Origin of the sequence: Anabaena sp. UHCC 0187, from assembly GCF_009712035.1 — a bacterium.
Taxonomy (GTDB): Bacteria; Cyanobacteriota; Cyanobacteriia; order Cyanobacteriales; family Nostocaceae; genus Dolichospermum.
In genome coordinates, this window is sequence record NZ_VILB01000003.1 from 115,343 (window position 1) to 171,831 (window position 56,489).

At 40.2% G+C, this 56,489-nt stretch carries 66 protein-coding genes, 1 tRNA gene and 1 pseudogene (1 of these 68 cut by a window edge); 18 read left to right on the top strand and 50 right to left on the bottom strand.

All coding sequences use genetic code 11. From position 1 onward, the window contains the following. Positions 1-24: 24 nt before the first annotated feature. From FJR11_RS03015 to psbZ, 6 genes are all read right to left on the bottom strand, one after another. Positions 25-1,320 carry an efflux RND transporter periplasmic adaptor subunit gene (locus FJR11_RS03015; protein WP_168502250.1) on the bottom strand — a complete coding sequence of 432 codons (1,296 nt, stop codon included), beginning with the start codon at positions 1,318-1,320 and terminating at the stop codon, positions 25-27. A 492-nt stretch (positions 1,321-1,812) separates the two neighbouring features. After that, positions 1,813-3,078 (bottom strand): glutamate-5-semialdehyde dehydrogenase, encoded by a 1,266-nt coding sequence (locus tag FJR11_RS03020; protein WP_168502251.1) that lies wholly within the window; start codon positions 3,076-3,078, stop codon positions 1,813-1,815. 4 nt (positions 3,079-3,082) lie between these two features. Then, positions 3,083-3,490 (bottom strand): hypothetical protein, encoded by a 408-nt coding sequence (locus tag FJR11_RS03025; protein WP_168502252.1) that lies wholly within the window; start codon positions 3,488-3,490, stop codon positions 3,083-3,085. A 201-nt stretch (positions 3,491-3,691) separates the two neighbouring features. Continuing rightward, positions 3,692-3,763: transfer RNA gene (locus FJR11_RS03030), tRNA-Gly, on the bottom strand. A gap of 221 nt (positions 3,764-3,984) precedes the next feature. After that, complete coding sequence (ribH, locus tag FJR11_RS03035; protein ID WP_168502253.1) at positions 3,985-4,479, bottom strand: 6,7-dimethyl-8-ribityllumazine synthase; 495 nt, start codon at positions 4,477-4,479, stop codon at positions 3,985-3,987. 194 nt (positions 4,480-4,673) lie between these two features. Continuing rightward, the gene (gene psbZ, locus FJR11_RS03040) at positions 4,674-4,862 is read right to left on the bottom strand and encodes a photosystem II reaction center protein PsbZ (RefSeq protein WP_168502254.1); all 189 of its coding nucleotides are present in this window, start codon (positions 4,860-4,862) and stop codon (positions 4,674-4,676) included. 320 nt (positions 4,863-5,182) lie between these two features. Here psbZ and FJR11_RS03045 point away from each other — a divergent pair, with 320 nt between their 5' ends. Continuing rightward, a complete protein-coding gene (locus FJR11_RS03045) occupies positions 5,183-7,882 on the top strand; it encodes a CBS domain-containing protein (protein WP_168502255.1) in 2,700 nt (899 codons plus the stop codon). 166 nt (positions 7,883-8,048) lie between these two features. Continuing rightward, positions 8,049-8,948, top strand: a complete 900-nt coding sequence (locus tag FJR11_RS03050; RefSeq protein WP_168502256.1) for a M48 family metallopeptidase — start codon at positions 8,049-8,051, stop codon at positions 8,946-8,948. A gap of 144 nt (positions 8,949-9,092) precedes the next feature. Here FJR11_RS03050 and FJR11_RS03055 read toward each other — a convergent pair whose 3' ends face one another. Continuing rightward, positions 9,093-9,800: an ROK family protein gene (locus FJR11_RS03055; RefSeq protein ID WP_168502257.1), complete on the bottom strand. Its 708-nt coding sequence runs from the start codon at positions 9,798-9,800 to the stop codon at positions 9,093-9,095. Positions 9,801-10,131: 331 nt separating this feature from the next. Here FJR11_RS03055 and FJR11_RS03060 point away from each other — a divergent pair, with 331 nt between their 5' ends. Continuing rightward, a complete protein-coding gene (locus FJR11_RS03060; RefSeq protein WP_168502258.1) occupies positions 10,132-10,632 on the top strand; it encodes a 2TM domain-containing protein in 501 nt (166 codons plus the stop codon). A 103-nt stretch (positions 10,633-10,735) separates the two neighbouring features. Here FJR11_RS03060 and prfA read toward each other — a convergent pair whose 3' ends face one another. The 31 genes from prfA to rplC form a co-directional block, all read right to left on the bottom strand. Beyond that, positions 10,736-11,836, bottom strand: coding sequence for a peptide chain release factor 1 (gene prfA, locus FJR11_RS03065; RefSeq protein ID WP_168502259.1), 1,101 nt, complete (start codon positions 11,834-11,836; stop codon positions 10,736-10,738). A 122-nt stretch (positions 11,837-11,958) separates the two neighbouring features. Beyond that, entirely contained in the window at positions 11,959-12,207 is a 249-nt protein-coding gene (rpmE, locus tag FJR11_RS03070; RefSeq protein WP_168502260.1) for a 50S ribosomal protein L31, read from the bottom strand. Positions 12,208-12,353: 146 nt separating this feature from the next. Then, positions 12,354-12,770, bottom strand: coding sequence for a 30S ribosomal protein S9 (gene rpsI, locus FJR11_RS03075; RefSeq protein WP_168502261.1), 417 nt, complete (start codon positions 12,768-12,770; stop codon positions 12,354-12,356). Continuing rightward, positions 12,770-13,225, bottom strand: a complete 456-nt coding sequence (rplM, locus tag FJR11_RS03080) for a 50S ribosomal protein L13 (RefSeq protein WP_168502262.1) — start codon at positions 13,223-13,225, stop codon at positions 12,770-12,772. Before rplM ends, rpsI begins: the two co-directional genes overlap by 1 nt. A 43-nt stretch (positions 13,226-13,268) precedes the next feature. Continuing rightward, a complete protein-coding gene (gene truA, locus FJR11_RS03085; RefSeq protein ID WP_168502263.1) occupies positions 13,269-14,099 on the bottom strand; it encodes a tRNA pseudouridine(38-40) synthase TruA in 831 nt (276 codons plus the stop codon). A 102-nt stretch (positions 14,100-14,201) separates the two neighbouring features. Beyond that, positions 14,202-14,552 (bottom strand): 50S ribosomal protein L17, encoded by a 351-nt coding sequence (rplQ, locus tag FJR11_RS03090; RefSeq protein ID WP_039201057.1) that lies wholly within the window; start codon positions 14,550-14,552, stop codon positions 14,202-14,204. A 39-nt stretch (positions 14,553-14,591) separates the two neighbouring features. Further along, positions 14,592-15,536, bottom strand: a complete 945-nt coding sequence (locus FJR11_RS03095; RefSeq protein WP_168502264.1) for a DNA-directed RNA polymerase subunit alpha — start codon at positions 15,534-15,536, stop codon at positions 14,592-14,594. Between the two features lie 207 nt (positions 15,537-15,743). Next, positions 15,744-16,139: a 30S ribosomal protein S11 gene (rpsK, locus tag FJR11_RS03100; protein ID WP_015079191.1), complete on the bottom strand. Its 396-nt coding sequence runs from the start codon at positions 16,137-16,139 to the stop codon at positions 15,744-15,746. A gap of 54 nt (positions 16,140-16,193) precedes the next feature. Beyond that, entirely contained in the window at positions 16,194-16,574 is a 381-nt protein-coding gene (rpsM, locus tag FJR11_RS03105) for a 30S ribosomal protein S13 (protein WP_168502265.1), read from the bottom strand. Between the two features lie 106 nt (positions 16,575-16,680). Beyond that, on the bottom strand, positions 16,681-16,794 hold the full coding sequence (gene rpmJ, locus FJR11_RS03110) for a 50S ribosomal protein L36 (RefSeq protein WP_015079193.1): 114 nt from the start codon (positions 16,792-16,794) through the stop codon (positions 16,681-16,683). 116 nt (positions 16,795-16,910) lie between these two features. Further along, positions 16,911-17,135 carry a translation initiation factor IF-1 gene (gene infA / locus FJR11_RS03115; RefSeq protein ID WP_006276978.1) on the bottom strand — a complete coding sequence of 75 codons (225 nt, stop codon included), beginning with the start codon at positions 17,133-17,135 and terminating at the stop codon, positions 16,911-16,913. 204 nt (positions 17,136-17,339) lie between these two features. Further along, positions 17,340-17,894, bottom strand: a complete 555-nt coding sequence (locus FJR11_RS03120; RefSeq protein ID WP_168502266.1) for an adenylate kinase — start codon at positions 17,892-17,894, stop codon at positions 17,340-17,342. Continuing rightward, positions 17,894-19,207 (bottom strand): preprotein translocase subunit SecY, encoded by a 1,314-nt coding sequence (secY, locus tag FJR11_RS03125; RefSeq protein ID WP_168502267.1) that lies wholly within the window; start codon positions 19,205-19,207, stop codon positions 17,894-17,896. The genes FJR11_RS03120 and secY overlap by 1 nt, the downstream gene beginning before the upstream one ends. A 173-nt stretch (positions 19,208-19,380) precedes the next feature. Beyond that, on the bottom strand, positions 19,381-19,824 hold the full coding sequence (gene rplO, locus FJR11_RS03130) for a 50S ribosomal protein L15 (RefSeq protein WP_168502268.1): 444 nt from the start codon (positions 19,822-19,824) through the stop codon (positions 19,381-19,383). Between the two features lie 64 nt (positions 19,825-19,888). After that, complete coding sequence (gene rpsE, locus FJR11_RS03135; RefSeq protein WP_148762875.1) at positions 19,889-20,413, bottom strand: 30S ribosomal protein S5; 525 nt, start codon at positions 20,411-20,413, stop codon at positions 19,889-19,891. An 83-nt stretch (positions 20,414-20,496) separates the two neighbouring features. Further along, entirely contained in the window at positions 20,497-20,859 is a 363-nt protein-coding gene (gene rplR / locus FJR11_RS03140; RefSeq protein WP_168502269.1) for a 50S ribosomal protein L18, read from the bottom strand. A 2-nt stretch (positions 20,860-20,861) separates the two neighbouring features. Next, positions 20,862-21,410 carry a 50S ribosomal protein L6 gene (rplF, locus tag FJR11_RS03145; RefSeq protein WP_168502270.1) on the bottom strand — a complete coding sequence of 183 codons (549 nt, stop codon included), beginning with the start codon at positions 21,408-21,410 and terminating at the stop codon, positions 20,862-20,864. 87 nt (positions 21,411-21,497) lie between these two features. Further along, complete coding sequence (gene rpsH, locus FJR11_RS03150; protein WP_168502271.1) at positions 21,498-21,899, bottom strand: 30S ribosomal protein S8; 402 nt, start codon at positions 21,897-21,899, stop codon at positions 21,498-21,500. 20 nt (positions 21,900-21,919) lie between these two features. Beyond that, entirely contained in the window at positions 21,920-22,468 is a 549-nt protein-coding gene (rplE, locus tag FJR11_RS03155; protein ID WP_168502272.1) for a 50S ribosomal protein L5, read from the bottom strand. A gap of 117 nt (positions 22,469-22,585) precedes the next feature. Next, on the bottom strand, positions 22,586-22,936 hold the full coding sequence (rplX, locus tag FJR11_RS03160; RefSeq protein ID WP_168502273.1) for a 50S ribosomal protein L24: 351 nt from the start codon (positions 22,934-22,936) through the stop codon (positions 22,586-22,588). Then, positions 22,936-23,304 carry a 50S ribosomal protein L14 gene (gene rplN, locus FJR11_RS03165; RefSeq protein ID WP_015079203.1) on the bottom strand — a complete coding sequence of 123 codons (369 nt, stop codon included), beginning with the start codon at positions 23,302-23,304 and terminating at the stop codon, positions 22,936-22,938. Before rplN ends, rplX begins: the two co-directional genes overlap by 1 nt. Before the next feature lie 48 nt (positions 23,305-23,352). After that, positions 23,353-23,601, bottom strand: coding sequence for a 30S ribosomal protein S17 (gene rpsQ, locus FJR11_RS03170; RefSeq protein WP_015079204.1), 249 nt, complete (start codon positions 23,599-23,601; stop codon positions 23,353-23,355). A 6-nt stretch (positions 23,602-23,607) separates the two neighbouring features. Then, a complete protein-coding gene (gene rpmC / locus FJR11_RS03175; protein ID WP_168502274.1) occupies positions 23,608-23,835 on the bottom strand; it encodes a 50S ribosomal protein L29 in 228 nt (75 codons plus the stop codon). 3 nt (positions 23,836-23,838) lie between these two features. Beyond that, positions 23,839-24,264 (bottom strand): 50S ribosomal protein L16, encoded by a 426-nt coding sequence (gene rplP, locus FJR11_RS03180; protein ID WP_168502275.1) that lies wholly within the window; start codon positions 24,262-24,264, stop codon positions 23,839-23,841. Between the two features lie 74 nt (positions 24,265-24,338). Beyond that, positions 24,339-25,118, bottom strand: a complete 780-nt coding sequence (rpsC, locus tag FJR11_RS03185) for a 30S ribosomal protein S3 (RefSeq protein ID WP_168502276.1) — start codon at positions 25,116-25,118, stop codon at positions 24,339-24,341. Positions 25,119-25,175: 57 nt separating this feature from the next. Then, entirely contained in the window at positions 25,176-25,535 is a 360-nt protein-coding gene (gene rplV / locus FJR11_RS03190) for a 50S ribosomal protein L22 (protein WP_168502376.1), read from the bottom strand. Positions 25,536-25,626: 91 nt separating this feature from the next. Next, complete coding sequence (gene rpsS, locus FJR11_RS03195) at positions 25,627-25,905, bottom strand: 30S ribosomal protein S19 (protein ID WP_027402103.1); 279 nt, start codon at positions 25,903-25,905, stop codon at positions 25,627-25,629. A 146-nt stretch (positions 25,906-26,051) separates the two neighbouring features. Beyond that, positions 26,052-26,915, bottom strand: a complete 864-nt coding sequence (rplB, locus tag FJR11_RS03200; RefSeq protein ID WP_168502277.1) for a 50S ribosomal protein L2 — start codon at positions 26,913-26,915, stop codon at positions 26,052-26,054. 91 nt (positions 26,916-27,006) lie between these two features. Continuing rightward, the gene (locus FJR11_RS03205) at positions 27,007-27,324 is read right to left on the bottom strand and encodes a 50S ribosomal protein L23 (RefSeq protein WP_148762865.1); all 318 of its coding nucleotides are present in this window, start codon (positions 27,322-27,324) and stop codon (positions 27,007-27,009) included. Beyond that, on the bottom strand, positions 27,317-27,949 hold the full coding sequence (gene rplD, locus FJR11_RS03210) for a 50S ribosomal protein L4 (protein WP_168502278.1): 633 nt from the start codon (positions 27,947-27,949) through the stop codon (positions 27,317-27,319). The genes FJR11_RS03205 and rplD overlap by 8 nt, the downstream gene beginning before the upstream one ends. Before the next feature lie 100 nt (positions 27,950-28,049). After that, the gene (gene rplC / locus FJR11_RS03215) at positions 28,050-28,688 is read right to left on the bottom strand and encodes a 50S ribosomal protein L3 (RefSeq protein ID WP_168502279.1); all 639 of its coding nucleotides are present in this window, start codon (positions 28,686-28,688) and stop codon (positions 28,050-28,052) included. 875 nt (positions 28,689-29,563) lie between these two features. On the opposite strand from rplC, the gene FJR11_RS03220 reads away from it, so the two are divergent. Next, positions 29,564-30,040 carry an NAD(P)H-quinone oxidoreductase subunit N gene (locus tag FJR11_RS03220; protein ID WP_168502280.1) on the top strand — a complete coding sequence of 159 codons (477 nt, stop codon included), beginning with the start codon at positions 29,564-29,566 and terminating at the stop codon, positions 30,038-30,040. Positions 30,041-30,086: 46 nt separating this feature from the next. Here FJR11_RS03220 and FJR11_RS03225 read toward each other — a convergent pair whose 3' ends face one another. Further along, positions 30,087-30,395 (bottom strand): Uma2 family endonuclease, encoded by a 309-nt coding sequence (locus FJR11_RS03225; protein WP_371417444.1) that lies wholly within the window; start codon positions 30,393-30,395, stop codon positions 30,087-30,089. On the opposite strand from FJR11_RS03225, the gene FJR11_RS03230 reads away from it, so the two are divergent. Beyond that, complete coding sequence (locus FJR11_RS03230; RefSeq protein ID WP_168502281.1) at positions 30,383-30,925, top strand: DUF3172 domain-containing protein; 543 nt, start codon at positions 30,383-30,385, stop codon at positions 30,923-30,925. The two genes, FJR11_RS03225 and FJR11_RS03230, sit on opposite strands and share 13 nt — an antisense overlap. 109 nt (positions 30,926-31,034) lie before the next feature. Here FJR11_RS03230 and FJR11_RS03235 read toward each other — a convergent pair whose 3' ends face one another. After that, positions 31,035-31,721, bottom strand: a complete 687-nt coding sequence (locus FJR11_RS03235) for an AMIN domain-containing protein (RefSeq protein WP_168502282.1) — start codon at positions 31,719-31,721, stop codon at positions 31,035-31,037. Between the two features lie 2 nt (positions 31,722-31,723). After that, positions 31,724-33,922, bottom strand: coding sequence for a cation:proton antiporter (locus FJR11_RS03240; protein WP_168502283.1), 2,199 nt, complete (start codon positions 33,920-33,922; stop codon positions 31,724-31,726). Between the two features lie 610 nt (positions 33,923-34,532). Here FJR11_RS03240 and FJR11_RS03245 point away from each other — a divergent pair. After that, positions 34,533-36,227, top strand: coding sequence for an ABC-F family ATP-binding cassette domain-containing protein (locus FJR11_RS03245; protein WP_168502284.1), 1,695 nt, complete (start codon positions 34,533-34,535; stop codon positions 36,225-36,227). A gap of 169 nt (positions 36,228-36,396) precedes the next feature. Here FJR11_RS03245 and FJR11_RS03250 read toward each other — a convergent pair whose 3' ends face one another. Next, positions 36,397-37,017 (bottom strand): Uma2 family endonuclease, encoded by a 621-nt coding sequence (locus FJR11_RS03250; RefSeq protein ID WP_168502285.1) that lies wholly within the window; start codon positions 37,015-37,017, stop codon positions 36,397-36,399. Positions 37,018-37,328: 311 nt separating this feature from the next. On the opposite strand from FJR11_RS03250, the pseudogene FJR11_RS03255 reads away from it, so the two are divergent. The 4 genes and pseudogenes from FJR11_RS03255 to FJR11_RS03270 form a co-directional block, all read left to right on the top strand. Then, a pseudogene (locus FJR11_RS03255) lies at positions 37,329-37,535 on the top strand (photosystem I reaction center subunit IV); the annotation flags it as partial. 958 nt (positions 37,536-38,493) lie between these two features. After that, positions 38,494-40,092: a 2,3-bisphosphoglycerate-independent phosphoglycerate mutase gene (gene gpmI / locus FJR11_RS03260; protein WP_168502286.1), complete on the top strand. Its 1,599-nt coding sequence runs from the start codon at positions 38,494-38,496 to the stop codon at positions 40,090-40,092. Positions 40,093-40,168: 76 nt separating this feature from the next. After that, positions 40,169-40,402, top strand: coding sequence for a preprotein translocase subunit SecG (gene secG, locus FJR11_RS03265; protein WP_168502287.1), 234 nt, complete (start codon positions 40,169-40,171; stop codon positions 40,400-40,402). A gap of 12 nt (positions 40,403-40,414) precedes the next feature. After that, complete coding sequence (locus FJR11_RS03270) at positions 40,415-41,179, top strand: peptidase (RefSeq protein ID WP_168502288.1); 765 nt, start codon at positions 40,415-40,417, stop codon at positions 41,177-41,179. A 49-nt stretch (positions 41,180-41,228) separates the two neighbouring features. On the opposite strand, the gene FJR11_RS03275 is transcribed toward FJR11_RS03270, so the two are convergent. The 8 genes from FJR11_RS03275 to FJR11_RS03310 all read right to left on the bottom strand — a co-directional run bounded on the left by FJR11_RS03275 (position 41,229) and on the right by FJR11_RS03310 (position 49,782). Further along, entirely contained in the window at positions 41,229-41,828 is a 600-nt protein-coding gene (locus FJR11_RS03275) for a transposase (RefSeq protein WP_168502289.1), read from the bottom strand. A gap of 153 nt (positions 41,829-41,981) precedes the next feature. Next, positions 41,982-43,130, bottom strand: a complete 1,149-nt coding sequence (locus FJR11_RS03280; RefSeq protein WP_168502290.1) for a glycosyltransferase family 4 protein — start codon at positions 43,128-43,130, stop codon at positions 41,982-41,984. Between the two features lie 273 nt (positions 43,131-43,403). Further along, positions 43,404-45,026: an MFS transporter gene (locus tag FJR11_RS03285; RefSeq protein ID WP_168502291.1), complete on the bottom strand. Its 1,623-nt coding sequence runs from the start codon at positions 45,024-45,026 to the stop codon at positions 43,404-43,406. Beyond that, entirely contained in the window at positions 45,010-45,939 is a 930-nt protein-coding gene (gene recO, locus FJR11_RS03290; protein WP_168502292.1) for a DNA repair protein RecO, read from the bottom strand. The genes FJR11_RS03285 and recO overlap by 17 nt, the downstream gene beginning before the upstream one ends. Before the next feature lie 94 nt (positions 45,940-46,033). Beyond that, positions 46,034-46,720: a deoxyribose-phosphate aldolase gene (gene deoC / locus FJR11_RS03295; RefSeq protein WP_168502293.1), complete on the bottom strand. Its 687-nt coding sequence runs from the start codon at positions 46,718-46,720 to the stop codon at positions 46,034-46,036. 110 nt (positions 46,721-46,830) lie between these two features. Continuing rightward, the gene (locus FJR11_RS03300) at positions 46,831-47,958 is read right to left on the bottom strand and encodes a DNA cytosine methyltransferase (protein ID WP_168502294.1); all 1,128 of its coding nucleotides are present in this window, start codon (positions 47,956-47,958) and stop codon (positions 46,831-46,833) included. Positions 47,959-48,005: 47 nt separating this feature from the next. After that, on the bottom strand, positions 48,006-48,701 hold the full coding sequence (locus tag FJR11_RS03305; RefSeq protein ID WP_168502295.1) for an MAE_28990/MAE_18760 family HEPN-like nuclease: 696 nt from the start codon (positions 48,699-48,701) through the stop codon (positions 48,006-48,008). Then, complete coding sequence (locus tag FJR11_RS03310) at positions 48,691-49,782, bottom strand: DUF262 domain-containing protein (protein ID WP_168502296.1); 1,092 nt, start codon at positions 49,780-49,782, stop codon at positions 48,691-48,693. Before FJR11_RS03310 ends, FJR11_RS03305 begins: the two co-directional genes overlap by 11 nt. Positions 49,783-49,919: 137 nt before the next feature. Here FJR11_RS03310 and FJR11_RS03315 point away from each other — a divergent pair, with 137 nt between their 5' ends. The 8 genes from FJR11_RS03315 to FJR11_RS03350 form a co-directional block, all read left to right on the top strand. Beyond that, on the top strand, positions 49,920-50,417 hold the full coding sequence (locus tag FJR11_RS03315) for a hypothetical protein (RefSeq protein WP_168502297.1): 498 nt from the start codon (positions 49,920-49,922) through the stop codon (positions 50,415-50,417). A 332-nt stretch (positions 50,418-50,749) separates the two neighbouring features. Further along, positions 50,750-52,435 carry a potassium-transporting ATPase subunit KdpA gene (gene kdpA / locus FJR11_RS03320; RefSeq protein ID WP_168502298.1) on the top strand — a complete coding sequence of 562 codons (1,686 nt, stop codon included), beginning with the start codon at positions 50,750-50,752 and terminating at the stop codon, positions 52,433-52,435. Positions 52,436-52,572: 137 nt separating this feature from the next. Then, on the top strand, positions 52,573-54,675 hold the full coding sequence (kdpB, locus tag FJR11_RS03325) for a potassium-transporting ATPase subunit KdpB (RefSeq protein WP_168502299.1): 2,103 nt from the start codon (positions 52,573-52,575) through the stop codon (positions 54,673-54,675). A 133-nt stretch (positions 54,676-54,808) separates the two neighbouring features. Beyond that, positions 54,809-54,958: a potassium-transporting ATPase subunit F gene (locus FJR11_RS23465; RefSeq protein ID WP_254444670.1), complete on the top strand. Its 150-nt coding sequence runs from the start codon at positions 54,809-54,811 to the stop codon at positions 54,956-54,958. A 36-nt stretch (positions 54,959-54,994) separates the two neighbouring features. Continuing rightward, the gene (gene kdpC, locus FJR11_RS03335) at positions 54,995-55,594 is read left to right on the top strand and encodes a K(+)-transporting ATPase subunit C (protein WP_168502301.1); all 600 of its coding nucleotides are present in this window, start codon (positions 54,995-54,997) and stop codon (positions 55,592-55,594) included. 54 nt (positions 55,595-55,648) lie between these two features. Then, positions 55,649-56,110: a GNAT family N-acetyltransferase gene (locus FJR11_RS03340; RefSeq protein WP_168502302.1), complete on the top strand. Its 462-nt coding sequence runs from the start codon at positions 55,649-55,651 to the stop codon at positions 56,108-56,110. A 30-nt stretch (positions 56,111-56,140) separates the two neighbouring features. Next, positions 56,141-56,293 carry a PAS domain S-box protein gene (locus tag FJR11_RS23845; RefSeq protein WP_371417445.1) on the top strand — a complete coding sequence of 51 codons (153 nt, stop codon included), beginning with the start codon at positions 56,141-56,143 and terminating at the stop codon, positions 56,291-56,293. A gap of 86 nt (positions 56,294-56,379) precedes the next feature. Beyond that, a protein-coding gene (locus FJR11_RS03350; protein WP_168502303.1) for an anhydro-N-acetylmuramic acid kinase crosses the window boundary here: on the top strand, positions 56,380-56,489 show its 5' portion. It continues 1,042 nt past the right edge of the window; 110 of the gene's 1,152 nt are visible here — the first part of the coding sequence; it begins with the start codon at positions 56,380-56,382; its stop codon lies off the right edge, out of view.

The window sequence follows — 56,489 nt, forward strand, 5'->3', positions numbered from 1 at the left end:
GACAACTAACAACTGACCAATCACTTACTTTTCCGACAACATTGATAATTTAACAACCGCACCATCTTTTAATGGTTGACTACTGCGAACAATATACTTTTCTCCTGGTTCTAAGCCTGATAAAATTTCTATTTTGCCGTTAGAGATTTTCCCTAAAGATACTGGACGTTGTTTAACTGTGGTTTTATTACCTGTTTTTTCGATAACAAAAAGCGTAGAGTTCCCATTTTCTAAAGTAGCTTGTTTGTTCTGACCACTAATTGCTATTTCTGGAACTACTACGCGCTGTTTTGTTTGGGTGTTAAAGCTGACTCTTGCTAATAGTCCACTGCCAATTTTCCCCCCATTATTAGCCATGACAATTTCTACAGGTATTAACCTGGCTGTGGTGTCAGCAGTAGGAGAAATACGGGATACTCGTCCGATAATTTTTTGCTCAGGAAAGGCATCTAATTTTACTTCTACAGATTGCCCAACTTGGATTTTTGCTAATTCTAATTCAGAAACTTGGGCGACGACTTTAACGCGACTAAAATCGCCAACTTTTAAAACTTCACTACCTGGTTGTAATAAATTACCTGGTTCTGTGACTTTTTCGATAACTACACCAGTAATGGGGGAAATTAAACGAGCATAGGAACGGCGTTCAACAGCGGCGCTGACTGCTGCTTTTTGGGCAAATACTCTACCTTGGGCGGCGGCTACGGCTTGCTTTTCCGTCCTGACTTGTTCTATGGCGGCGCGGAGGGCTTGGGCGGCTGTTTTGGCTTTGGTTTGCGCTTGTTGGGTGTTTTGTTGAGCGATCGCCCCTTCTTTGTATAATTGTGTCAGTCTGCGGGAATCTTCCTGCGCTTGGACTAATTCTAACCGGGCTGTTTCCACTTGGGCGCGAGCATTACTTACTTGAGTTTTAGCTCTGGCTACTTCTGATTCACTGGTTGCTAGTTCGGCTTCGGCTTGTTTTAAGGCGGTGACTAAAAGGGTATCGTCTAATTGACTGATAATTTTACCCCGTTGGACTGTATCACCGATATCCAAGTTTAAGGCGATGAGTCTGCCCTCGACTTGAGATCGCACGGAAACAATGCGAAATGGTGCTGTATTGCCGATATACTCTGCTTGGGGACTTAAAAAATTAGTCTGAGCGATAGCCACATCTACCGCAGGTGCTTGATTCCCTCGTTCGGGTTTTCCAGATTGTGCTTCCGCTGATTCTTTTGGTAATGAACCACAACCTGCGGTTAGTAATCCTAGACCAAATACACAGAATATACATAGGTTTTGTATTTGTCTTACTGGCTGTTTTATGGCTTTGGACATGAATGTATATATTTTTTAACGTTGTAGAATTATAAATTTAGTATAAAGATTTTCCAGAAATTTGCACGTTACTAAAGTCATGTCTTTGTTTGCTATCAGTATATAGGGTTTGCTGATAGCGGAGCGTGGCGTAAGTTAGGGCTAGGAGTCAGGAGGAAGAGTTAGAGGGAGACAAGAATAATTTAAATCTGGAAAAGTGACCGATTTTTGATGGTTTCAAAGCTTATTCCTTGCACCTAATTCACCTTTTTAACCCTGAAACTCTTGATTTATTCAGGTTTTCGGTTTATATACCACTAATTGAAGTGCGAAATGTGGGATTTATCTAAATGGGTTTTTTTATTTCGTGCAGAAACGCTCCAGGAACAAAGGTGTCTGAATCAGGATATCCAGGATTTAATGATTTTCAGGATATGAAGAATACACAAAATCTAAAGATAATAAAATCCTGTTAATCCTTTAATCCCCTAAATCCGTGTTCAGACATTTTCCCTAAAACCGTCCATTTCCCTGAATAATATGCTTCACCGTCGTCAATGTTTCCAAACTAATAAACCCCCTACGATGTCCTTTTTGATTCGACATTCCTAAAAATACAGCCTCTCCCCGTGAGGAGTGACGGGAAAACCGAGGGGAAGCATTAATGTAGGTAGAGGCGCTATTTACTCCTAATGCAAATTGGCGACTTTCTTGGTAGGATTCGGTGACAATACTGTCAGCATGACTGCTACTATATTGATTAATCCAAGAAATCGCACTTTCTAAACTATCTACTAATTTAAAAGCCACTGTTTTGGTTAAATAAGGTGTTCCCCATTCTTCATCTTTTGCTAATTGTAAATAAGGAAAAGCTGCAACTAATTCTGCATCACCTTTGAGTTCAAAACCTTTTTCTTTTAAACTACTCCATAGCACTGATAAAGAAGATGGTAAAGCTTGACGATGAATTAAAACTTTTTCAATGGCATTTACTTGATCTGGTTCGCTTTCATGGCTATCCATAATCATCCAGCGGATCATTTCTAAGCTACTATTCACTGACCAATACAGGTAACAATTACCCATTGCGGACTTTAAAACTGGGCAAGTTGCCTGTCTCACTACCTGTTGAATTAAGCTGGAACGTCCGTAGGGAATAACTAAACTTAAATACTGATCTTGGGTAACTAAATCTCGCACGGAAGCACCATGTTCAGCCGTAATTAATTCCACACAACCTGCTGGTAAACCAACTTTAGTAATGGCTGTTTGGAGTGCGTTAGCGATCGCTCGATTAGAATTACTAGCTTCTGTACTACCTTTAAGAATAATACTATTACCAGTTTTTATGCAAAAACCAGCAGCGATCGCCCCTAAATCGGGAAAAGCCTCATAAATAAAGGCAATTACCCCTAAAGGCATTAACTGGGTATAACTTTGGGAGTCTTCCTGTTGATAATCAGCAGTTCTTACCCGTCGCAAAGGATCGGATAATTCCCCCAATCGTTGCAGAATCTTGATTGTATTCTCCAACCTGGAGGGAGTTAGCTTCAACCAGTCCAAAATTAATTCTGGAACTGCCATTTCTCGACTTGCTTCCAAATCCAAGGTATTAGCTTCGAGAATTTCATCAAAATCATTTTCTATCGCTTGTGCCATTGCTAACACAGCGCGACTCCTATCTATCCCCTTAGTTGTTCCCAATTTCAAGGAAGCCTGAAAAGCGCGTTTAGCACTTGTTATGGGTTCAGGGTAATCATCAATCACTTCACCTATCATGGAGTTAACGTCTGTAAGTAAGCCAGACCATTAGTGCTGGCAGAATTGCCAATAGCACTGCTACCATTGCCCAAGCGAGAATGCTGGAACTAGTAGCTAACCGCAGGGCTAATGGTAGCCATATAATGACTAACACAAAAATAATGCTTAGTGCTATTGGTAAATAGTTTTCTCCCAAGCGAGGTTGCACAACTTGCCAATTATTGCCTTTCCATCGCCAAGCCCGCTTATAGGGGTAGGTGGTAGAAAGTTGCTCTAATACATACCCATTTTCTTCGACAACAAAAATTTGCTGACAGCGATCGCATCCAAAGGCTTCTGTTAGCGTAATAGGAATTAACTGTCCCTTGCGACGACAAGGACAAGCGTATTCCATATTTAAGTCAATTTTATCTGGTTTTTGAGGTTGCACAAGCGAGATAAATAACTTGGGCGGTTTTTACATTATTCCCCAATTTTCCTGAAAATCAGCATGGGGAAACCTAAAATTACTTCTAATGATATAGCGGGGAAAGTCTACTAACAAACTCCTAAGCTAAAAATCCATCACCTACCAATTTAGTAGAGATGGAAAATCTTTAGTGTTATTTTAATATATCAACTTTAACTAAAAAGCGGGTGATGGGATTCGAACCCACGACATCAACCTTGGCAAGGTTGCGCTCTACCACTGAGCTACACCCGCGAACTCACCAATAAACTTATTATTCCAGATATATTCAGCTTTGTCAACCCCTTAGCTAAACTTTTTTCAAAGGGCTTTTTTAGAAGAGGCAGGGTGCAGGGTGCAGGGGGCAGGGGGCAGGGGGCAGGGGGCAGGGGGAAAGAATTATTCCCATCACCAATTACCAATCACCAATTACCAATCACCAATCACCCATCACCAATCACCAATTACCCATTACCTCACTTACTTGCTAAATTCGGGCGTAATTGCCGCATGAGACTAGCCATTTCTATAGCATTCATGGCATATTCCCAGCCGTGATTGCTCTTAATGCCGGCTCTTTCTAGAGCTTGCTGCATGGTATCTGTGGTCAAAATTCCAAAAATCACCGGCACACCTGTTTGGAAACTAGCCGCCGCAATACCTTTAGAAACTTCTGACGATACATAATCAAAATGTGGTGTTTGTCCTTTGATGACTGCACCCAGGCAAATTATGGCATCATAACGGCCAGACATTGCTAATTGACGGGCTACATTGGCAACTTCAAAACTACCGGGAACCCAAACATAGTCTACTTGATTGCCTTCAGGATCAGGATCTATACCGTGACGCTTTAAGCAATCTTTACATCCTTCTACAAGTTTCAGAGTAACAAGATCATTAAAGCGAGCGATAATCAATGCAAACCGGAAGGACTCGGTGTGCTGAAAATTTCCTTCAAAAACTGCCATAACTGCCTCTAAATAAATTTACAATAACTGCTTTACCAATATACTTTTCTGCCACCAAAATAGAAGAGCAGGAAAGCACAATCAGGAAAAAGTCGTTTAGAAAAAAAAGTTTTTTCTTTTTTAACTTTTTACCTGCGCTTTTCTGCTCTTCATAATGTGTGTCGTATGAGTTAGTGAATAGTTAAAGCATTCAACTAAGCCACAAAAAAGTTTAATATACCAACTAACACGACTAAAGCCGCCCAAATTCCTGAACCAACCCAGAGCAGTTTTTTAGATTCTACCCAGTTTTGAGGAGTGGCGTAAGCAACAGGTACACCAACCACAAGCACGAAGGAGAACAAGACTAATGATATTAAAGCGATTTGAAATACTATGCTCATTTTGTTTTTCCCAACATGACGAAATCTTAGTTTTGCCCATAACTGCTGCTGTATGAACAGTCTGGGTTTTTCAGTGAACCTTATGAACTCACAAGGCATCGCCTGATCAATTAATATTTTACGTCTGCTGTGTAACAGTTGGTCACTTCTGATCTGCCAATCTGTGATTTCTTTCGAGGATTGGGTACTGGTTACTGGGTACTGGGGATTGGGAAAATGATTAAGATAGAAATTATATTCTCTGACTTCTACTTTCTACTTTCTACTTTCTTCTTTCTTCTTCCTCCTGACTCCTGACTCCTGACTCCTACTTAAAATATATGGATTTAATTCTTTGTCACACAACTGCTGACTTTGACGCTTTGGGGGCAGCGGTGGGGTTAACTTGTCTCAAACCAGGGAGTAAAATAGTCTTAACTGGGGGCGCACATCCTCCCGTACGGGACTTTCTAGCGTTACATCGTGACGAGTACCCGTTGATTGAAAGACGTTCGGTAAATCCTGAAAAAATTCGCTCTTTAATGGTTGTGGATACTCAAAAGCGCGATCGCTTGGGTAAAGCTGCTGAATGGTTCGATTTACCCCATGTCCAAGAAATCATAGTTTATGATCATCATCTGGGACAAGATCGGGATATTCCCACTACCCAATTATACCTTGATGAAGTGGGGGCGACAACTACCTTAATGGTAGAAGAATTGCAAAAAAATAACATTTCCCTAAATTCTGCCCAAGCAACTGCAATGGCTTTGGGGATTCATGTGGATACAGGTTCATTAACTTATAAACAATCTACACCCAGAGATGCTTTAGCTTTAGCTTGGTTAATGCAGCAAGGGGCAAATTTATCAGTTATTTCTACTTATCGTGATCCTGGTTTATCACCACAATTACAACAATTATTAACTGAAGCTTTAGAAAATTTAGAATATCTTTGTTTACGGGGATATACCATTGCTTCAGTAACACTAAAAACCGATGGTTTTGTCCCCGGTTTATCAAGTTTAGCTTCCGAAATTATTGATTTAACAGAAACCGATGCTGTGCTGTTAGCAAATGAATATCCTTTGGGTGAAGATGATTGGCGCTTAACAGTAATTGGGAGAACGCAAATTCCCCAAACAAATCTTAATTCTTTGTTTCAACCTCATGGTGGTGGGGGACATTCTCAAGCTGCATCTTTTAACCTCCGCACTACAGATTCCCAAGCAATTTTACAACAATTATTATCTGGGTTAAAAGCCCAAATTCCCCATCCTCCCACAGCTAGAGATTTGATGTCTTCTCCCGTGCGGACAATTCGCCCTGATACTACTATAGCCGAAGCCCAACGGATTTTATTACGTTATGGACATTCAGGTTTATCTGTAGTTAATAACCAAGATTTATTAATTGGAATTATTTCCCGACGGGATTTAGATATTGCTTTACATCATGGGTTTAGTCATGCACCAGTTAAAGGTTATATGACAAGTAATTTAAAGACAATTACCCCTGATACTTCTTTACCAGAAATTGAATCTTTAATGGTGACTTATGATATTGGCAGATTACCAGTATTAGATCATGGGCAATTAGTTGGTATTGTCACCCGCACCGATATTTTAAGAGAATTACATCAACTAACAATTAAAAATTTAGAATTAAAAATTAAAAATTATTCTCAGGATTTAGGACTAAGTACGGAATTAGAAAAACGTCTTACACCGCAACTTTGGCAATTATTGACCACTGCATCTCAAGAAGCCGAAAAACGAGGTTGGCATCTTTATTTAGTTGGTGGTGCGGTGCGAGATTTGCTATTATCAAAAGCAGAAACTCGCAGTTTGATGATTAATGATATTGATTTAGTAGTTGATGGTTTTCATAAAACCGCAGATGTCGGTGCAGGGGTGGAATTAGCTAAAGCCTTACAGCAAATTTATCCAAATGCGAGATTAGAAATTCATGGTGCTTTTCAAACTGCGGCTTTATTATGGCATAAAGATTTAGTATTAGATTCATTATGGGTAGATATTGCCACAGCCAGAACCGAATTTTATCCTTACCCAGCAGCAAATCCAGAGGTTGAAGCTAGTTCTATTCGTCAAGATTTATATCGGCGAGATTTTACAATTAATGCTATGGCTTTGCGGTTAACTTCTCCCCGTGCTGGGGAATTATTAGATTTCTTTGGTGGTTTTATAGACTTACAAAATCAGCAAGTTCGGATTTTACACGCTAATAGTTTTATTGAAGATCCGACTCGGATTTATCGGGGTGTGCGGTTTGCAGTGCGGTTTGGATTTTCTCTAGAACCACAAACAGAAACTTATATTCGTTATGCCATAAATAGCGGAGTTTATGATCGCACTAGTCAAGAAAATAGTAAAACTCCGGCTTTGCAAACTCGGCTAAAAACTGAATTAAAATATATATTAGCCGCACCTTATTGGCAATCAGCTTTAGAATTACTCGATGATTTAGGGGCTTTACAATGTATTCATCCTACTCTAAAATTAGATGCAGAACTTTCTCGACAATTAAATTTATTAAAACACTGTTTAAGGAAATTTGACAAAAAACAAACTTTAATAAATTGGCAAATGCGTCTGGAAGTATTAATTGCCTATTTGCAACCAGAATATCGGGAAAAAGTAGCTAAAAATCTGCAATTAGTTGATGATAGTATTGTCAGATTAGAGAAATTATCTCAAATTCAAGCTGAGGTAATTACATTATTACCCACTTTTGAAAAACCTAGTCAAACTGTCTATTTATTCAGAAAATATGATTTGCAAACTTTAATCTTAATTGCTTTACAAAGTCACCGCAAAATTAGAAGACGGATTTGGCAATATTTAACAAATTGGGGAAATATTCAACCGCTATTAAATGGAAATGATTTAAAGCAATTGGGTTATAAACCTAGTCCCCAATATAAGCAAATGCTTGATGATTTATTGACTGCTACTTTAGATGGTATAATTAAGGATAAAGCGGAAGCACAAGAATTTCTAACCAAGCATTATCCTCGGTAATTTAGTAGGAAATTTTATTCTGCAATTTTTAACCTCAAAAATTAAATTACCATGAGGATAGAACTTGATTTTAGCAATTAAGATTAAATAACTGATTTTTCTTTATCACGCCTAAAAAATATGATTTAATTGACTTAATTGTATTTACCAAATTAACTTACTAATCATGACAAAAAAAATACTAACTGGACTAAGTTCACAAACTTACGAACATCCCTTTGATCGGAAAGCCTTAGCTTCTTTACAAAGTATGCCTGGGATTTCTCCTTTACTCAAAAAAGTGAACGAATACGGGATTGATCGTTTGCTGAGATTACAAAGTATTGCTAGTGAAATCAGAGTTACACCCCGGAATTTTCCCCAATTATATCAACCATTACTAGAAGCTTGCCAAGTTCTTGATATTACAACTATTCCTGAATTGTATTTATTCCGAGGTACAGGACATATTAAAACCTATATTATTGGAGTAGAAAAACCTATTATTGGTATCAATATTGAAGCAATGGAATGGTTGAATTATGATGAATTTCTATTTATTTTTGGATACGAACTTGCTCGAATTAAAAGCCAGCATATCATTTATCATCAAATATCAATTGTGATGCCAGCATTGAAAATATGGTTAAGCAGTACCACATTAGGGTTAGGAGGATTGATAGCTAGTGGTGTAGAATTAGCATTATATAATTGGGTAATGATGGCAAAGTTTACTGCTGACCGTGCTGGTTTATTAGCTTGTCAGGATGTTGATGTTGCAACTACTGCACTGATGAAACTTGCAGGTTTACCAGAAGAGTATTTAACTCCTCATGTGATCGAAGATTTTCTCATTCAATCCCGCGAATTTGCTGCTAATAGTGTTGATAGTTTAGATCAAGTTACGAAAATATTAAGTTATTCAGAATCTAGTCTTTCTTGGTTAGTGATGCGAACTGGGGAATTATTAAAATGGGTTGATTCGGGAGAATATGATCATGTACTTCAAGGAGAAAATATCAACACTCCAAAAGGAGAAAAAGAAGGAGACGAAAAAGAAGGATGGAACTTTTTAACTTCTTGGTAAGTAGATGAACTGAAATAAATATCAATAAATATCAAATAATATGGTGAACTAGGCTGGGCTAAAAGCCCACCCCACAAGAGTTATATATTTGTTATTGTGGGGTGGGCATCCTGCCCGCCCATTTTATATTTAGTTTAATTTTGCCTAATCTTTCCACAAAGCAATACCACCTAACAAACCGGTGATATTAGGAATTAATTTCACATTTAGTGGCAGATTCATATTGATTCGCACTGCTTCACCACCACCAATATAAAGATAATCATAGTTAAATAAATGTTGCAAAGATGCGATCGCTTTTTGTAATCGCTTATTCCATTTTTTCTCACCAATCTTATCTAACGCCGCCCGTCCTAACTGTTCTTCATAAGTTTCTCCTTTCCGAAATGGATGATGTCCCATTTCCATGTTTGGAACTAACTTCCCATCCACAAATAAGGCTGAACCAAAACCTGTACCCAAGGTAATTACCAATTCTACACCTTTACCAGCGATCGCCCCTAGTCCCTGCATATCTGCATCATTAATCACCTTGACAGGTTTGTTTAACCTTGCTGAGAGTATTGTTGCTAAATCAAACCCAATCCAATCACAATGGAGGTTTGCAGCACTTTCTGTAACTCCAGAACGGACGACACCAGGAAAACCTACGGATACCCGATGATATTCACCTTGAGAAGCTGCTAAGACGACAACAGTATTAATGACTACTTCCGGTGTGGCGGGTTGGGGTGTTTCTAATCTACCTCTTTCGGTTAAGGGCTTACCTGTAATATCTAACACCATTGCTTTTACGCCACTACCACCAATATCTACAGATAGAGTCCGAATTGATCCGTTATCTTCTAACATGAGATTTTCTCTTTTTGCGATAAGTTCTTTGGTTATTATGCGTGACTAAATTAGATTCCACAGGAGATGTTTTCATAGTCTTTATAATAATGCTGCTTGAAAATCCGTAGTCACTTAAATGGTTAATGCTGTGGGTGGTGATTGAAAGGTAGTTTATATAACTACTCCAAGCGCAGAGAACACAGAGAAAAGAGCTAAAAATAAATATATCTTTTTCCCAGTCGTAACTAACCGAACACCAAATTGATTTAAATTTGCTAACCTGGAAATAGTGTAAATATTGCTGATGGTAGCGTGGTTTTCTATTAAAACTTTTATTTGAGCAAGAATTATGACGGCGTTTAACTCTGACAGCCTGCGTTCCTACAGTCAAGATGATGTACAGCAAATTCTGCAATTAGCGATCGCACGTCAAGTGGATGATAATGATCAAGAATTTTCCTATCAGCAGATATTGGAAATTGCCGCAGAGTTACAAATATCACCTGATACTTTGCAACAAGCGGAACGGGATTGGTTAGTCAAACAAAGCGAAGTTGAACAGCGTAAAGCTTTTAATATTTACCGTCAAAGTAAATTTAAAAAACGTCTAGGAAATTACGCAATTATTAATATTTTTTTCCTAGCTATGGATTCTATTAGTGGCGGTCTTTCCTGGTCACTTTACATCTTATTAGCTTGCGGATTAGCCATAACTCTAGATATTTGGAATACTTTTCAACCAAAAGGTGAAGATTATGAAATCGCCTTTCAAAGATGGAATCGTAACCATCAAATTAAACAAACAATCAATACAGTTTTAACTAGATGGTTTAAGGTGTTTAGTCCTTAAACTTTAACATCATCTATTTCCCTATTCCCTCGTCCCATAAGAAAACCGCCTGTGGGTGCAAAAAATAACAACAAGCGGTTTTCTAGAATATTTATGAAATGAATTAGCTACTAGAACCAGAGGAGGCTAATTCTGCTAACCGTTCTTGTTGATCTTGAGAAATACAAGATTGAATCACCGTCTCTATATCACCTTCCAAAACAGGATTAAGGGTAAAATTTTGACCTAACCGGTGGTCAGTTACCCGACTATCTTTATAATTGTAGGTGCGAATTTTTTCCGAACGAGAACCCGTACCAACTTGCGATCGCCGCATGGAAGTCACAGCCTCCTGTTGTTCTCGCAATTTCAACTCATACAACTTAGCCCGGAGAATTTGCATCGCCCGTTCTTTATTCTGCAACTGACTCCGTTCTTCTGTACAGAAAATCCGAATCCCAGTCGGTTTGTGGAACAAATCAGCGGCTGTTTCCACCTTATTCACGTTTTGTCCACCAGCACCACCAGAACGCGCCGTACTCATTTCAATATCTTTCGGGTCAATATGGATTTCCACTTCATCCACTTCTGGCATAATGGCTATAGTCGCAGTTGAAGTATGAACCCTTCCCCCCGATTCTGTTGCTGGTACACGCTGAACACGATGTACACCAGATTCAAACTTTAGCTTACTATAAACACTATCGCCTTGAATTTCTAGAATTACTTCTTTAAATCCGCCCATTTCCCCCAAGGACTCGCTGACCAGCTTCACCTTCCAACCTTGGACATCAGCATAGCGGGAATACATCCGCAGTAAATCTCCTGCCCAAATACTTGCTTCATCGCCGCCAGTACCAGCGCGAATTTCCAACATAATGTTTTTATCATCGTTGGGGTCACGGGGTAGCAGCAACACCTTTAAGCGACTTTCTAAATATTCCAGCTTTTCATCTAATTCACTAACTTCCAAAGCTGCCATTTGTTGTAACTCTAGATCGCTACTAGACTCTTTGAGTACCTGACGCGCCCCTACCAATTCATCCTGGGCTGTTTTCCAAGTTTCATAGGTATTAACTACCTCTTCCAAAGAAGAACGAGACTTAGCAATTTTTTGATACTCATCAGGATTACTAGCGGTATCCGGATCAGCTAAACGGCGTGTTAACTCATGAAAAGTTTGTTCAACAGATTTAAGTTTATCCAGTAAGTATATTTCTGCCATGATGACTATAAATGCTCCTAAAAAAATAACAAGTTGGCTCAAGCATTAAATGACAAGCGACCCAGCACTATGCAGGGTCGTCTGTGGCTTCCGCCACGCTATCAACAGCTACAGCCAACCAGCTACTTTTGATTATCGTCTTCAGTTTGAGTTTCAGTTTGAGTGCTGGACATACCATATTTACGGAGGAAGCGTTCTACACGGCCTTCAGTATCAATCATTTTCTGAGTACCAGTGTAAAAGGGGTGATTTCCAGACCAAACATCTACGTGTAATTCGGGTTTGGTAGCACCAATGGTCATAATAACTTGACCATTACAGTAGACTTTAGCGTCTGGATACCATTTGGGATGAATATCAGGTTTAGCCATTGTTTTTTGTTGCGAATCTATATAAATTGGGACTGGGGATTGGGGACTGGAGACTGGGGATTGGGATTAGGTAAAAGTTTTCTTCCTTCCTTCTTCCCTCTTTCTTTTTCCTCCTGACTCCTGACTCCTGACTCCTGATTCCTATCTTAACGTTTGGAGTATTGAGGAGCTTTGCGGGCTTTGTGCAAACCGTATTTCTTCCGTTCTTTAGCTCGTGGGTCACGAGTTAAATAGCCTTCGGTTTTCAAAGGTGAACGGTTATCTGGGTCGAGTTGACACAAAGCGCGAGCAACTCCTAGACGAATAGAATCAGCCTGTCCAGTTAAGCCACCACCTTCAGCTTTTACCAAGATGTCATATTCGCTTTCTAATCCCAAGGTTTCCAAAGGTGCTTTGATAGCTCCCAAGTAGTTAGGATTGAATTGGAAATACAAATCTCCATCTTTACCATTAACAGTCATTTTCCCTTCACCGGGAACTAGACGAACTCTAGCAACTGAGGCTTTACGGCGACCAGTACCCCAGTAAACGGCACGACCGCTGTTAATTTCTGCTACCTGCATTAGTTTTCTCCAGGAATTGTACTAATTGTGATTTCTTTGGGTTGTTGTGCTTCATGCGGGTGGGTTGGCCCTGCATACACTTTCAGTTTGGTAAATAACTGCTTACCCAAACTATTTTTAGGTAACATACCTTTAATAGCGTGTTCAAGAATTCTTTCTGGTAAGCGCTGTTGCAACTTAGCGAAAGTTTCTGTTTTCATTCCACCGGGACGGCCGGAATGACGACGATAAACTTTTTGAGTCCGCTTTTTACCTGTAACTGCCACTTTCTCAGCATTGATAATAATGACAAAATCCCCTGTATCTAAGTGGGGTGTAAATTCAGGTTTCTTTTTGCCTCTAAGAATCATGGCGACTTCTGTAGCCAGACGACCCAGACGTTTATCTGTAGCGTCTACTAAGTACCAATCGCGCTCAATAGATTGTTGAGGGGGAAGGTAAGTTTTACTAGTCATTTTGTTTGTCAGTTGTCAGTTGTCAGTTGTTAGTTGTCAGTTGTCAATTTTCATGACCCATGACTAGGTATGGTTGGGTGTCATACCAGATTTTTGGCGGAAAGGGAAAATCGGGATAACCGACTCTCAACAAGCATAACCCGTGAGCAGGTGCAGAATATTTCACTTCTTCCCGGCGTTCTTGTTGCCAGATTTCGGTGAAGTCATCTAGAGTCCGCTGACCAGAACCTACTTGTACTACCATTCCGATTAATAGCCGCACCATGCCATATAAAAATCCATTAGCCTGAATTTCAATATGGATGAATGATCCACTACGACGACATTCTACTGCTTGCACTTCTACCCAGGAATGCGATCGCGCTGAACCAGCCCGTTCAAAAGCAGATAAATGGTGTTTTCCCAGCAGCGGTTTCAGGGCAGATGTAATTAAGGCTTCATCTAAAGGAGCATAATAATAATGCCAACTGAAAGGTTGTACGAATAAATTCGGTAAATCTTCAGTATAGATAGTGTAGCGGTATCGTCGGTAAACTGCGCTAAAACGAGCGTGCCAACTTTCACTTACACCTGCTGATGCCCTGATTAATATCCCTGGGGGCAAATAGCCATTGAGAACTTTTGCCCACCTGTGAGCAGGAATTAAAGTTGTAGCTTGAAAATGGGCTACTTGAGCGGCAGCATGGACTCCAGAATCAGTTCTACCTGCTCCGTGGAGTGTCACATGATACCCTAGAACAGTGGCTATAGCTGTTTCTATCTCTTCTTGGACAGTGCGCTGTCCTTTTTGTCGTTGCCAGCCGTGAAAATGAGTACCTACATACTGAATGACTAAGGCTACTCGCTGAGTGGCTTGCTGGCGGCTTTCTAACATAATTTAGTCAGTGGTCAGTGGTCAGTTGTCAGTGGTCAGTTGTCAGTGGATATTCTCCTCTGTTCCCTGTTTCCTGTTCCCTGTTCCCTCTTGCCAATAACTTTAAACTAGTTCAATAATCGCCATTTCAGCATGATCACCGCGACGGGGGACGGTATGCAGAATGCGAGTATAACCACCTTGACGGTTAGCATACCGAGTAGGAGCTTGCTCGAATAGTGCATGAACCAGGGCTGTGTCGTAGATATAACCTAATGCTTTCCGACGTGAAGCTAAAGAGCCATCTTTAGCTAGGGTAATCATTTTATCTACTTCACTGCGGACAACTTTAGCTCTGATTAAAGTTGTCGTAATTCGACCATGACGTACCAACTCTGTTGTCAAAGCTCTGAGAAGAGCTTTACGTTGATCCGCTGGTTTACTAAGTTTTTTGACTCGGCAACGATGACGCATAACAATGCACTAATGAAGTTTCATTTATGAGGTTTTGATTTAGCTAGGCTTAGAGCTTCTTTCTTGAGGTAAAGTAATACCTAAGCGACGCTGTAAAGCTTCCACTACTTCTTCCGCTGACTTTTGACCAAAGTTTTTGATTTCCAAAAGGTCTTCTTGGGTATAATCCAATAAATCAGCTACGGAGTTTACTTGAGCGCGTTTTAGACAGTTATAAGCTCTGACAGATAACTGCAACTCTTCAATGGGAATTTGCGCGGTGGGATCATCTGGGATATCTGAACCTGTATCCGTTGGTTCTAAGGAGATATCTTTCAATGGGTTGAATAAATCTACCAAAATTCCAGCAGCAGATGATAGCGCCTCTTGAGGAGAAATACTACCATTAGTCCATACTTCCAACAGTAGTCGGTCTTTCAAAGAACCATCGCCACGGGCTTCTTCAACACTATAGTTGACTTTCCGCACGGGCATAAACACTGAGTCAATTTGGAGAAAATCCAAAGATGTGGCTTCTTCTCTGCCTCGTTCTACAGTTCGGTAGCCCTTGCCTCGCTCAATCCGAAATTCCATTTCCAGTTTTCCACCTTCAGCAATGGTGGCGATATACTGGGTCGGGTCAATCACTTCTACTTCACTAGGTAAATCGAAATGTGCCACAGTAACTGTTGCCGGTCCATTCACGAGTAACCGACCAATTTGGGGTTGAGAAGAATAGTTCTTGAGAATTACATCCTTCATTCGCATGAGGATTTCCAGCACGTCTTCTCTTACCCCTGGAACTGTCGCAAACTCATGACTAACACCAGCAATTCTCACTGCTGTCACTGATGTCCCTTCTAAATTAGAAAGTAAAACCCGCCGCAACGCGTTGCCAACAGTTGTCCCTTGACCACGCTCTAGGGGTTCTAGAACGAATTTACTGTAATAGCTCCGACTTTCTTCAGCATTAGACTCTACACATTCAATTTGAAACTGCGCCACGGAGTAGCCTCCCTTGTTAAGGTGCTGCTAGAAGACAAATTTAATTGCCTCTCGAATTTTCTTGAAAGCGAACTTATTTACCCCACGCGTTTAAATTCAACAAGTATTCGCTTGGGGAAAATAGTTCAAAATTAAAAGCCACAGAGGGCATTATTGACGATTTCCCAAGGGTTCTAGCTTTTGGCTGGATGACCCAATAGGTTCTGTTTAAACTCGACGGCGCTTGGGTGGACGGCAACCGTTATGAGGAATTGGGGTAATATCACGAATGAGTGTAATTTCCAATCCTGCACCTTGAAGGGCCCGAATAGCGGTTTCTCTACCTGCACCGGGACCACTTACCATAACTTCAATTTGCCGCATTCCTTGGTCTGTGGCTCGTCTAGCTGCACTTTCAGCAGCGGTTTGTGCAGCAAAGGGAGTTCCCTTTTTTGCCCCTTTAAATCCACTAGAACCAGCACTTGCCCAGGAGATAACATCTCCATTTTGATCGGTAATCGTGACAATGCTATTGTTGAAGGTAGACTGAATGTAGGCAACCCCATTGGGTACGTTCCGTTTCTGCTTTTTGCTCCCGGATTTTTTCGTTGGTTGTCTGGCCATATTTCTTTAGTGAATTTAAGGTACAACTTGCGGCAATTAGCAAGTTTAGAAAAATTATTTGCCAGGGGCTTTCTTCTTACCAGCCACTGTCTGTCTTCTACCGCGTCTGGTTCTAGCGTTGGTACGGGTTCTTTGTCCACGCACTGGTAAGCCCATGCGGTGTCTCCGACCTCTGTAACAGCCAATGTCAACTAAACGTTTAATATTTAGTCCTTCTAGACGGCGTAAATCTCCTTCAACCTGATAGTTGCTTTCGATTTCTCCTCTCAGGGCAGCTACATCAGCATCAGACAGGTCTTTTACGCGGGTATCTGGGTTTACGCCAGTAGCTGCGAGAATTTGATGTGATCTAGTTAAGCCAATTCCGTAAATGTATGTTAGACCAATTTCAATCCGCTTATCGCGGGGAAGGTCTACTCCGGAAATCCGTGCCACAATGAATCTCTCCCTATTGTTTTCGTAGTTGCAGTTCGCAAAGCGCGATAGTGTGGCTTTAGCCGGTTAATTGTCGCGGTTTAAACTTTGCTTTGATAGATAATTTCTATCCCTGGCGTTGTTTGTGTTTGGGATTTTCACAAATCACCATAACGCGACCACGACGCTTGATCACGCTGCACTTTTCACAAATTTTCTTAACTGAGGCTCTGACTTTCATGCCTTTTAAAATTGACTCCAAATAGTAAATTATAGCATTTCTAGAAGAAATATTTCAGTTATGTAACTAGAAAAAGACCAATTGATTTATGTATGGTAAGATTCTCTAGATAGATTTTATTTCTTCCGCAGGCGATAGGTGATTCTACCTTTGGTTAAGTCGTAGGGTGTTAATTCAACTTTGACGCGATCGCCAGGTAAAATCTTGATGTAATTACGGCGAATTTTCCCAGAAATGTGTGCCAGGACATTAAAGCCGTTATCTAAGTCAACACGAAACATTGCATTAGGCAACGATTCGGTGACAGTCCCTTCCATTTCGATTAGATCTTGCTTAGACAAGTTTTTTCCTCAACTCAACAATCTCCTATTGTCCTTGTACCATGGGCATCAAGAACACAATTAGAGAAAATATCAACAGTTTATTAATATATCTTAGCTAAAATTGACTTGCGCCTGGCTTGGAAGATAGGGGTGAGGTAATAAAGGCAAGGGAAAATTTGGTTTTTTCTCTCTGCCGACATAGACCGCTACCCCTGAGTTTCTTTAAGCAGCTATGATATTTTTCAAATCAGTAAAAACTTCTTCTTGGGACTGATTACCGTTGACTGTTAGGAGTTTTTGGCGATCGCTGTAATAGTTAATTAAAGGTGCAGTTTCATCGCGGTAAACTTCTAAGCGCCGACGAATTACTTCTTCAGTATCATCTTTTCGTCCGCGTCCTAGTAACCGAGTAATGACAGTTTCATCTGGTGCATCCAGATTAACTACCTTTTCACCACCCTGTCCTAGACTTTTAAGTAATTCTGCTAGAAACTCTGCTTGTGTAACTTTACGAGGAAAGCCGTCTAAAATCCAACCTGTTTTAGTATCTGGTTGTTGCAGGCGTTCCTTAACCATATCTTCTACTAATTTGTCGGGGACTAATTCGCCTTTATCCATGAAACTTTGGGCTTGCATTCCCAAATTTGTTTTCTCTTGAATAGCTTGACGTAAAATGTCACCTGTAGAAATATGGGGAATCTGCAAAAATGCAGCCAAGGTTTGAGCTTGAGTTCCTTTACCAGCACCCGGTGGTCCCAAGAAGATTAATCGCGTCACTATTGTTTCACCATTCCTTCATAACGCTGAGAGATAACGTAAGTTTGGATTTGTTTAGCCGTATCAATTGCCACACCGACTAAAATTAACAAAGATGTTGCACCCAGCCCCTTAAAGGTTGGTACTTTCAAAGCACTTTCTACGGCTGTGGGAATAATTGCCACTAAACCTAGAAAGATAGCTCCTAAAAAAGTGAGTCGGTTTGTCACCCGTTCAATATACTCACTAGTAGCTTTTCCGGGACGAATACCGGGAATACTAGAACCCATTTTTTTCAAATTCTGAGCCACATCTACTGGGTTGAGAATCAACGAAGAATAGAAGTAGCTGAAAAAAACAATGGAAGTTAAGTAAACGAGGGCATATACCCAAGGTGCAGAACCACCAGGACTTAAATAGGTATTAACGATGTTTGCTAATTCGGGATTTTTAGTGAAATTGGCGACTAAAAGTGGCAAACTCAGGATTGCGGCTGCGAAAATAATCGGCATTACCCCACCAGAGTTGAGACGTAGGGGTAAATAACTACGCTGTTCTGCTAAAACTCTTCTGCCTACTTGACGACGGGCAGAAATAATGGGGATGCGGCGCATTCCTTCCTGTACGAACACAATACCCACGATTGTGAACATAAAAACCACTACAAGCACGATGACGCGCCCGACTATTTCCCGTCCACCAACTTGTACCAAGTCAATGGTATCGCCGAGAGACTTGGGTAAAGATGCCACAATGTTGACAAAAATCAACAAAGATGCACCATTACCGATACCGCGTTCTGTAATCAGTTCCGATGCCCACATTACGAACATTGAACCAGCAGTGAGAGCTATTGCCGTTTCTGCCACGAATATCGGACCTGGTGTTTTGGCAAATTGTTGGAGAAATAATGCCGAAAAAGCCACACTTTGAATAATTGCCCAAACTACAGTCACATAGCGGGTAATTTGTGATATTTTCCGCCTACCTGCTTCGCCTTCATTTTTCTGTAAATTTTCTAAAGATGGCAGAGCAGAAGTGAGTAATTGGATAATAATGGACGCATTAATAAAGGGCAAAATCCCCAAGGCAAAGACACCCAAAGTAGAGAGTCCCCGCCCAGAGAATATATCCAATAAACCAAAGATGGAATTGTTGCCCGATATAGCTTCAGCAAACTTAGGTCTATCAATTCCTGGGACAGGTAAAAAGATACCCAGGCGAACCAAAATTAAAATACCGACAGTGACAAGCAGCCTACCTCTCAGTCCGGCTGCTTGCGCCATCTGCATAAAAGTTTCTTGAGCCGTTGGGGCTTTGTCTCGACTGATCATAGAGTTTTCCCTTTGAAGTCCTAACTATGATTTACGTGATTCATGTGATGAAGATGATTAAGTCGTCTGAATTGTGATTTTTGTGATTTATTTGATGAAGATGATTATCAAAATCACATTCATCATCCTAATCATATAAATCATCTTAATCATAAAAATCATAGTTCAGACTTTTATACAGCTTCACAACTTCCACCAGCAGCTTCAATTTTGATCCGAGCTTGGCCTGTGAAAGCAGCAGCTTTTACCTGAAGAGGAACATTCAATTCCCCATTACCCAAAATTTTCAATTCACCTTTAACAGTGGTTAAGATACCCGCCGCTTTTAAAGATTCCAATGTTACTTCTGAGTTAGCAGGTAAATCATTTAATTTCTCTACATTAATCGTAGTGTAGATTCTCCGGTTCATCAGGGGGAAACCCTTCAGTTTAGGTATCCGGCGGTACAATGGCTGTTGACCACCTTCAAAACCTGGTCTTGTCCCACTACCAGAACGGGATTTTTGACCACGCATCCCTAAACCAGCACTAGCACCTTGTCCAGCAGAAATACCTCTACCTACACGCTTACGGCGTTTTTTAGAGCCTTTTTGGGGCTTAACATCATTAAGTCTCATTTTGGTTTGTGATTTTAGATTTTAGATTTTGGATTTTAGATTGAGAATCTGATACAAAGGGTGACTAAATATAGAGTTTCTCAATGGCGATACCGCGATCTTCAGCAACTTCACTTAATGTCCGCAGGGTAGATAGAGCGTTTACTGCGGCTCTAGCATTATTCAAAGGGTTATTTGAACCTAGTTGTTTAGCCAGAATATTGCGTATTCCTGCTAACTCTAATACAGTCCGTACCGCACCCCCGGCAATTACCCCTGTACCTGGTGCGGCTGGGCGCATCATGACTTTAGCCCCGCCACCAACACCGTCAATGGGGTGAGGAATGGAATTGGATTTAGTGATAGGAATGTCAATGAGATGTTTTTTACCATCAGCGACACCTTTTTTTACTGCACCAATTACATCTGATGCCTTACCAACTCCGACTCCAACTTGTCCACGTTCATTACCGACGACGACAATGGCACGGAAGCTGAGTTTTTTACCACCTTTGACGACTTTACTCACCCGGCGGATTTGGATAACTCGCTCTTGCCAGGTGGTTTCTTCTTTTTTTGTACGGCTTGCTTTACGACGACCGGTTACCATAATCAATGCTCTCTTTTAGTTGTCAGTTGTCAGTTGTCAGTTGTCAGTTGTCAGTTGCTACTGACTATTGACTACTGACGGACTTAGAATTCTAAACCAGCCTCGCGTGCCGCCTCGGCCAGGGCTTTAACGCGACCATGATAAAGGTTGCCACCACGGTCAAAAACGACCTTAGTGATCCCTTTTTCTAGGGCGCGGACAGCTACCAATTTACCAACTTGCACTGATGCGTCACAGTTAGCGCCAGAAGCTATGTTAGATTTCAATTCTGGTTCTACAGTGGATGCGGCTACTATAGTTTCCTGCTTGGCATCATCAATTACTTGAGCATAAATATGCTCATTAGATCGGAATATAGCCAAGCGTGGACGTTCTGGGGAACCGTTGACTTTGCCACGAACGCGCCGATGACGACGTTGTTTTGATTCTTTGCGTGTAAGTTTCATATTTACTTCTTACCACCCTTACCAGTCTTACCAGCTTTGCGTCTGACCACTTCACCTGCATAGCGAATACCTTTACCTTTGTAAGGTTCAGGTGGACGGACGGCACGAATTTTAGCTGCTGTGTTGCCGACAATTTCTTTGTCATAACCGCTGACTATGACATTAGTAGTCCCTTCTACTGCAAACTGAATTCCTGCTGGGGGTTCAATTTGAACTTGATGGCTATAACCCATATTTAAAACTAGGTTACTGCCTTGAAGTTGGGCGCGATAACCAACCCCTTGGATTTCCAAGCGACGTTGAAAACCCTGAGATACTCCCTCCACCATGTTAGCCACCAAGGTGCGGCTCAAACCGTGCATTTGTCTGGAGGTGCGGGTTTCATCACGACGAGTAACTAGCAATGTTTCTCCGTCTAAGGAGAGTATGACATTGTTAGGTAGTTGACGGGAAAGTTCGCCTTTAGGACCTTTCACCACTACTTTGACACCATCAATCGCCACTTGCACTTTGGCGGGAATGGTAATTGGACGTTTACCAATACGAGACATGATTTTTTGTTCTTTGTCAGTTGTTTTTTGTCAGTTGTCAGTTGTTCGTTGTTTTGCCACTGACCAATGACCAATGACCAATGACGACTACCAAACGTGGCAAAGCACTTCACCGCCTAGATTTTGGCGACGTGCTTCGCGGTCAGTCATAATCCCACTGGATGTAGAAATAATGGCAATACCGATACCGCCTAGCACTCTTGGTAATTCTTTTTTGTTGGAGTAAACACGTAAACCTGGTTTACTCACTCGCTTTAGGGCAGTGATTAAGGGTTGGCGATTTTTACCTTTGTATTTCAGGGAAATTACTAGGTTACGCTTGATTCCTTCTCCTGCTTCTTCAACTTCCGCAATAAAGCCTTCTTCCCGCAGCACCTTAGCAATACTAAGAGTCATTTTTGTAGCTGGTACTTGCGTAGTTTGATGCCTCGCCATATTGGCATTGCGGATGCGCGTCAGCATATCTGCAATTGTGTCGTTAGCCGCCATCGTTCCCTCTTTAGATGAACTTATTGATCGCGAAAGGGCATTCCCATTTCCTTAAGTAAGGCGCGGCCCTCTTCGTCGGTTTTTGCCGTGGTAATGATAGAAATATCTAAACCCCGGACTTGATCGATTCTGTCGTATTCGACTTCTGGAAAAATTAGCTGTTCGCGCACACCCAGAGTGTAGTTGCCACGGCCATCAAAGCTTTTGGGGCTGATACCACGAAAGTCTCTGATTCTGGGCAGTGTGAGGTTAATCAGACGATCTAAGAAAGCGTACATCCGTTCGCCTCTTAGTGTCACCATAATCCCTACGGGCATACCTTGACGAATTTTAAAGCCGGCGATCGCTTTCTTTGCCCGTGTTACCACAGGTTTTTGTCCAGTAATCAGGGCAATTTCGCTTAAAGATGCCTCTAGTGATTTAGCGTTTTGAGCAGATTCTCCCAAACCTCTGTTTATAGTTATCTTAATCACCTTCGGCACTTGATGCACGTTGGTGTATTCAAACTGAGTAATCAATTTGGGAGTAATTGTCTCTTGATATACGGTTTTGAGTCGTGTTTTCGCCATAGTGTTTGTCCTTATATCCCCTGGGCTTGGTCAGGGATCGCTTCGCTCTAATTAAAAATGACAAATTAAAAATTAAAAATCAACAATTTCAATTTTTTAATTCTTAATTTTTACTTTTTAATTGTTAAGAATTTCACCTGTTTTTTTGAGCATTCTCACTTTCTTGCCTTCGGCTGTGAAAGTGTAGCAAACACGACTAGCGACGTTTTGCTTGGTGGAATAGAGCATCACATTGGAGCTATGAATGGGGTACTCCTGGGTGACTATTTGCCCTGATTCACCTTCTTGTTGAGGTTTCACGTGCTTGGTTTTAAAGTTAACACCTTTGACAAGCACTTTACTCAGTTGTGGTAGTGCTTTAATCACTTCTCCAACTTTACCTTTATCTTTGCCAGCGATGACTTGCACAGTATCACCGGTTTTGACGTGCATTTTATGAAAAACTTTGGGTTGTGGGCGCTTTGCCATTACAGCACCTCCGGAGCCAGAGAAACAATTTTAGTAAAGTTTTTGTCGCGCAGTTCACGAGCTACGGGACCAAATACCCGTGTACCTCTAGGATTACCTTCTTTATTGATAATCACTGCGGCGTTATCGTCAAAACGGATAGCCATGCCACTGTCACGACTAATAGCTTTACGAGTACGGACAATTACTGCTTCTACAACATCTGACTTTTTTACAGCCATGTTGGGTGAAGACTCTTTGACAACAGCGATAATTCTATCGCCTACGCCACCATAACGGCGGTTACCTGCACCTAATACGCGGATGCACATTAGTTTTTTAGCACCGCTATTATCTGCGACATTCAGATAAGATTGGGGTTGAATCACAACTGGTCTCTCTTTTAGGGTCGTTGTAGCTGATGGTACAACTGTTTACTAAGTAGCTTTAATGTTCAGGATTTCTTTGACTTGCCAACGCTTGGTTTTGCTCAGGGGTCTAGTTTCCTGAATCCGCACCCGGTCGCCTATTTTGCAAGTATTCTCTTCGTCGTGAACTTTATAGCGGCGGGTTTGAACTACGATTTTGCCGTACTTGGGGTGAGGAGCGCGGTTTTCTATGGCTACTACCACAGTTTTTTGCATTTTATCGCTCACTACCAAGCCAACTCGTTCTTTGACTGCCATAATCTCCTACTTTTGTTCTTGGTCTGAAAGACTCGCTGCCCGTTTCCGTTCTCCTTCTACTGTTAGTAATTGGGAGAGGCGATGGCGTGCGTGTTTGAACTGGTGAGGCTTTTCTAATTGTCTAGTGGCTTTTTGTAAGCGCAACTGGAATAGTTGTCTTTTCACAGCGACAATTTCCTCAGACAGCCGTTCGTCATTTAATTCTCTAGCTTCTGAAATCTTGGGAAGAGGCATAAACTACTCCTGCTCCTGTGGTTGAGAGCGGGCAATAAATTTGGTCTTAATTGGCAACTTAGCGTCAGCCAACCGCATAGCTTCGCGGGCAATTTCTTCAGTAACGCCGCCAATTTCAAACATGATCCGGCCTGGTTTGACTACGGCTACCCAAAACTCTGGGTTACCCTTACCAGAACCCATCCGGGTTTCAGCAGGACGCATGGTGATTGGTTTGTCAGGGAAAATCCGAATCCAGATTTTGCCACCCCGGCGAATATAACGAGTCATTGCCCGACGGGAAGCCTCGATTTGCCGTGAGGTAATCCAAGATGGTTCTTGGGCTTGGAGTCCAAAATCCCCAAAGTTGAGGGTACTTCCACGGGTGGCAAGACCTTCCATGCGTCCGCGTTGTTGTTTGCGGAATTTAGTTCTTCTAGGACTTAACATGATTTGTCAGTTGTCGGTTGTCAGTTGTCAGTTGTCAGTTGTCAGTTTTTTTGCCACTGACTATTGAGCATTGACTAGGATTCATTGGAGCGGTCTTCAAACTGTTGACGGCGACGTTGTTGTTGTCGGCGACGGGGTTCTCGTTCACGGTCACGATCACCACGGTCACGGTCTCTAGCTGGTTGAGCGGGAGCTTGTTCCTGTCCAGGAATAATTTCTCCTTTAAATACCCAAACTTTAATACCGAGAATCCCGTAAATTGTCTTAGCTGTGCAGCCAGAATAGTCAATATCAGCACGCAAGGTATGGAGAGGAACTCGACCTTCACGAGTCCACTCAGAGCGGGCAATTTCTGCACCGTTGAGCCGACCACCGACTTGAACTTTGATTCCTTGGACACCTGCTCTTTGAGCGCGTTGAATTGCTTGACGAACAACTCGGCGGAAGGAAACCCGACGTTCTAATTGTTGAGCAATGTATTCAGCAATCAGGTAGGCATCAGCATCAACTCGTTGGACTTCAACAACGTTAATGCGAATTTGGCGATTACCACCCAAGGCTCCTTGTAGTCCCAACCGTAATGATTCAATACCTTGACCACCACGACCAACAACCACACCAGGTCTAGCTGTCCGGACTTCCAGGTCGATCTGATCAGCTTTGCGCTCGATTCTCACTTCGGAAATACCGGCGTTATTTTGAGCGTATCTACCTAGTTTTTGTTCAATGTATTGACGCAGTTTGTAGTCTTCTTGGAGAAGTTCTGGATAACGGTCAGGTTCTGCAAACCAACGGGATTGGTGTTCTTGAGTTATACCCAGTCGAAAGCCGACTGGATGAATTTTCTGTCCCACAAAAGCTTCCTCTAAAATTTCTTACTGTACGCAATTTTCTTGTGCCTGTATGGCTGTTTACTCAGCAGCAGTGCCAGCGGAAACAGCAACAGTGATATGACACGTTGGTTTGCGAATTTGGTAAGCTCGACCTTGCGCTCTGGGTTGAAACCGTTTTAGCACTGGTCCTTGGTCGGCATAGGCTTGACTAATCACCAAACTGGATCTGTCCAAGCCAGCATTATGCTCTGCATTAGCTGCGGCACTTCTGAGAACCTTTAAGATGGGGTCACAAGCACCATAGGGCATAAATTCGAGAATAATTAGTGCTTCTCTGTATGAACGCCCGCGAATTTGATCAAGTACACGGCGCACTTTATAGGGAGAAATGCGTATATAACGGGCGATTGCCTTAACTTCAGTAGTGTCAGTTGCCATTTTCATAACTTACTCTATGTTTGTCAGTTGTCTGTTGTCAGCGGTTGTCAGTTGCAAGAGGACTAAATGACCACTGACTACTGACTAAAGACTATCTCCCTGATTTTTTGTCACTTTTACCATGACCTCTGTAGGTACGGGTAGGAGCAAATTCTCCTAACTTATGACCGACCATTTGTTCATTGACAAATACGGGAACGTGCTGCCGTCCATTGTGAACAGCGATAGTATGACCTACCATCAAGGGCAAAATTGTCGAAGCTCTCGACCAAGTTTTGACTACTTGTTTTTCATCTTTTGCGTTTAACTTCTCAATTTTCTTGAGCAGATGGTCAGCAACAAAAGGACCTTTTTTTAAAGAACGACCCATAGTTCAATTTTTGATTTTGGATTTTGGATTTTGAATTTCTTAATTTTGGATTTTGGATAACTAAGCTGTCTTCATATTAGGCTTCAAAAACTTTGAACGCTTAAAAATAGACTCAATCTAAAATCCAAAATTTAAAATCTAAAATTCTAGGACTGACGACCACCACGACCACGTTTAGATGATTTGCGGCGACGACGGATAATCAATTTAGTGCTGGCTTTCTTGCGATTCCGTGTCTTAGCTCCTAAAGTAGGTTTACCCCAAGGTGTTACAGGGCCGGCTCTACCGATAGGCGCTCTACCTTCACCACCACCATGTGGGTGATCCACTGGGTTCATGGCACTACCTCTAACCTTGGGACGACGGCCTTTCCAGCGATTTCGTCCAGCTTTACCAGCACTGAGGTTTCTTGCGTCTGTATTACCTACTTGTCCAATGGTGGCGTAGCAATCACGCCGAATCAACCGGACTTCACCTGAAGGTAACTTTAAGGTTACATAGTTGCCTTCTTTAGCGACCACTTGAGCTACTGCACCAGCAGCCCGCACGATTTGACCACCTTTACCTGGTGTCATTTCGACGTTGTGAACACTAGTACCCAAGGGCATATTCGATAGAGGTAAGGCATTACCATCTTCGATAGGAGATTCAGGCCCAGCAATTATCTTTGTGCCTACAGTCATGCCATTTGTTTGCAAGATGTAGCGTTTTTCGCCATCTTCATACAACACTAAAGCGATCCGCGCATTTCGGTTAGGATCGTATTCAATGGCTGTAACTGTAGCGGGCATATTCCGCTTATCTCGCTTAAAGTCGATAATGCGGTATAGTTGTTTGTGTCCGCCACCTCGACGACGGCTGGTTATCCGCCCTTGATTGTTCCGACCTTTAGGACGATGAACTGATTCAGTTAATGATTTTTCTGGCTCAGTTTTCGTAATTTCGGCAAAGTCGGAGATGATAACTTGGCGAGTACTGGAGGTATAAGGGCGATAAGAACGAGTACCCATAGTTCAATTTTGGATTTTGGATTAATCAATTTTGGATTTTGGATTTTGGATTTTAGATTGTTTATAATCTCAAATCTCAAATCTCAAATTCTTAAACTTCTGGGAAGAGAACTTTTCTGATTTTTTCTTCATCCCCAGGGGCTACTGTGACAATGGCTCGCTTGTATTGGGGCTTGTAACCAATAAATCTACCTACACGTTTTTGTTTGCGTGGAGGGTTAGCGGTATTGACTTTGACGACCTTAACTGCAAATAGGTCTTCAATTGCGGCTCTAATTTGTGGCTTAGTGGCTTTAGGAATTACTTCAAATACGTATTTGTTTTGTTCCATGAGCATGGTCGCTTTTTCGGTGAGAATGGGGCGACGCACTAAATCAGGTAGATCACGGGTGGCAACTACTTTAGGCACTGTAGACCTCCTGGATCTTATCTAGGGTTGATGATGTGACGATAATTTTGTCAGCGTGGAGCAAGTCGTAAACGTTTAACTGGTCAGCAGGAATCAGTTTTAAGTTTTCGATGTTACGGGCTGATAAAAGCACGTTTTCTGCTATTTCAGACAAAATCAACAGTGTCTTTTGTTCTGATGTCGCACCCCATCTAGCTAATGCTGCTACGAGATCCTTGGTTTTAGGACGCTGTAACTCATTGCTGAATTCTTCAACAACTATTAAATCTTCAGCACGGCCAATAAATGCTGTCCGCAATGCCAAACGGCGTTCTTTGCGGTTCATTTTCAGGTCGAAATCTCTGGGTTTTGGTCCAAAGATCACACCACCACCACGCCACAATGGCGAACGGATAGAACCTGCACGGGCGCGACCTGTGCCTTTTTGCCGCCAAGGTTTACGACCACCACCACGAACTTCTGCACGGGTTTTGGTGCTGGCAGTTCCCTGGCGAGAATTGGTCATTTGTCTGACTAGGGCGCGGTGTACGATATGCACCGCTGTTGTTTCTTTGGCAACCCGTAGGTCGAAGTTTGTCTCTCCGACTTGCTCTCCTTGCCAATTTTTAATTACACTCTCTACCATCTTTGTGTCCTTTGTCAGTTGTCTCTTGTCAGTTGTCGGTTGTCAGGTGTTAGTTATTTTTTTGCCACTAACCAATGACTACTGACCAATGACTAAATGACTATTTTTTACCAACTATATTTGCAGGAACGACGCTGACTAAAGCTCCTGGTTTGCCAGGAATAGCTCCTTTAACGAGGATTAAGTTGCGTTCTGCATCTACTCGTATTACTGTCAGTTTGCGAATTGTGACACGAGTACCGCCTAAACGTCCTGCCATCCTTTTACCGGGATAAACACGACCTGGGGTTGTACCAGCACCGATAGAACCTGGCGCTCTATGGTTTTTGGAACCGTGTGACATGGGACCGCGAGCAAAGTTGTTACGCTTCTGGTTACCGGCAAAACCGCGACCAATGCTTGTACCAACTACATCTACAATTTCACCAGCACTAAAAATATCTGCTTTAATTTCTTGACCTAAAGCATAATCACCAGTGCTATCGGTGCGATATTCATTCAGATGACGGACTGCTGGGGCGGATGATTTAGCCAAATGTCCCAACAATGGTCTGTTCAGTGCCTTGGGTTTAACTTCACCATAACCAACTTGAATGGCAGAGTAACCGTCGGTCTGTTTCGTTTTAACTTGTGTAACGGTGCATGGACCGGCTTTGATGACAGTAACAGGAATGGAGACTCCTGCTTCATCAAATATTTGGGTCATGCCCAGCTTGGTGCCGAGAATACCTACAGACACAGTTACTGGTTCTCCTTTCGTTCTATTTTTTGGGCTGACTGCGGAAATTGAATGGGGATGAAGTTTGTTAATGTCGCTTGAGGGTAAAATATACCTCTCAAATTTGGACTGGCGTTAGACAGTGCAAATTCTTGGCGACGCAACAATTTTTGTCCCTTTTGCTTTAGTGAATTTGTTTATTTTCACTTACTCAATCACAATAACAGGAATAACTGCCTACTCTATGGAGAAGGTGTTACTTCTGCAATCCAATGCGAGGCTTGATGGCTTTGCGCTGTGTGCAGCAATGCTTTCGTCCAAGCAGTTGCTTTGGCACTCTACCGTGGTAGCAGGACTTAAGTGGTTATTTCCTCTCAGTATCCTTTTCCTCAGACTTAACATAATGCCATAAAACCAACGACATTATTGCTCAAGAACTACTTCTTTTAATACCTTAAACTATTGTTTGAGGTCTTGCCTAATTTTTTTTAGGATTTACGGGAGTGTTTTGGTGTGGGAGCTTAAATATGACTTTGGCTCTTGATTTGACCTGAAAGCCTTTTTAGTTTAGCAGTCTCTTATGGAGTAAGCCAGTTTTATTCTTTTGGGGAAACTAACTAGAAACTCAGATGCTAGGACTAACTAGAAACTCGAAATAAGAAAGATGGCTATCTAATTATACTATTCGGTCACAATCTAATACTATAAATCATTGATTAATTTTTGTCTAGTATTTTTTTTGCTATGTTATGGGGTACTGAGGCGGGGGTGGGTGATTTTGCCCAAATTCCGACTGGGAATTTTCAAGATTTTTGAAAATATGCAGCTTCATTTAACTTAATCTACCACTAGAGAGTGAATAATAGAGATATCTAAGTGGGATAGGAAGAAAATCTATGGCACTAATTACCACTGGCAACAGTTTCATCCGCAATTTGGAGAAATTTGGGGCGTTGGGTGTTTATGTTCCTCTGGAGGGGGGTTATGAAGGTCGGTATCTGCGCCGATTACGTGCGGCTGGCTATATTGGTCTCCATATTACTGCGAGGGGACTAGGTGATGTGGCTGCATATCTTACACAAGTTCATGGTGTTAGACCACCGCATTTAGGCAAAAGAAGCAATAGTAGTGGTGCGGCTGTGGGTGACGTATATTATTTACCACCAATGATCAGTTCTCATTTGGAACAACTACCTCCTAAGTCTAAGGGGTTGGTGTTGTGGATTATTGAGGGACATATTCTTTCTGATCAGGAAGTTGAGTATTTAATGAATTTGCCCAAGCTAGAACCACGGGTTAAGGTGGTAATTGAGAGAGGTGGCGATCGCATTTTCCGCTGGACACCTTTAGAAAAGACACTCTTAGCTAGTTAAGAGATTGTAAGGGTGGGATATTCCCACCCCTACCGTTCAATTATTTCTAATTCTGTATTTCTTGTTGTACCCAAGCACTAAAGGATTTGCTAAATTGCACTTTATCAATTTGACAATCTTGCAAAAATTGGTAAAGTTGTTCTTTGATTGTTCTAAAAAATGTTGGGCTTTTCTCTACTTCAATATATTGATGATTTTGAAGTTGATAAATTCGGATTATTTGGCCGTTATAACGCCAAAATTCTGTTACACCCATGCTGGCATAAAACTTGAGTTTATTGATGTCAGTATGAGTAATATCTACTTCCACAATTAAATCTGGTGAGGGAATATAAAGCGAAAATGAGACGTAAATCTTCTACTACTAGGCCAACTAATACCCCTAAACCCTCTATTTTCCAATCCCCAATGTTTAACTTCGCCACCATTGCCCTTTTAGGGGGAGTGATGATTTTAGGAATTGGGATTGGGATTGCGTTTAGTTCGACAACTACATTGAGTTCATCAAATGTGGCTTCCCGTGAGTTTATTGATACTAGAGCGCCAAATCCTGAGATTTGTGTGCAGTATGGATCTAGTGCAATGGTGATGGATGCCAGACTCTTTGTAACTCTTAATCCCTTTAATGTCTTTGTTGCCCAGCCAAATATCCGCCCTGGATGTGTAATTCGTCAAAATAACTGGGCAATTTTGGAAAACAAAAAGCTTGTGACATCTGAGCAGGTACGGGAATGCAAGAATCGCCTGAATACCTTTGGCTTTACAGGGGACTTAAACAGTGAAAAGCCAGATATTAGGTGTATTTATCAAAATGAATCGGCTCAAAATTTCTTTTTATCTCAACCAGGGGCTGTGGGAACGCCACAAGATACGGAAAGATTTTAATCACAAAAGAAAGTCCCCAACCTATGAGTACATTGAGGGTGGGGACTTTCGCGTTTTGTTAACTCTAGCTAAAATTGATGAGGAACTTGTGAGTTTACCTAAATACATTTCATCTCAAATCTAAAATTTTTTGTATGGGTAGGGGTTGACCAAATTCAATAATGGGAATTTCTTTCAGGTTATGTGGAGAAGTGTTTTTATTATCTGAAGGTGTGGGAAACATGGCAGCAGGTAGGGGTGAATTGGTAATTGCTGGAGGGGTTTGAGAATTTAAGGGTGGTACGGTGATTAAGGGTTGTTGGGTGTTGGTTGTCAGGTTTGTGGATGGTGGTAGGGTGGTTGTGGGTGTTGTTAACAGACTGTTAGCGGGAGAAAAGGTAAGATAAGGATTGAATACCCAGCGGGTGGGTTTTTGTGGAGAAAAGGGCTGAAGTTGGACTTTTTTGGCTTCAAATTTACTGTCTGGTGCTAGGTCGAGAACTATGCGGGTGACATTGGCGTTAAGTTGGGAAATACGAATTCGTTGAATTGCACCGGCATATTCTTTTTGGGTGAGGACTTTACCGAGTTTGGTATTGGGTAAGTCAAGAACCAGACGTTGGGGTTGAGAAAGATAGAAATACTGGGGTGTGGCTGTGGCTGAAAGGCTGATTTCTAATTTTTGTGTTTTGGGGTTAAATTCCCAATTATTCAGTTGTGCTAATGGTTGGGCAAAACTGATGCTAGGGGTGAAAGCAATCAAGCTAAATAAGCTCACCCCAAGAGATGGAAGAATTTGATTAGTTCTAGTTTTCATAGTTAGGGATTATGAATTACTTCTTGGCTATTAATTGCTGGTAAGAGAGAATTCAGATGTGAGGTAACTTGACTATAACGACGGGTAATGAGTAACGAAGAACGACATTGGATGGCGAGTTGATCTGTGTATCTTCCCAGGGTTTGGCGTTCAATTCCCCACAGACGACTAGTACCAACAATGGTTAGATCAACATTTTCTGAGGCAGCAATTACGGTTTGGATTGGTTCTGGGGATGTGACGGTTTTGATTTCAATGCGATCGCGCACACTCTTCGGTAATTGCTCAATCATGGCGTTAAGTTCATAACTTAATTCGTCTTGGATATGATTGCCTGGGAATACCTGTAAAACTTGTAACATACAAGTGTCACGATTAAGCAACATTCTTAAAGCAATAATCAATGCTAAATCGTCATGAATGTTGGCAGAATAGGGAACGAGGAGACTTTCTAAGCGATCGCCCCCTTTGTCTACAAATACGGCTACATCTACTGGTGTGGTGCTGAGAATTTGCCCGACTCTTCCCCCCAAGCGATTGTTACTAAAGGCGGGACGATGCCAACCCACAAGCACTAAATCTGGTTGTTCTATTTCGGCTATCTGTGCGGTTTCTCTGGCTACATTGCTCGATATGCGAACTATGGGCTGGATATAGGAACGGATTAGTTGTGGTTCTAGGGTATTGATTAATTCTTCTAGTTTTTGACGACGTTCAGCTATGAGTCTATCGGCTTCCGTGGGGGTACTCTCAAAGCCATAGTTTTCTTCTAGTTCAATTAAGCTAAGGGGATGAATAATGGCTGATTGTCGGTAGTTGATAGCGATCGCTGTTGCTAACTGTAATAAACCTTTCTGGGTACTGGGATTAGCCACCGGTACTAATATTCGATATTGAGGAATGTAAGGTTCACTGGGTTCTGGTGTAATTTCTGTTTCTGGTTCTATTTCTATTTTTGGTTCAATGACATCTAATCTAATGAGGCGTTTGGGATAGGTCCATTCCAACAATGGTGAAGTCATAAATGTTGTCACCAAAGCCATAATGACTAACATCGTAAAAAGCAAAGGTGTAATTACGCCTAACTCTAAACCAATATTTAAGACAATTAACTCAGTTAAACCGCGAGTATTCATTAACCAACCCAAGGCTGAAGCTTCGCGTTTATCAATGCCACTCATGCGAGCCGCGACATAAGCACCAATAAATTTACCCGCACTGGCTACGACTATAATTAAGACACATAATAGCCATAATTCAGGACGGTTGAGTAAACCAATTTCCGTCTTTAAACCACTGTAAGCAAAGAATATTGGTAAGAGAAATATGAGGACAAAATCTTCAGTTTTGATGGCTAATTCTCTCACTAATTCTTCATCTTTGGGCATGACTGCACCTAATAGGAATGCTCCAAAAATTAGGTGAATACCAATAAATTCAGTGATTAAAGCTGAGAAAACAACTCCCATATAAATAACAGCCAGAAGCAATTGACTCAAACGCCCAGCCCGACGATGATGACGGCTGAAACGTTTGAGAAACCAGCGCCCGACTGTGAACATAAAGCCAATATAAACAAGGCTTTCAATAATGGTGAGAAAAGCTTGCCCGTCAATGCTACCATTGCGGGCGACTGCGATCGCTACTGCCAAAAGACACCAGGCTGTCACATCATCCACTGCCGCACAAGTTAAGGCTAATGTCCCCAAACGAGTGCGCTGTAAGTTATTTTCCGTAATAATTCTAGCCAAGACAGGAAAGGCAGTAATTGACATTGCTGCCCCTAAAAACAAGGCAAAAGGGATAAATTGTACATTGCCACCAGCAACCAAGGGATAAAGCAGTAAAGATAAAATAAATGCCGAAGCAAAGGGAACAATAACGCTAAAATTGGAAATAAGAATCGCAGTTTTTAAGTTACCTTTCAGATATTTGGGATTTAATTCCAAACCAATCAGAAACATGAAAAATATTAGCCCTATTTGCGACAAAACGTTCAAAAAAGGCATTGTTTCTGGTGGAAACAGGCTATGTGCTAAACCGGGAGCAATTAAACCGAATAATGATGGACCAAGCATGATACCGGCGAAGATTTCGCCAATTACCAATGGCTGTTTAATCGCTTTGAATCCCAATCCGACAATTCGGGAGAGTCCAATAACAATTAATACCTCAACTAGAACGAGAATAACTGTGTGCATATTTTCCTCGCTAATGATTATCCAGGTTCACTATGATAATTCTTTATAAGAGTGTAAATTATCAACCTAACCAGATACATTTTTGGCTATTTATATTGATTGGTGATGTTAATTATTATCGCCTGAATATATCTATGCTAACGAAAAATCAGTATTAATTTATTATTCAACTATAAATAAATATGAGAATTAGCCAGAATAAAATGCTTATCAAGAGAATACAATAGTTAAAGCCCTTGATAAATCAATTATTTCCTGAAAAAAGGTAATAATAACCGATAAATAATGAAATAATAGTATCAGTAATAGTTCAGGACAATGTCTTATTCGTCATCGCCAATACTTAATAATAAATGTGGAAATGATAAATACAAAATACAAGTGCTGATAGAGATTTTTAGGCAAATATCCCCAGATTTTTGAGATCGCCGGAAATTACAGCTATAAATTTCGGGATCAGGTCTAAAAATGACGAAAATGTCATCATTTAAGATTTGTCTAGGAAGGAATTTATATTTATAATCAAAAAATTGTAAATAAGGCGTTAAATTTTGTTAAGATTGTACACGGCGTTAGCTTTGCCCCCTGTCCCCTACCTACGAGACGCTTCATGCTGCGATTAGAACATATCAGTAAAATTTATCCTACAGGCGAAGTTCTTAAAGATATCAACTGGGAAGTCAAACCAGGAGATCGTATTGGTTTAGTTGGCGTTAATGGTGCGGGAAAATCCACCCAACTAAAAATCATCTCCGGGGAGATTGAACCCACCGCTGGGGAAATTATTCGCCCTTCCAGCTTACATATAGCTTATCTTAACCAAGAGTTTGAGGTTGACCCCACTCGCACAGTCAGAGAAGAATTTTGGACTGTATTTAAAGAAGCCAACGAAGTGCAGATGGCTTTAGCTCATATTCCCCATGAGATGGAAACGGCTAATCCAGAAGAGTTAGATGAACTCATTCATCAGTTAGATCGGTTGCAGCGTCAATTTGAGGCTTTAGACGGATATAACTTAGACTCACGGATTGGTAAGATTTTACCAGAGATGGGATTTCAACTCGAAGATGGCGATCGCCTAGTTAGTGCCTTCTCCGGTGGTTGGCAAATGCGGATGAGTTTAGGCAAAATTCTCCTGCAAAAACCTGACTTGTTACTACTGGACGAACCGACAAACCACTTAGATTTAGAAACCATTGAGTGGTTAGAAAATTACCTGCGCGGTTTAATTACCCCCATGGTGATAGTTTCCCATGACCGGGAATTTTTAGATCGTCTTTGTAACCAAATTGTCGAAACTGAACGGGGTGTTTCCAGTTCTTACCTGGGTAATTATTCATCCTATTTACAACAAAAAGCCGAAAATCAATACGCACAACTTAACGCTTACGAACGTCAGCAAAAAGAATTAGAAAAACAACAAGCATTTGTAGATAAATTCCGCGCTAGTGCAACTCGCAGTACCCAAGCAAAAAGCCGGGAAAAACAACTAGACAAAATTGAACGCATCGAAGCACCGACAGGAGGAATGAGAACTCTGCATTTCCGTTTTCCTGATGCCACTCGTAGCGGTAGAGAAGTTGTAGAAATTAAGGATTTAACCCATATTTATGGGGATAAAATTCTGTTTTTATCAGCAAATCTCCTAGTAGAAAGAGGAGACAGAATTGCGTTTCTCGGTCCCAATGGTGCGGGTAAATCCACACTGTTGAAAATTATGATGGGTGTAGAACCACCTACAGAAGGGATTGTGAAATTGGGTGATCACAACGTTATTCCCGGTTACTTCGAGCAAAACCAAGCGGAAGCGTTGGATTTAAATAAAACCGTCATGGAAACTATTCATGATGAAGTTCCTAATTGGACAAACGAAGAAGTCCGCACACTGTTAGGAAGATTCTTATTTACTGGTGATACCGTATTTAAGAAAGTTGGGGCATTGAGTGGAGGTGAAAAAGCTCGGTTAGCATTAGCAAAAATGCTTTTACGTCCAGCGAATTTAATCATTCTGGATGAGCCTACCAACCACTTAGATATTCCAGCAAAAGAAATGATGGAAGAGGCTTTGCAAAACTATGAAGGTACAGCCCTTGTAGTTTCCCACGACCGTTATTTTATCTCCCAAGTAGCTAATAAAATTGTGGAAATTCGTGATGGTGAATTCCGCGTTTATTTAGGAGATTATCACTACTATCTCGATAAGAAAGCCGAAGAGAAAGAACTAGCGGAATTAGCAGCAGCAGAAGCCGAAAAAGCTGCTAAGAAAGCGGCAAAGGCTGCTAAAGCTGGAGCAAAGCAGAAATAGGTAATATCGGCAAATGGGTGACTGATTGTGATTCTGGCTTTCTGTCACCTATTTTTTAAGAATGAGATTTTAAGAATTATTGAACGCAGATGAACGCAGATAAACACAGATAAATATTGATGATTATTATTCTGTGCAGTCTCAGATAAAATTAGTATTACAAGAGAAATTACATAGCAACAACACCCCCGGATGCAAAGACTTGTTTTGCTGTTAATTGTAAGTTGGGAAAGATTGAGGAAACGAGTTGCTCATTGTTTTGAAACAATCGCTTTTGATACTCATCTTCTACTAATGTACAAATTGTCACTGTTGGCTGTTTGATTTTGCCAATATATTCTCTACCACCAATGCCTAAATAATCTACAATCCAATATTCAGGAACAGCTAATAGGGCGTAATCTTCAACTTTGCGAGCATAATCATTTTGCCAGTTTGTACTCACGACTTCAGCAATTAGTTTAATTGATTTTCCTGATGTAATTACAGGCTCTTTTTGCCATAATGGTTCATTGATTAGTTGGGTTTGGTCTAATACGATTACATCGGGACGAAAGGCTGTGTTTGTTCCCAATAGTTTGATCAAGCAGCGATGGGGGATAAAGTATGGTAAGTCTTGATGATCAATTTGTACATTCAGTTTTCGCCCAATTAAAGATGATACTTGTTCATGAGGTCCTGTTGGTTCCATCTCGATTAATTCCCCATCAATAAGTTCATAGCACTCATTGTCGCCATACTGAGCAATAAATTCATTAACTGTGATTAGTTTTAGGGCTGATTGTACCATTATTATGTTTCTTGCTAATTAAATAAAGATTATTCGGGCGGTTGGAAATCGGATCTACACAAATAAAACCCACCTGCATAGATTAAAATTAACAGATTATTCTGGCGATTGGAAACCGCATCTACACGAATAAAACTTAATTTGAGACTCATGGGCATTGCTAAACCCTTGCAGTGCTTATTGCCTATTTCCCATGCTCTATTCCCGAAAAATAACTTAACAAACCCATTACTAAAGTCCTTCGAGTTGTAGAGTTAAAACAAGCACTCCTGATTTCTTGGTACTCTTACAATCCAAAGGGAAGGTACAATATGGTTCAACGTGGTTCTAAAGTTCGGATTCTCCGCCCTGAATGCTACTGGTTTCAGGATGTTGGTACAGTGGTTTCTATGGACAAAAGCGCCATCAAATACCCTATAATTGTTCGTTTTGACAAAGTTAACTATTCTGATCTGAACACTAACAACTTTGCTTTGGATGAACTCGTCGAAGTGGCACACCCATCAGCTACTCAAGCTCCAAATGTAGCACAAACGGCATCCAATTCTTTATTAGAGATATCCGCAAATGAATTTCAAACCCTTATAAATCAAGCGTCAAAATCTGATTTTTGGATAATTATATTGAGGTCTTTAGCTAGTGCAGGTGCAATAGCGACTCAAAAATTGGGAGAAATAGCCCGTAACATAAAATTTGATAACTTACCATCAGATTTAAAATCCAAATTTGCGCGGGCAGGAATGCGTGGCAATTCGCGGGATATTCAAGCAGCACAAGAAGTGTTTGAAAGTATACCTGCCCAAATTCGCGCCCAGGGACTTGAGGCAGTGCAGCAATTTCTTCAAGATAAAGACTGGAGTCACATTATTGCCCGTGTTAATGGTGGTAACAATAAAGCTGGTAATGGTATTTTTGAAATCTATCGGCTTAACCGCGCTCGTGGTGGTGTTAATATGACACCAAAAGAATTAAACGCCGCTAGACAAGTTTTAGCTGATGCTGCTTTTAAAGCCGCAGTTACGGAAATTATTGCAGGAGCGGTGAAAGGGGGTGTGGTAGCCGCATCTGTAGAATTAGTATTTTCAATTTTTGAAAATTCACTATTATATTCAGAGGGAAAAATTACTAAGGATGAGTTGATTAAAAAAGTTGTTTCTGATACTGCTCAAGCGGGGCTGACTGGTAGCATAATTACAGGTATATTGCTCACAATTGGTATGATTTTTCCTCCTATTGCTGCTGTCTTAAGTGTGGTCGCTATACCTTTAGCTCTTGCTGGTGTGGCTTTGATGGGTAATCGAGTTTGGCAAATTTGTCTCCGCATATATTATAATGTTAAAAACATTTTAAAAGAAAATACATAATTATTTTCAATTTCTGTACTCTGTCTCCTGTCTCTTCTTCAATTTATTGCCTCAATTAGTTTTGAGTAGTGGTATTATTCAAGTATTACAAAAAGTAAAGGGCAATTTTACTATGACCAAAGCACCTGTTGCTCCTGTGGTGCTAGTCATTCTAGATGGATGGGGCTACTGTGAGGAAACGCGAGGAAACGCAATTACCGCTGCCAAAACTCCGATTATGGACAGTTTATGGGCAGTCTATCCCCACACCCTCATTCGCACATCAGGAAAAGCCGTAGGGTTGCCAGAAGGACAAATGGGCAACTCGGAAGTTGGTCATTTGAACATTGGCGCTGGTCGAGTCGTACCCCAAGAACTGGTACGGATCTCAGATGCTGTAGAAGACGGTTCTTTAGCCGCAAACCCAGCCCTTGTCAAAATTTGCCAAGAAGTGCGTTCTGCTAATGGCAAGTTACATCTAGTGGGGCTTTGTTCTGATGGCGGGGTGCATTCCCATATTACCCATCTATTTGGACTACTTGACTTAGCAAAGGAACAGCAACTTTCACAAGTTTGTATCCACGCCATTACTGATGGCCGTGACACCAAACCGACAGATGCTATCAACGTCATCCAGCAATTGGAAGACTATATAGATAAAGTTGGCATCGGTGAAATCGCTACTATCAGCGGTCGCTATTATGCCATGGATCGTGATAACCGTTGGGATCGAGTCCAACGCGCTTACGATGTGATGACGACGGATAGTGCGGGCAATGGACTCACGGCTGTAGAGGTATTGCAAGCATCTTACGCTGAAGGTGTGACTGATGAGTTTGTTCTTCCAGTCCGTCTGCAACCAGGCGCGGTAGAATCTGGAGATGGGGTAATATTTTTTAATTTCCGCCCCGACCGCGCTAGAGAACTAACTCAAGCTTTTGTTAGTCATACTTTTAACGGTTTTGAAAGACAGCCAATTAAGCCGCTTTCTTTTGTAACTTTTACTCAGTATGATCCAGAATTGCCAGTTTCTGTGGCTTTTGCGCCGCAAAATCTGAGTAATATTCTCGGTGAAGTTATCGCTAATCGTGGTTTAAAGCAGTTTAGAACTGCGGAAACTGAAAAATACGCTCATGTCACCTACTTCTTTAACGGGGGACTAGAAGAACCCTGTGAGGGAGAAGACCGGGAATTAGTCAGTAGTCCCATGGTAGCGACTTATGATCAAGCCCCGGCGATGTCAGCACAAGCTGTGACAGATGTGGCGATCGCTGCCATTAGAAAGGGCATCTACTCCCTAGTGGTGATGAACTATGCTAACCCAGATATGGTAGGGCATACAGGACAAATCCCCGCTACTGTGACAGCCATTGAAGCCGTAGATCGCTGTTTAGGTCGTCTGATTGATGCTATTGGTAAAGCTGGTGGTACAGCAATTATTACTGCTGATCACGGCAATGCTGAGTATATGATGGATGAAGGTGGTAATCCTTGGACGGCGCATACTACTAACCCAGTTCCGTTAATTTTGGTAGAAGGTGAAAAAGCCAAAATACCCGGATATGGAACAGATGTGGAATTAAGAAATGATGGCAAATTAGCCGATATTGCCCCAACTATTCTGGATATTTTACAAATATCTAAACCAGAAGAAATGACAGGGCAATCATTACTTAAAGCCGCAGAATATGATTTACAACTAACTCGTACTCCTGTACAAATAGGTTTGTAAAATCGTAAAATGGTAAGGGTTTAGCATTGCTAAACCCTTACGAGATTGATAACTTCTTATAACCAACATTTCTAATATGGCAATTACTAACATCATCCAAGGCATTTGGGCGTTTTCCGCCCTCGGTTTGATTATCCTCGTTTTACTACATAGTCCTAAAGGTGATGGTATTGGTGCTATTGGTGGACAAGCACAATTATTTAGCAGTACCAAAAGTGCCGAAAATACTTTAAATCGAGTTACTTGGGCATTGGTTGTGGTTTTTCTGGGTTTAACTGTGGTTTTAAGTGCTAATTGGTTGCCTAAATAATTGAAACTGAAAATGGGAAAAATTACCCAAAATCAAAACTTTTGGAGACGGTTAATAGCAGTTCTGACTTTAGCGATAAGTACAGGACTGCTAGTTATTTTTAGTAATTTCCAAGTTAATGCGATTGTTGATAAATCCTATCTCCAAAAAACCCATTCTTTACCACCAACTCTGGCACAGTGGCAAGATAAAACAAATAGTGGTGATTATTTCGACCAAATTAAATCTACTAAAGTTGGTTATTTAATTTGGTCAAGTTTTCCGGTAAAGGTGAAGATAGAACCGCCACAAAATATTAATGAAAAGCAATCGCAAATATGGGTAAATAGTGTTTTCCAAGCAGTTCAGGAATGGAGTATTTATTTACCTTTACAGGTAGTGGAAAAATCTGCTATTGCTGATATTACAATTATTCGCAAAGCACCACCTTTACAACTTGAACCTAATGGTAAAATACTGCGGGCGCGTTCGGCTTTAACTACCTATGATTTATATACTGAAAATAATATTTTATCTCACCGTTTTACAATTCTGCTGAGTCCTAGTCAAACTGGTGATTATGTATTATCAGCCGCACGTCATGAACTTGGCCATGCTTTAGGAATTTGGGGGCATAGTCTTCTGCAAACTGATATTATGTATTTTTCTCAAGTTCGTAAACCGCCGTTTATTTCTGTGAGAGATGTGAATACTTTGAAGAAGGTTTATGAACAACCTACAAGTTTGGGGCAGAATTTATCTCACGCAGAGGCAAGACTAATTGCGTTTATACGATAGAGATAGTTCTTCCTCATCGGTTTCATAATAACAAATTTATTTTTCTATGTCAATAGCTTTGACTCAGTTTATAGGGGTTATTGGGATCTTTATTCCAACGCAAAGGATTTTGGAAAATGTATTGACGAGCGATATCTAAAATTTTCTGATTACGAATAATGCGGTCGTAATAATTGCGTTGCCATATACGCATTCCGGGAGTATCATCAATTTGATTAATAATTTTTGTTGTTTGATATTTGTAATAAGCAATAATTTGTCCCAAGGTCGTTTTCTTCCGTAGGGGCGGGGTCTCCCCGCCCGCTTCGGTATCCCGGTCCGCTTCGGTTTCCCTGGCTTCTTCGTGATTCTGTTGATGTTTTCTACCTTCATTAAAATTATCATTAATCACAATAATTCCATGAACATGATTAGGCATAACAACAAATTCATCTAATTCCACATTAGGAAAATGTTCGGGTATTTTTAACCAAAATTCATCAATAATAAAACCTCTGACTGTGAGTTTCATTTCTCCATTAATGATTTCACCTAAGTTACATTCACGGTTTTGGGTACAAATGGTGATGAAATATGCTCCTGGTTCTGAATAATCATAACCCCGCAAACGAATTGATTGGCGATGATGAATTTTAGGGTTATATTTCATGCTAGATATGAGGTGTTGATTTTAGGGTTTTTGAATAGGATACTGTAGATAAAAGGGCGTGTCATCAATGAACAAAAAGCGGGGAAACCCCATCAAGGGCGGGGAAACCCCATCAAGGGCGGGGAAACCCCGCCCCTACATAGGTTAAAAAATTTAAATACCCCAACTCAATGTTAAAGGCCGTTGTGCAAGAACTTGGCTATAAAGTTCTTCTAATTGGGTGATGTTATCATGTAGGGTATAACGCTCTAATACTCGCTTTCTCGCCTTTTCTCCTAATAATGTTGTTAACTCTGGATGATCTTGGAATAGTGGTAACAGGGTTTTTAGCTGCGATCGCACGCTGCTTGTATTAATTGCTACGCCAGCACCCTTTTCTAAAACTTCTCCATCTGCACCGACATCAGTAGCTAAACAAGCCAAACCACAGGACATTGCCTCTAATAGAGACAAGGATAAACCCTCTACTAAAGAAGGTAAAATAAATACATCTGCTCCCCGTAAAATCTCGATGCGGCGATTTTCGTCAGCGATAAATCCTAACCAAATGATGCCATGTTCTCGCCCATAAAATGACTCTAGAGAGGGCTTTAATGGACCATCACCTACAATTAGCAATTTGCTATTGACTCCCATATCTGACTGTTTCCAAGCACGCAAGAGAGATTCGACGTTTTTCTCTTGGGCGATTCTCCCTTGATAAACAAACAAACGTTCAGCGCCAAATTCGGCTTTAACTTGGGAAACACCGGGAGAATACTTAACAGGATCTACACCATTAGGAATGACAGCAATCTTCTTTTCCCTCACACCCATACTTGATAATAATTCCCGCTGAATTTGGGAAAAGATAATTACGCCATCATAATGATCCAAAAAAGGAGCATAGAGTTGATAAGCTAAAAGTTGGGTACTGGATAATAATTTTGCGCCCTTACCTGCAAATGGAGTGTGAAAAGTTGCAATTAGGGGCAAATTTAATTCTTCGCAAATTTCTGGTAAAACAAAGTCCAAAGTGGATAAAGTCAGAGAAGCGTGGACTATATCCGGCTTAATTTCCCGTAGCGAATCTTTCAAAACTTTAGTTGCTTTAAAAGAGGGAATTGTGTAAACCTGGGACTTGTAAATAAATGGTAAAGGAACTTCTTGACAATTAGGCCAGTTGTCAGTTGTTGCTTCTTCTTGAGCAAAGTGTAGAAAACTAACCTCATGTCCCCTGTCTAGCAATCCGTTGGTAATTTCTCGACTGTAGGTAACATTACCGCAAAAGGGTGTTTTTTTTCCAATCCAAGCTATACGCATTCTTCGGTTATCTATAAAAAAGCAAGGGTAAAATATACTGTTTTTATTATGCAGTTATTATGAGTGAATTTTTGGTGTTCACAAAAACTCAGATATCTCTGACTTTGAAACCTAAATAATCTTAGCAATTAAAAATTCAATAAATGGCTTTAATAAATTATTTAACTTGATTACAACTTAATATGCTGATTACTTAGTTTTTCTCCAGCAAGTATTTTGCATCTTGCTGGATTAAGTTTAGCACGAAACCCAATAGTTTGATGCAGTTTTTGGCTATTTGCCATTTGAGGATTCACCAGAATTATACCAGGTAAAGAGACCGCCAACTAAGACAATGGCAGCTAAGGCAAAAAATACTGCTTTTAAGCCGATAAAAGTTTCAGCTACACCAGCTAAAGCTAGAGGTAGAGTAAGGGCAATATTAATCACATTATTTTGCAGTCCAAATACTTTACCTCGCATAGCTGCGGGTGTTTCGGTTTGGATTGCAGTTTGCATGGGTATACCCACTAAAGCCCCAAATACTCCCACTAAAGCTATGAAGAATAGCACTGGCAATAGTTGAGTTGTAAACAATGATAAACCAATTAAAGATGCTGCCATACCTAGACAACCCCAAAAACTGAGTTGTTTATAGGAAAAGCGTTGTCCAAATTGACCGAGAATTGTCGCCCCCATAGCAACACCCACACCAGCAGACGCTAGTAAAAAGCCGAATTGAGAAGCTTTCATATTCGGAATAATTTCTGCCATGCGAACTGCAAGCACAGTCAGGGCTGCAAAGACAGAAAATAAGATAATTAGTTGTAATAAAGCATTGCGGATACGATGATTTTCTTGGAGATAACGTAACCCGTCGCGCAAGTCGGAGAAAACATGAGGAAATTCTGTTTCTGGGGGATGAGGTTTTTCGTTAGTTTGGAGTAAGAATAATATTAACCCAGCGATCGCATAACTACCACCGACCAAAATTTCTTTCCCCAATCCCCCACTACCACCTAATTGCGTCCAGAGTCCATCTGCTAAGGCCAAAACAGGTTCTCCTACGGCAAAACCCACAATCACCGAAGCCATCATTGTCGTTGTATAGAGAGAATTAGCTGAAAGCAAATCCTGTTCTTTGACTATTAAAGGAATAGCAGATTGTTCCGCCGGTGCGAAAAATTGTGTTAAGGTAGAAACCAAAAAAGTCACCCCTAAAATAATCAAAAAACCCACGGGTAAAACTCCCACAGGCTGCCAATCTTGGGTTAACCATAACAGCGAAGGGACGAGTAAAACCAGAATACCGCGCCAAATATTTGATGCTACTAAAACAACTTTTTTTGACCAACGATCTACAAATACCCCAGCGACAGAACCAAATAATACAGCGGGAATTGTAAAGGCCATCATTAAAGCGGAAACCCAACCACTAATACTTTGATCACTAGCTTGAAATTGGCTATTAATCAAAGCAATCATCAATACTAAATAAACTTTATCAGCTAATTGACAGAAAACTTGACCTGCCCAAAGAGCGAGAAAATTCGGATTTTTCAATACAGGTAAAAAACCTGCCTGTTGATGATTCTCTGAAGTTGTATCCCCAGAATCAGCATCTATTAATGGCTGTGTTTCCGGTGTTAATTCCGTTATGGCTGGGACATTTTCCTCAACACTATTAGTTTTACCGTTTGTCTGCGGATTTTCTGATGGTTTGGGGGTGTCAGTCAAGGGAATCTCTGAGGTGCAATTCCCATTTTCAGAAACCTCCTTTAGTGACATTTCTGGACTATGAATATGACTAACTTTAGGTGAAGAAGCAACATTATGATCTGATGCTTTATGCTTTTTTTTAGCGTCGCTAGGTGAGTGAGTTCGGCTTTTTCTATCTAAATCAGACGATTGCATCATGGTTGGTGGCAAAATAGGAGTCAATCAAAGTGGCAGAGCGAATAGGTTGTCCTAAATGATACTGGGTATACTGGCGCAAAACTTGCTCAACAGCTAACCATCCAGAATCTGAAGCTGCATCTATTTGTATTATCTCTGTTTCCGACAGATGTTGAAGCATAACCAGTTGTTTCCCATTCAACCGACGAGAAATAATTGGTAACTCCTGCTGATGAAAAACTGTTTCATAGCTAGGGTTAGAGGCACAGGTTTGGGGATTGGGAACACTTTTCTTTGTTGTTTCCTCCGTTTCCCTATTTTCCCGTTTTTCCTGCTCTATTTCTTTTCGCAAGCTTTTCCAGGCATCTAAACAAATTATCCCACCAGAAGGAATACTAAATCCCACTTGCCAATGGGGATTTGTCCAATCTGGAGTTAAAAGCCGTTGAGTTAAACAACAAGACTCTACTTGTGGGGTGATTCCTGCTAAGGTTAAAAGCTGAAATACACCTTGGACTAAATTCGCAACTACACATTTTATTTCAGTTTTGGGTATATCATTTAGGCGTTGAAGCTGTTCATTCAATAACTCATAAAGTTCTATTTGGGGAAGTTCGCTTAACGCTTGACATAAGACTATTTCAGCTAAATATTGACTAGCAGCTAATTTACCTAAATCTTTAGATAAACCCGGATAAGTTTTTATAGTTTCAGCTTGGGTAATTCTATCGAGATTTCTACCTTGGGAAATTAGTAATTCATTGACGACAAACATCCCCATTCTCCCGCCCAAGCTGGAGTTTTGTTTTCGCGCTCCCGTGGCAACTGCCCGAATTAGCCCAAATTCTTGAGTTAAAATTGTAACTATTTTATCAGATTCACCCAGTGCTTGCGCTTTGAGATTAATGCCAGTTGCTTTATAGGTTTTACTCATTTTTAGTCCGTTGTCAGTTGTTAGTGGTCAGTTGTCAGTGGTCAGTGGTCAGTAGTGAAGAAAAAACAACTGACAAAGGACAACTAACAACTGACTACTCACTCTTTTCTTTTTCTGGGTTATGGCGTTGACGAAGTAAATCCACACCACGAGATGTGCCTAATCTAGTCGCACCAGCCATAATTAAATCTAAGGCATCGTTGTGAGTGCGAATGCCTCCTGATGCTTTGATTCCTACCCGATCCTTTGCTATCTCTTTTAAAAGCTTAACATCTGCTACAGTTGCGCCACCATTCCAACCTGTACTGGTTTTTAAGAATGCTGCACCGGCATCCATAGCTAGTTCCGCAGCTAGTTGTTTCTCTGTATCCGTGAGGAGGCTAGTTTCTAAAATTACCTTGACAGGTTGTCCGGCTTCTTCGCAAATTGTGGCAATTTCCCGGTGAACTTCCTCGGTTTTCCCGGCTTTTAACCAGCCTATGTTAATAACTACATCCAACTCAGTAGCACCATTGTCTACTGCTTCTTTGGCTTCATATAACTTCACTGCTGAAGTGTTTGCACCATTGGGAAAACCAATGACTGTACAAACTTGAGGATTTTTTTTATATAGTAGCTCTGCTACTTGCTTGACATAACAAGGATTCACACAAACTGCTGCAAAGTTATATCTATATGCTTCGTCGCACCATTGACTAATCTGCTCTGGGGTGGCAATTGGTAATAGCAGAGAGTGGTCAATAAATGGCGCAATATCAATGTTTGGATAGTCTGCTGCCATTGTTTTTCTTTTGGTGTAGAGTTTATTAAACTTGATGAAAATTAAAGTATTTCTTATATATTAAACCACAATATCCCCATATCCTCGACTTCTTTGAGAAGTCGGGGATCTTAATCTTGCGAACCAGTGTTTAAAAAGTCAAGAATAGTTTGTGCTAATGCTTTTGAGGCTAAGTATGGAACTCCATTGCCAACGGTTTTAAACATATTCGTAAGTGACATATTTTCTGGAAGTGAAAAATCTTCAGGTAAGGATTGAATTGCTAAGGCTTCTGCTACAGAAATACGTCTAATTTTGTAAGGATGTAAATGGACTTCATTATTACCATAGCAAGCTGTGGGAGAATAACGCCACCGGTGCAGACGTTTAAATGATTTTTTGGAATCATCTCCTTCTTCAATAGTAGCAAATTTAATTTTACCTGCTCTTGGTTGAAAATGATGTTTAGCATTGGGATGGTTAAGAACGTTATTTTTTCTAAACCAATATTCAACAGTGAGTTGTTGAGGAATATTTTCAGGACAAGGAATTATGGAATCTTCTTGAAATGGTTCGCATTTATGCCAAGGATAAGCAAATACTTGATTTTGAGGATATAAAATATGTTTTTCCCAAGGAAAGGTAAATTCATCTTTGATTTTTATGTCTTTGAGAAAATTATCTTTAAAGCCTATTAAAATAATTCTTTCTCTATCTTGAGGGACACCATATTCAATAGAATTAATTAACTTTTCTGTTAAGATATAACCTGCTTGTTGTAATTTGATTTTTAGTTCTTCAAAAAATAAACGGTGTTTTGTGGTTCTCCACAAACCTTTGACATTTTCAAATAAAAAGAAATCGGGTAGATTTTGACAAATTAATTCAATATAAGCAGATGAGAGTTTACCATTATCGCCTAAATGTCCTTTGTTTTTGCCACCAACCGAAAAATCAGGACAGGGTGGACCACCAATAAAGCCTATTATATTATTTGATTTTCGTGAATTTTTGACTAATTCATTTAATTGTTGTGCTGGTGTTCCTGTTATTAATTTGCTTACGTCTGCGGCTTCACCTTCATGATATCCATATTCAGGTTGGGGGAGGTTGAGTTTTTCCCGTGAATAGCGATATGCGGACATGAATGGAGGGAATATTTCGTTGACGTAAGCGATGTTATAGCCGCTAGTTTCAAAGCCTAAATCGAGGAATCCTGAACCGGAGAAGAAGGAGAAGATTGTAGAATTATTAATCATTAAGAAAATAATATAATTATAAATAAATACATTAAATAAAATATTTACTATTTGAGATAAGACTTTTCTATAAATCCAGTTTTAATTCTCTCAAACACTAAATCCATAAGTTTATCAACTACTTTAATTGCTCTTTCTAAATCTTCTCTATTTACAACTATAGAACTTTTTTGTCCATGAGCTACTGCATTTCTAATCTGTAGTAATTTACCGAGTTCATCTTTCAACGAATAATTATTTTCGTGTGTAGGTATTTTTGCTAAATTAAAGTCATTCAATATTTTATTTAATACATTAAAGCCAACATTACTTTCTGTATTTATATTTGGATGAATTTGCAAAGTATTGGATTTATAAAACAGTCCTAAAGCATTGAAAAAATCTACCTTCTTTTTAACTATTTTAGGCTTATCTTCGTCACTTTTAGGATTTGGATATTGTTTAAATTGCCGGAATGTAGATTCCATATGATAAACCAGAATTGGTTCGCAAACACTGTCAATGTTAAGTTCTAATCTCGTTAACTCTTTATTCAACTCTCGAATATATATTTGAAAAGAAGTTTGAACAAAACCCTCCCAAATAGAATAAACTATTGGTATTGAATAGTTAAGAAATAAGTGTTCATCTTGTTCCGAAAACCCGTATCGTATGTACAGTAATCTTACCCGTGACATTAACTCTTCTCTTTCATCAATGTCCGACATTATTTCTTGTTCTAAAAGAGTTATATCAGTGGTCATTATTTTTTATATTTCCAAATATTCGCTTGGCTTCTGTCAGCCGATTTATAATTCTAGCTTTTTGATTATTTCCTCCTTGTCGTGAGAACTTTCTTAAAGTGGTATCTGTGCGTACTTCTTCGTTTATTTTATCCAAAATAACTTTTTGTTGTTGAGATTTGTAATAATCATAATTTTCTGCAACACCAATAGTAATAACATCATAAAGAGCCGTTGCAAAGTTTCCATCTTGCTGGCGAAAAATCTTTTTTCCTAAAGGTTTCAGCAAAGCAAATACTTCAGAAAATATTTGTTTGTATCGTGCATAATCAAAACTTTCTTTGTCCAACGCATCTTTCATAAACTTAGTCATGTGTTGTGCAATACTGGTTCGGACATTGTTAAGATTTTGGTAAAGAGAAATAAATCTCAACGCTAACTCTTCATCATATAACTGCTCGTATTGCTCATTACTCAAATCAATTAATGTACGAAAATCCTGATTAGCAGCAAGCTCTTTGAGAAAATCATTAAACTTGGGTGAAATATCCCTGTAAATACAATTCCGAATCTCTTGCGTAGTCAAAGGAGAACCACCTGTATTCAGCCTATTGAACAGTTCAAATCGCATATCATAAGCACTATTCGATCTGAGAATTTCAACTCTACAAGTAGCTCTCTTTATGTTTAATCGAAACTGATTTGGTATTGTTTCATAAGTGAATCCTTCTAAAGCTTGAACTTTTTCACCTTCTGTTAAAGCCCAATTATTTTTGTCCCTAATACCTTGATCATCACTACTCAAAACTCCAAAAAAAGAAAGTACAGTCGAAATTCTTTGAAGTCCATCAACTAATTCCCATACCCCATTTCCATCTTCAGCTACAAATATTGGAGGAATTGGAATGCCTAACAGTATAGACTCAATAAAACGCGTCCTTTGTTCTTCATCCCAGCGAAAATATCTTTGAAACGCAGGTTTGATAACAATTTCTTTGTCTTCATACAGACGCATTATTTCACCAAAAGACACGTCAAGCCTATCAGTGGTCAATAAGTTTCTCTGTTCTTCAATTTGTATTTTGAGTTTTTCAGTATCCATGTTGTGTCTCGTTTAAAAACTTCGTGTAGGTAAGCATTATTGTTTAATTATATCGAGTGTTTATGATGAAATATAATATCATCGTATCCTCTACCTATTGGTTATAAAGGTGAATCATACATATAAGGTATAACAAAATGTATAAACTACAAAGAATATTCAGCGGATTTATATTACTATCGGTACAAGTAGTATATTGGATATTTAGTTCAATTCTTGAGATTAAATACTTTTACAAAAAACGTGTAGCACTGGCAAAATATCAGGAAATTCTCGACTATGTGAAAACTCAAAATATCCCCTTAGATACTAGCCAAGCCTTGAAATTACCTGATCATCTCGTAAATATCAGTCATGATGGGTTAGTTCAAGTCCTGCATACATCAGAAGATACCTACTGTGTAGCAATCATGATTAAATATACCACAGGGGCAACACAACGAGTTAAAGGTATATTTGCTAGTGATATCCCCTTAACTTCCAGATATTTGACCAAAATTCCTGATATTTGTCACCGTATCAATATTTTAGGGGAATATCAAAAGCCATATAAAGTAGCATGGGCATTTACAAATCTGGAAGTTGACAAGCAATATAATGATTGTTTATTTGAAGTCCATCGTCAGTTGGGCTAATTAGCTTATAATCAAAATCATATATTTACCCTTAGCAAATTTATATCTAAAAATATACCAATCACTAGATGATGATATATACTTACGTATACTGGACTAGAATTAAAAGCATATTTTTAGAGAATAGTAAACTATAATCTGATGTGCAGTTAAATAAATTAAAAATATATTGTCTAGAATATTTAACTAGAATCAGATAAAACAATACCTGATGGATAAATTGATGTGGTATGAAAATTATCTAATCGCTAAAAATTCAATTTACTACTAATTTAGGCGTTATTGTTGAGTGTTGACTGGCTAAAACTTCAGTTGAATAGAGTACAAACTACATGAGTCAAGGTTTTTTACAAATTGCTTTAACGCTATGTATTGTCGTATTCATTACGCCCATACTAGGAAAATACATAGCCCGCGTTTTCTTGGGAGAAAGGACAATCCTTGATCCTGTGATGAAGCCAATAGAGGCAATAATTTATATTTTAGGGGGTGTGGGTAAAAAAAATGATATGACGGGTTGGCAGTATATCCGCGCCTTGCTATGCAGCAACGCAGTCATGGGTGTGATAGTTTATGCTCTCCTCTATTATCAAAAATTTCTGCCCTGGAATCCCAATGGACTGGGAAGAATGAGATGGGATTTATTATTACATACTACTATTTCCTTCCTGACGAATACCGACCAACAACATTACGCCACAGAGAATACCTTTAGTTATTTTAGCCAAACATCAGCTTTAGGCTTTTTGATGTTTACGTCTGCGGCTAGTGGTTTAGTAGTGGGAATTGCCTTTATTCGCGGGTTGACGGGGAGAAAACTGGGGAATTTTTATGTTGACTTTACCCAGGCTATCACTAGGATATTACTACCTTTATCTATTATTGGAGCGATCGCTCTAATTATCTCCGGTGTACCCCAAACTTTAGCCAAAACCCTAGTAGTAGAAACCTTAGAAGGGAGAATTCAGTATATAGCTAGAGGGCCAGTGGCATCCTGGGAAATGATTAAAATGCTAGGTGAAAATGGCGGCGGATTTTTTGCAGCTAATTCCGCTCATCCTTTTGAAAATCCCAATGGTGCTTCTAACTTAATAGAAATCATCGCCATGTTGGCCATTCCCACCTCCCTAATTTATACCTACGGAGTATTTGCCAACAACCTCAAACAAGCCTGGCTACTATATTGGATGGTGTTTATCATCTTTGTCCTTCTCATTGGCGTTACAGCCACAGGAGAATTACAAGGAAATCCTCTGATTAACAATGCTTTGCGATTAGAATTACCCAATTTAGAAGGCAAAGAAGTTAGATTTGACTGGGCGCAAACCGTATTATGGGCAATTACAACTACCGCCACCATGTGCGGTGCTGTCAATGGAATGCACGATTCCCTCATGCCCAATGGCACATTTTCCACCTTATTCAACCTATTTTTACAAATAATTTGGGGAGGACAGGGAATAGGAACGGCTTATCTCTTTATTTACCTGATTTTTACCGTTTTTCTGACTGGTTTAATGGTAGGGCGCACACCGGAAATTTTTGGGCGCAAAATTGAGAAACGAGAAATTGTTCTCGCTAGTATAGTGCTGTTAATTCACCCAATGATGGTTTTAATTCCCAGTGCCATCGCTTTAGCACATCCCATCTCTCTGGCAGGAATTAGTAACCCAGGTTTTCATGGGATTTCTCAAGTAGTTTATGAATACGCCTCAGCCGCAGCCAACAATGGTTCTGGCTTAGAGGGATTGAATAACGGTACTTTATGGTGGAACTTAAGTACAACTGTGAGTATTTTGGTAGGGCGTTACATCCCCATTATTGCCCTGTTGCTTCTAGCTAATGGTATGTCTGAAAAACAAGCTAGTCCAGAAAGCCGGGGAACTTTGAAAACCGATTCTCTGCTATTTACCGGGATTACCGCTGGTGTCACCCTAATTTTAGGAATTCTGACATTCTTCCCCGTTCTAGCTTTGGGACCAATCGCCGAAGGTTTGAAACTCGCCTCTGGTAGTTAGAAAAAATGAGGGAATAGGACTAAGAAGATGAAGATAATTTTCCTCTTCTTTCTTCTTTCCTCTTCTTTCCTCTTCTTTCTTCTTCTTTCTTCTTCTTTCTTTCTCCTGACTCCTGACTCCTAAAAAATTACTTATATATGAACTCAAACGGAACTAACCCCAATTCTAAATCTTCCCGTCCTCGTTATCGTCGCAAGAAACGCAAAAAAGCACGGGTAACGAACAAAGGACTCTATATTCGGGCAATTGGCGACGCTTTTATGAAACTGCATCCCCAATCTGCCATCAAAAATCCAGTGATGTTTTTGGTATGGATGGGAACAATCATCACTTTCTTTGTTAGCATTTATCCCGAATTATTTGGCCCAATAAATCAAAAAAACCCCCATCTTTTTAACGGACTATTAACGGGAATTTTATTATTCACAGTTTTATTTAGCAACTTTGCTGAAGCCCTAGCGGAGGGAAGAGGTAAAGCCCAAGCTGACACTTTACGTTCTACCCAGTCAGCCACCAACGCCAAAACTATCACCGTTGATGGCAAAATTACAGAAGTTCCTGCCACCAGCTTGAACCGAGGAGATACTATATATGTAGTCTCAGGTGATATTATCCCCGCTGATGGTGAAGTGATCATGGGTGTCGCTTCCGTGGATGAATCGGCAATTACTGGAGAATCTGCCCCGGTTCTCAAAGAATTTGGTTCAGATGTTGCCAGTTCTGTCACAGGTGGTACACGCATTATTTCCGATGAACTAATTATTCGCGTCACGGCTGAACCAGGTAAAGGCTTTATTGACCGGATGATTGCCTTAGTCGAAGGTGCAGAACGCACTAAAACACCTAATGAAATTGCTTTAACAGTATTATTAGCAGTTCTGAGTTTAGTATTTTTATTCGTAGTGGCAACCCTTCCCGCCTTTGCCTACTATGTCAATAGTCCTGTTAGTGTACCCGTTCTCATTGCTCTCTTGGTAGCACTCATCCCCACAACCATTGGCGGTTTGCTGAGTACCATCGGGATCGCAGGTATGGATAGGGTTGCTCAATTTAACGTCATTGCCACCTCTGGTAGGGCAATAGAAGCCTGTGGAGATATCAACACCTTAGTTCTTGATAAAACCGGGACAATTACCCTGGGCAACCGGTTAGCAGAAGAGTTTATCCCCATCAATGGCCACTCAATGACAGAAATTGCTAATGTGGCTTTGGCAGCTAGTATTTTTGACGATACAACCGAAGGTAAATCTATTGTCCGACTGGCAGAAAAGTTAGGTGCAAATTTCGATTTAGAGCGCAAGCAAGCACAGGGGATAGAATTTTCCGCTAAAACCCGCATGAGTGGCACTAATTTACCTGGGGGCAGGGAAGTACGGAAAGGCGCAGTAGAAGCAATTAGAGGTTTTGTCCTCTCCCGTCACGGACGGGATACACCAGAAGAATTAAATGCTGCTTATGAACAAGTTTCTCACCAAGGCGGTACACCCTTAGCTGTTTGTCTCGATAACGAAATTTACGGTGTGATCTATCTCAAAGATATTGTTAAACCTGGTATCCGTGAAAGATTTGACCAACTGCGGCGCATGGGAGTCCGGACAATCATGCTCACGGGAGATAACCGGATTACTGCTTCTGTTATTGCCAAGGAAGCTGGAGTAGATGAATTTATCGCTGAAGCTACACCAGAAGATAAAATCAGTGTGATTCAACGGGAACAGGCTGAGGGTAAAATTGTCGCCATGACAGGGGATGGAACTAATGATGCTCCCGCTTTAGCACAGGCTAATGTAGGTGTGGCTATGAATACGGGAACGCAAGCAGCTAAGGAAGCTGCGAATATGGTGGATTTGGATTCTGATCCCACCAAATTAATTGATATTGTTAGTATTGGTAAGCAATTGTTAATTACCCGTGGGGCATTGACAACGTTTTCTATCGCTAATGATATTGCTAAATATTTTGCGATTATTCCGGTGCTTTTTACGGCTGCTAATCTAGAAAGCTTGAATATTATGAAGTTGAATAGCGTTAATTCGGCTATTCTTTCGGCATTGATTTATAATGCTTTAATTATTCCGGCTTTGATTCCCCTCGCATTAAAAGGTATTCAGTTTCGACCTTTGACAGCTAATCAACTTCTGCAACGAAACATTTTAATTTATGGCTTAGGTGGGGTAATTGCACCATTTATTGCGATTAAATTAATAGATATGACGATTACATTTGTGGGTTTAGTTTAAATTATTAAATCAATAGGTAATGGGTAATTTTTGCCTCTTACCTTTTACCTCTTACCTTATGAAAGTGATCCCATTTATGAGATTCTCCTGGTTTAAATATCAATTACCGATCATCATTTTTATAGTGATGTGCTTGATTTTTTTTATTGCTCCCATGGTTTATGCTAGTAGTAGTATCAGTTTAAATCAAGTTTCTACTTGGGCAATTGGTATTTTGGGTTTGACTACTTTGATGTTAGTAGTCTATTTGTTAATAGTCATTTTTCAGCCAGAACGCTTTTAATAATTCACAAGTTAAAATAAAATTCAACCTTAAATTATGTCTATTATTAAAGAAACTATCAGAGCCTTCAGAATCATTCTGGTAATTTGGTTATTAACAGCAATTATATATCCTCTTTTTATATTGCTAATAGGTCAGTCAATTTTTCCGGGTTCAGCTAATGGTAGCATTATGTTAAATATTAATGCTCAACCCATTGGTTCAACTTTGATTGGTCAAGGATTTATATCAGAACGTTATTTTCATGGTCGTCCCAGTGCTGTCAGATATAGCCAAGGTAGAAAAGCTCAACCTACTGGTATTTCTGGAGGTAGTAATCTTGCTCCTACTAATCCAGAACTCAAGGAACGCATTTTTAAGCAAGTAGAAGAATTTGAGAATGAGAATAAACAACCTGTAGCTGATTTGATTTATACATCAGGTTCTGGTTTAGATCCCCATATTTCTTTGAAAGCAGCAAGACAACAAATAGAAAGAGTAGCACAGGCACGGGGTATCAAGGAAGATGATATTATTCCCTTAATTAATAAATATCTTGATGGTAGATTTCTAGGAGTTTTTGGTGAACCAGGGGTAAATATTTTACGCTTAAATTATGCTCTGGATTTACAAGAGATTAATCGTCAGCAAAATTAGTTAGTTTTCAGAAAAAGTATCAAGCTTGTATCTCACTCAACCGAGAACCGCTATATGATAATTAGAGAATATCAGTTATCTGATACTAAGGCAATAATGAAACTGTTTTATGACACAGTTCATCAAATCAATATTTTTGATTATACTCAAGAACAAGTAAATGCTTGGACTGGTGAAAATATGGATTATGAATTTTGGCAGGAAAGGTTAAAATCTAAACTTCCTTATATTGCTGAAAATCATGGTGAAATAGTTGGTTTTGCCGAATTAGAAGCCGATGGACATATTGATTGTTTTTATTGTCATAGTCAATATCAAAGACAAGGTATAGGTTCAAAACTGCTTACTTACATAGAAAATATTGCAAAATTAAGATTAATTGATCGGCTATATGTAGAAGCAAGTATTACTGCAAAACCATTTTTTCAAGATTGGGGATTTAATATAGTAAAAGAACAAGAAGTAGAACGGAGAGGAGTAAAATTTAAAAATTATGTAATGGAGAAATATTTATAATTTCTTTTTTGTTACTTTTTAACTTCCATCATCTCCACCGATATTAATGGTAATATTCAATCTTTCAATCAAGGGGCTGAAAAACTACTAGGTTATAGTGCAGAAGAATTAGTTGCTCGTGCAGATAGAGAACTGTACTATGCTAAACAACAGGGACGCGATCGCATTTCTGCCCAAATTTGACATTAGGAATAGTAGAAGTATTCTTTTGACATGGGTAATAGTATGAATTACACTACCATTGATAATCCATAAGAGTATTTGAGTCAATGCAACCGACTCGCGTTATTGGTTTAATGAGTGGTACGTCTGTAGATGGGATAGATACCGCGTTAGTAGACATTTCTGGAACGGATTTGGATCTAAAGGTGGAATTACT

What these genes read in the sequence shown, in the direction of transcription:
- FJR11_RS03015 (WP_168502250.1), bottom strand. Translation starts at nt 1,320, where the DNA reads ATGTCCAAAGCCATAAAACAGCCAGTAAGACAAATACAAAACCTATGT.
- FJR11_RS03020 (WP_168502251.1), bottom strand. Translation starts at nt 3,078, where the DNA reads ATGATAGGTGAAGTGATTGATGATTACCCTGAACCCATAACAAGTGCT.
- ribH (WP_168502253.1), bottom strand. Translation starts at nt 4,479, where the DNA reads ATGGCAGTTTTTGAAGGAAATTTTCAGCACACCGAGTCCTTCCGGTTT.
- psbZ (WP_168502254.1), bottom strand. Translation starts at nt 4,862, where the DNA reads ATGAGCATAGTATTTCAAATCGCTTTAATATCATTAGTCTTGTTCTCC.
- FJR11_RS03045 (WP_168502255.1), top strand. Translation starts at nt 5,183, where the DNA reads ATGGATTTAATTCTTTGTCACACAACTGCTGACTTTGACGCTTTGGGG.
- FJR11_RS03050 (WP_168502256.1), top strand. Translation starts at nt 8,049, where the DNA reads ATGACAAAAAAAATACTAACTGGACTAAGTTCACAAACTTACGAACAT.
- FJR11_RS03055 (WP_168502257.1), bottom strand. Translation starts at nt 9,800, where the DNA reads ATGTTAGAAGATAACGGATCAATTCGGACTCTATCTGTAGATATTGGT.
- FJR11_RS03060 (WP_168502258.1), top strand. Translation starts at nt 10,132, where the DNA reads ATGACGGCGTTTAACTCTGACAGCCTGCGTTCCTACAGTCAAGATGAT.
- prfA (WP_168502259.1), bottom strand. Translation starts at nt 11,836, where the DNA reads ATGGCAGAAATATACTTACTGGATAAACTTAAATCTGTTGAACAAACT.
- rpmE (WP_168502260.1), bottom strand. Translation starts at nt 12,207, where the DNA reads ATGGCTAAACCTGATATTCATCCCAAATGGTATCCAGACGCTAAAGTC.
- rpsI (WP_168502261.1), bottom strand. Translation starts at nt 12,770, where the DNA reads ATGCAGGTAGCAGAAATTAACAGCGGTCGTGCCGTTTACTGGGGTACT.
- rplM (WP_168502262.1), bottom strand. Translation starts at nt 13,225, where the DNA reads ATGACTAGTAAAACTTACCTTCCCCCTCAACAATCTATTGAGCGCGAT.
- truA (WP_168502263.1), bottom strand. Translation starts at nt 14,099, where the DNA reads ATGTTAGAAAGCCGCCAGCAAGCCACTCAGCGAGTAGCCTTAGTCATT.
- rplQ (WP_039201057.1), bottom strand. Translation starts at nt 14,552, where the DNA reads ATGCGTCATCGTTGCCGAGTCAAAAAACTTAGTAAACCAGCGGATCAA.
- rpsK (WP_015079191.1), bottom strand. Translation starts at nt 16,139, where the DNA reads ATGGCCAGACAACCAACGAAAAAATCCGGGAGCAAAAAGCAGAAACGG.
- rpmJ (WP_015079193.1), bottom strand. Translation starts at nt 16,794, where the DNA reads ATGAAAGTCAGAGCCTCAGTTAAGAAAATTTGTGAAAAGTGCAGCGTG.
- secY (WP_168502267.1), bottom strand. Translation starts at nt 19,207, where the DNA reads ATGATCAGTCGAGACAAAGCCCCAACGGCTCAAGAAACTTTTATGCAG.
- rplO (WP_168502268.1), bottom strand. Translation starts at nt 19,824, where the DNA reads ATGAGACTTAATGATGTTAAGCCCCAAAAAGGCTCTAAAAAACGCCGT.
- rpsE (WP_148762875.1), bottom strand. Translation starts at nt 20,413, where the DNA reads ATGGTAACCGGTCGTCGTAAAGCAAGCCGTACAAAAAAAGAAGAAACC.
- rplR (WP_168502269.1), bottom strand. Translation starts at nt 20,859, where the DNA reads ATGAAACTTACACGCAAAGAATCAAAACAACGTCGTCATCGGCGCGTT.
- rplF (WP_168502270.1), bottom strand. Translation starts at nt 21,410, where the DNA reads ATGTCTCGTATTGGTAAACGTCCAATTACCATTCCCGCCAAAGTGCAA.
- rpsH (WP_168502271.1), bottom strand. Translation starts at nt 21,899, where the DNA reads ATGGCGGCTAACGACACAATTGCAGATATGCTGACGCGCATCCGCAAT.
- rplE (WP_168502272.1), bottom strand. Translation starts at nt 22,468, where the DNA reads ATGGCGAAAACACGACTCAAAACCGTATATCAAGAGACAATTACTCCC.
- rplX (WP_168502273.1), bottom strand. Translation starts at nt 22,936, where the DNA reads ATGGCAAAGCGCCCACAACCCAAAGTTTTTCATAAAATGCACGTCAAA.
- rpsQ (WP_015079204.1), bottom strand. Translation starts at nt 23,601, where the DNA reads ATGGCAGTCAAAGAACGAGTTGGCTTGGTAGTGAGCGATAAAATGCAA.
- rpmC (WP_168502274.1), bottom strand. Translation starts at nt 23,835, where the DNA reads ATGCCTCTTCCCAAGATTTCAGAAGCTAGAGAATTAAATGACGAACGG.
- rplP (WP_168502275.1), bottom strand. Translation starts at nt 24,264, where the DNA reads ATGTTAAGTCCTAGAAGAACTAAATTCCGCAAACAACAACGCGGACGC.
- rplV (WP_168502376.1), bottom strand. Translation starts at nt 25,535, where the DNA reads ATGGCAACTGACACTACTGAAGTTAAGGCAATCGCCCGTTATATACGC.
- rpsS (WP_027402103.1), bottom strand. Translation starts at nt 25,905, where the DNA reads ATGGGTCGTTCTTTAAAAAAAGGTCCTTTTGTTGCTGACCATCTGCTC.
- rplB (WP_168502277.1), bottom strand. Translation starts at nt 26,915, where the DNA reads ATGGGTACTCGTTCTTATCGCCCTTATACCTCCAGTACTCGCCAAGTT.
- rplD (WP_168502278.1), bottom strand. Translation starts at nt 27,949, where the DNA reads ATGGTAGAGAGTGTAATTAAAAATTGGCAAGGAGAGCAAGTCGGAGAG.
- FJR11_RS03220 (WP_168502280.1), top strand. Translation starts at nt 29,564, where the DNA reads ATGGCACTAATTACCACTGGCAACAGTTTCATCCGCAATTTGGAGAAA.
- FJR11_RS03230 (WP_168502281.1), top strand. Translation starts at nt 30,383, where the DNA reads ATGAGACGTAAATCTTCTACTACTAGGCCAACTAATACCCCTAAACCC.
- FJR11_RS03235 (WP_168502282.1), bottom strand. Translation starts at nt 31,721, where the DNA reads ATGAAAACTAGAACTAATCAAATTCTTCCATCTCTTGGGGTGAGCTTA.
- FJR11_RS03240 (WP_168502283.1), bottom strand. Translation starts at nt 33,922, where the DNA reads ATGCACACAGTTATTCTCGTTCTAGTTGAGGTATTAATTGTTATTGGA.
- FJR11_RS03245 (WP_168502284.1), top strand. Translation starts at nt 34,533, where the DNA reads ATGCTGCGATTAGAACATATCAGTAAAATTTATCCTACAGGCGAAGTT.
- FJR11_RS03250 (WP_168502285.1), bottom strand. Translation starts at nt 37,017, where the DNA reads ATGGTACAATCAGCCCTAAAACTAATCACAGTTAATGAATTTATTGCT.
- gpmI (WP_168502286.1), top strand. Translation starts at nt 38,494, where the DNA reads ATGACCAAAGCACCTGTTGCTCCTGTGGTGCTAGTCATTCTAGATGGA.
- secG (WP_168502287.1), top strand. Translation starts at nt 40,169, where the DNA reads ATGGCAATTACTAACATCATCCAAGGCATTTGGGCGTTTTCCGCCCTC.
- FJR11_RS03270 (WP_168502288.1), top strand. Translation starts at nt 40,415, where the DNA reads ATGGGAAAAATTACCCAAAATCAAAACTTTTGGAGACGGTTAATAGCA.
- FJR11_RS03275 (WP_168502289.1), bottom strand. Translation starts at nt 41,828, where the DNA reads ATGAAATATAACCCTAAAATTCATCATCGCCAATCAATTCGTTTGCGG.
- FJR11_RS03280 (WP_168502290.1), bottom strand. Translation starts at nt 43,130, where the DNA reads ATGCGTATAGCTTGGATTGGAAAAAAAACACCCTTTTGCGGTAATGTT.
- FJR11_RS03285 (WP_168502291.1), bottom strand. Translation starts at nt 45,026, where the DNA reads ATGATGCAATCGTCTGATTTAGATAGAAAAAGCCGAACTCACTCACCT.
- recO (WP_168502292.1), bottom strand. Translation starts at nt 45,939, where the DNA reads ATGAGTAAAACCTATAAAGCAACTGGCATTAATCTCAAAGCGCAAGCA.
- deoC (WP_168502293.1), bottom strand. Translation starts at nt 46,720, where the DNA reads ATGGCAGCAGACTATCCAAACATTGATATTGCGCCATTTATTGACCAC.
- FJR11_RS03300 (WP_168502294.1), bottom strand. Translation starts at nt 47,958, where the DNA reads ATGATTAATAATTCTACAATCTTCTCCTTCTTCTCCGGTTCAGGATTC.
- FJR11_RS03305 (WP_168502295.1), bottom strand. Translation starts at nt 48,701, where the DNA reads ATGACCACTGATATAACTCTTTTAGAACAAGAAATAATGTCGGACATT.
- FJR11_RS03310 (WP_168502296.1), bottom strand. Translation starts at nt 49,782, where the DNA reads ATGGATACTGAAAAACTCAAAATACAAATTGAAGAACAGAGAAACTTA.
- FJR11_RS03315 (WP_168502297.1), top strand. Translation starts at nt 49,920, where the DNA reads ATGTATAAACTACAAAGAATATTCAGCGGATTTATATTACTATCGGTA.
- kdpA (WP_168502298.1), top strand. Translation starts at nt 50,750, where the DNA reads ATGAGTCAAGGTTTTTTACAAATTGCTTTAACGCTATGTATTGTCGTA.
- kdpB (WP_168502299.1), top strand. Translation starts at nt 52,573, where the DNA reads ATGAACTCAAACGGAACTAACCCCAATTCTAAATCTTCCCGTCCTCGT.
- kdpC (WP_168502301.1), top strand. Translation starts at nt 54,995, where the DNA reads ATGTCTATTATTAAAGAAACTATCAGAGCCTTCAGAATCATTCTGGTA.
- FJR11_RS03340 (WP_168502302.1), top strand. Translation starts at nt 55,649, where the DNA reads ATGATAATTAGAGAATATCAGTTATCTGATACTAAGGCAATAATGAAA.